At 71.1% G+C, this 43,104-nt stretch carries 43 protein-coding genes and 1 pseudogene; 24 read left to right on the forward strand and 20 right to left on the reverse strand.

What is annotated here, in order from left to right:
* Positions 1-71: 71 nt before the first annotated feature.
* From ACWFR3_RS37615 to ACWFR3_RS37625, 3 genes are all read right to left on the reverse strand, one after another.
* On the reverse strand, positions 72-2,291 hold the full coding sequence (locus ACWFR3_RS37615) for an NADP-dependent isocitrate dehydrogenase (RefSeq protein ID WP_453739197.1): 2,220 nt from the start codon (positions 2,289-2,291) through the stop codon (positions 72-74).
* Positions 2,292-2,432: 141 nt separating this feature from the next.
* Positions 2,433-4,010 carry a phosphodiester glycosidase family protein gene (locus tag ACWFR3_RS37620; RefSeq protein ID WP_453739198.1) on the reverse strand — a complete coding sequence of 526 codons (1,578 nt, stop codon included), beginning with the start codon at positions 4,008-4,010 and terminating at the stop codon, positions 2,433-2,435.
* Between the two features lie 125 nt (positions 4,011-4,135).
* Entirely contained in the window at positions 4,136-4,666 is a 531-nt protein-coding gene (locus ACWFR3_RS37625) for a CGNR zinc finger domain-containing protein (RefSeq protein ID WP_453739199.1), read from the reverse strand.
* A 26-nt stretch (positions 4,667-4,692) separates the two neighbouring features.
* Between ACWFR3_RS37625 and ACWFR3_RS37630 the strand changes: the two genes are divergently transcribed.
* Together ACWFR3_RS37630 and ACWFR3_RS37635 are read left to right on the forward strand one after the other, a co-directional pair.
* Positions 4,693-5,220 (forward strand): GNAT family N-acetyltransferase, encoded by a 528-nt coding sequence (locus ACWFR3_RS37630; RefSeq protein WP_453739200.1) that lies wholly within the window; start codon positions 4,693-4,695, stop codon positions 5,218-5,220.
* Between the two features lie 183 nt (positions 5,221-5,403).
* Complete coding sequence (locus ACWFR3_RS37635) at positions 5,404-5,652, forward strand: hypothetical protein (RefSeq protein ID WP_453739201.1); 249 nt, start codon at positions 5,404-5,406, stop codon at positions 5,650-5,652.
* Between the two features lie 33 nt (positions 5,653-5,685).
* On the opposite strand, the gene ACWFR3_RS37640 is transcribed toward ACWFR3_RS37635, so the two are convergent.
* Positions 5,686-6,069 carry a VOC family protein gene (locus tag ACWFR3_RS37640; protein ID WP_453739202.1) on the reverse strand — a complete coding sequence of 128 codons (384 nt, stop codon included), beginning with the start codon at positions 6,067-6,069 and terminating at the stop codon, positions 5,686-5,688.
* Between the two features lie 448 nt (positions 6,070-6,517).
* Here ACWFR3_RS37640 and ACWFR3_RS37645 point away from each other — a divergent pair, with 448 nt between their 5' ends.
* The 5 genes from ACWFR3_RS37645 (at position 6,518) to ACWFR3_RS37665 (ending at position 11,094) form a co-directional block, all read left to right on the forward strand.
* A complete protein-coding gene (locus tag ACWFR3_RS37645; protein WP_453739203.1) occupies positions 6,518-8,332 on the forward strand; it encodes a sensor histidine kinase in 1,815 nt (604 codons plus the stop codon).
* 114 nt (positions 8,333-8,446) lie between these two features.
* Positions 8,447-8,866 (forward strand): roadblock/LC7 domain-containing protein, encoded by a 420-nt coding sequence (locus tag ACWFR3_RS37650; RefSeq protein WP_453739204.1) that lies wholly within the window; start codon positions 8,447-8,449, stop codon positions 8,864-8,866.
* Positions 8,863-9,225: a DUF742 domain-containing protein gene (locus tag ACWFR3_RS37655; protein ID WP_453739205.1), complete on the forward strand. Its 363-nt coding sequence runs from the start codon at positions 8,863-8,865 to the stop codon at positions 9,223-9,225. The genes ACWFR3_RS37650 and ACWFR3_RS37655 overlap by 4 nt, the downstream gene beginning before the upstream one ends.
* Positions 9,206-9,820, forward strand: coding sequence for a GTP-binding protein (locus ACWFR3_RS37660; RefSeq protein WP_453739206.1), 615 nt, complete (start codon positions 9,206-9,208; stop codon positions 9,818-9,820). Before ACWFR3_RS37655 ends, ACWFR3_RS37660 begins: the two co-directional genes overlap by 20 nt.
* The gene (locus tag ACWFR3_RS37665) at positions 9,817-11,094 is read left to right on the forward strand and encodes a cytochrome P450 (protein ID WP_453739207.1); all 1,278 of its coding nucleotides are present in this window, start codon (positions 9,817-9,819) and stop codon (positions 11,092-11,094) included. Before ACWFR3_RS37660 ends, ACWFR3_RS37665 begins: the two co-directional genes overlap by 4 nt.
* Before the next feature lie 43 nt (positions 11,095-11,137).
* Here the strand turns inward: ACWFR3_RS37665 and ACWFR3_RS37670 are convergent, their stop codons facing one another.
* The 3 genes and pseudogenes from ACWFR3_RS37670 to ACWFR3_RS37680 form a co-directional block, all read right to left on the reverse strand.
* A complete protein-coding gene (locus ACWFR3_RS37670; protein ID WP_453739208.1) occupies positions 11,138-12,364 on the reverse strand; it encodes a cytochrome P450 in 1,227 nt (408 codons plus the stop codon).
* A gap of 181 nt (positions 12,365-12,545) precedes the next feature.
* Positions 12,546-13,295, reverse strand: a complete 750-nt coding sequence (locus ACWFR3_RS37675; protein ID WP_453739209.1) for a chitinase — start codon at positions 13,293-13,295, stop codon at positions 12,546-12,548.
* 154 nt (positions 13,296-13,449) lie between these two features.
* Positions 13,450-13,839: pseudogene (locus tag ACWFR3_RS37680) on the reverse strand (DUF4111 domain-containing protein); the annotation flags it as partial.
* Between the two features lie 411 nt (positions 13,840-14,250).
* Here ACWFR3_RS37680 and ACWFR3_RS37685 point away from each other — a divergent pair.
* The gene (locus tag ACWFR3_RS37685; protein WP_453739210.1) at positions 14,251-15,723 is read left to right on the forward strand and encodes a UDP-N-acetylmuramoyl-L-alanyl-D-glutamate--2,6-diaminopimelate ligase; all 1,473 of its coding nucleotides are present in this window, start codon (positions 14,251-14,253) and stop codon (positions 15,721-15,723) included.
* Positions 15,724-15,882: 159 nt separating this feature from the next.
* The gene (locus tag ACWFR3_RS37690; protein ID WP_453739235.1) at positions 15,883-17,442 is read left to right on the forward strand and encodes a purine-cytosine permease family protein; all 1,560 of its coding nucleotides are present in this window, start codon (positions 15,883-15,885) and stop codon (positions 17,440-17,442) included.
* On the opposite strand, the gene ACWFR3_RS37695 is transcribed toward ACWFR3_RS37690, so the two are convergent.
* The 4 genes from ACWFR3_RS37695 to ACWFR3_RS37710 form a co-directional block, all read right to left on the reverse strand.
* The gene (locus tag ACWFR3_RS37695; RefSeq protein ID WP_453739211.1) at positions 17,414-17,917 is read right to left on the reverse strand and encodes an SRPBCC family protein; all 504 of its coding nucleotides are present in this window, start codon (positions 17,915-17,917) and stop codon (positions 17,414-17,416) included. The genes ACWFR3_RS37690 and ACWFR3_RS37695 overlap by 29 nt on opposite strands.
* Positions 17,918-18,014: 97 nt before the next feature.
* Positions 18,015-18,356 (reverse strand): Asp23/Gls24 family envelope stress response protein, encoded by a 342-nt coding sequence (locus tag ACWFR3_RS37700; RefSeq protein ID WP_453739212.1) that lies wholly within the window; start codon positions 18,354-18,356, stop codon positions 18,015-18,017.
* Positions 18,353-19,054: an Asp23/Gls24 family envelope stress response protein gene (locus tag ACWFR3_RS37705; RefSeq protein ID WP_453739213.1), complete on the reverse strand. Its 702-nt coding sequence runs from the start codon at positions 19,052-19,054 to the stop codon at positions 18,353-18,355. Before ACWFR3_RS37705 ends, ACWFR3_RS37700 begins: the two co-directional genes overlap by 4 nt.
* Positions 19,045-19,632 carry an RNA polymerase sigma factor gene (locus tag ACWFR3_RS37710; protein WP_453739214.1) on the reverse strand — a complete coding sequence of 196 codons (588 nt, stop codon included), beginning with the start codon at positions 19,630-19,632 and terminating at the stop codon, positions 19,045-19,047. Before ACWFR3_RS37710 ends, ACWFR3_RS37705 begins: the two co-directional genes overlap by 10 nt.
* A 228-nt stretch (positions 19,633-19,860) precedes the next feature.
* Between ACWFR3_RS37710 and ACWFR3_RS37715 the strand changes: the two genes are divergently transcribed.
* Genes ACWFR3_RS37715 through ACWFR3_RS37730 form a run of 4 tightly spaced genes read left to right on the forward strand, consistent with a single transcriptional unit; the run spans position 19,861 to position 22,126 of the window.
* The gene (locus tag ACWFR3_RS37715; RefSeq protein ID WP_453739215.1) at positions 19,861-20,382 is read left to right on the forward strand and encodes an Asp23/Gls24 family envelope stress response protein; all 522 of its coding nucleotides are present in this window, start codon (positions 19,861-19,863) and stop codon (positions 20,380-20,382) included.
* Between the two features lie 52 nt (positions 20,383-20,434).
* On the forward strand, positions 20,435-20,620 hold the full coding sequence (locus tag ACWFR3_RS37720; protein ID WP_453523719.1) for a hypothetical protein: 186 nt from the start codon (positions 20,435-20,437) through the stop codon (positions 20,618-20,620).
* Positions 20,617-21,558 (forward strand): DUF6286 domain-containing Asp23/Gls24 family envelope stress response protein, encoded by a 942-nt coding sequence (locus ACWFR3_RS37725; RefSeq protein WP_453739216.1) that lies wholly within the window; start codon positions 20,617-20,619, stop codon positions 21,556-21,558. The genes ACWFR3_RS37720 and ACWFR3_RS37725 overlap by 4 nt, the downstream gene beginning before the upstream one ends.
* Positions 21,542-22,126: an alkaline shock response membrane anchor protein AmaP gene (locus tag ACWFR3_RS37730; RefSeq protein WP_453739217.1), complete on the forward strand. Its 585-nt coding sequence runs from the start codon at positions 21,542-21,544 to the stop codon at positions 22,124-22,126. Before ACWFR3_RS37725 ends, ACWFR3_RS37730 begins: the two co-directional genes overlap by 17 nt.
* A gap of 26 nt (positions 22,127-22,152) precedes the next feature.
* Here ACWFR3_RS37730 and ACWFR3_RS37735 read toward each other — a convergent pair whose 3' ends face one another.
* The 7 genes from ACWFR3_RS37735 to ACWFR3_RS37765 form a co-directional block, all read right to left on the reverse strand.
* Positions 22,153-22,749, reverse strand: a complete 597-nt coding sequence (locus ACWFR3_RS37735) for a rhodanese-like domain-containing protein (protein ID WP_453739218.1) — start codon at positions 22,747-22,749, stop codon at positions 22,153-22,155.
* Positions 22,750-22,937: 188 nt separating this feature from the next.
* Positions 22,938-23,582, reverse strand: a complete 645-nt coding sequence (locus tag ACWFR3_RS37740) for a fasciclin domain-containing protein (RefSeq protein ID WP_453739236.1) — start codon at positions 23,580-23,582, stop codon at positions 22,938-22,940.
* Positions 23,583-23,797: 215 nt separating this feature from the next.
* The gene (locus ACWFR3_RS37745; RefSeq protein WP_453739219.1) at positions 23,798-25,156 is read right to left on the reverse strand and encodes a cryptochrome/photolyase family protein; all 1,359 of its coding nucleotides are present in this window, start codon (positions 25,154-25,156) and stop codon (positions 23,798-23,800) included.
* 64 nt (positions 25,157-25,220) lie between these two features.
* Positions 25,221-25,976 carry an anti-sigma factor gene (locus ACWFR3_RS37750; protein ID WP_453739220.1) on the reverse strand — a complete coding sequence of 252 codons (756 nt, stop codon included), beginning with the start codon at positions 25,974-25,976 and terminating at the stop codon, positions 25,221-25,223.
* Positions 25,973-26,557 (reverse strand): sigma-70 family RNA polymerase sigma factor, encoded by a 585-nt coding sequence (locus ACWFR3_RS37755; RefSeq protein WP_365859691.1) that lies wholly within the window; start codon positions 26,555-26,557, stop codon positions 25,973-25,975. The genes ACWFR3_RS37750 and ACWFR3_RS37755 overlap by 4 nt, the downstream gene beginning before the upstream one ends.
* Before the next feature lie 73 nt (positions 26,558-26,630).
* Entirely contained in the window at positions 26,631-28,148 is a 1,518-nt protein-coding gene (locus ACWFR3_RS37760; protein ID WP_453739221.1) for an SDR family oxidoreductase, read from the reverse strand.
* Positions 28,149-28,249: 101 nt separating this feature from the next.
* Complete coding sequence (locus tag ACWFR3_RS37765) at positions 28,250-29,239, reverse strand: LacI family DNA-binding transcriptional regulator (RefSeq protein ID WP_453739237.1); 990 nt, start codon at positions 29,237-29,239, stop codon at positions 28,250-28,252.
* A gap of 351 nt (positions 29,240-29,590) precedes the next feature.
* Here ACWFR3_RS37765 and ACWFR3_RS37770 point away from each other — a divergent pair, with 351 nt between their 5' ends.
* From ACWFR3_RS37770 to ACWFR3_RS37795, 6 genes are all read left to right on the forward strand, one after another.
* Positions 29,591-30,517, forward strand: a complete 927-nt coding sequence (locus ACWFR3_RS37770) for a carbohydrate ABC transporter permease (RefSeq protein ID WP_453739222.1) — start codon at positions 29,591-29,593, stop codon at positions 30,515-30,517.
* 4 nt (positions 30,518-30,521) lie between these two features.
* Positions 30,522-31,490 carry a carbohydrate ABC transporter permease gene (locus ACWFR3_RS37775; protein ID WP_453739223.1) on the forward strand — a complete coding sequence of 323 codons (969 nt, stop codon included), beginning with the start codon at positions 30,522-30,524 and terminating at the stop codon, positions 31,488-31,490.
* A 71-nt stretch (positions 31,491-31,561) separates the two neighbouring features.
* Positions 31,562-32,902 (forward strand): ABC transporter substrate-binding protein, encoded by a 1,341-nt coding sequence (locus ACWFR3_RS37780; RefSeq protein ID WP_453739224.1) that lies wholly within the window; start codon positions 31,562-31,564, stop codon positions 32,900-32,902.
* A gap of 54 nt (positions 32,903-32,956) precedes the next feature.
* On the forward strand, positions 32,957-35,014 hold the full coding sequence (locus ACWFR3_RS37785; protein ID WP_453739225.1) for a beta-galactosidase: 2,058 nt from the start codon (positions 32,957-32,959) through the stop codon (positions 35,012-35,014).
* 51 nt (positions 35,015-35,065) lie between these two features.
* On the forward strand, positions 35,066-37,132 hold the full coding sequence (locus ACWFR3_RS37790; RefSeq protein ID WP_453739226.1) for an RICIN domain-containing protein: 2,067 nt from the start codon (positions 35,066-35,068) through the stop codon (positions 37,130-37,132).
* Positions 37,133-37,255: 123 nt separating this feature from the next.
* On the forward strand, positions 37,256-37,741 hold the full coding sequence (locus tag ACWFR3_RS37795) for a flavin reductase family protein (protein WP_453739227.1): 486 nt from the start codon (positions 37,256-37,258) through the stop codon (positions 37,739-37,741).
* Between the two features lie 17 nt (positions 37,742-37,758).
* Here the strand turns inward: ACWFR3_RS37795 and ACWFR3_RS37800 are convergent, their stop codons facing one another.
* Positions 37,759-38,133 (reverse strand): VOC family protein, encoded by a 375-nt coding sequence (locus ACWFR3_RS37800; RefSeq protein WP_453739228.1) that lies wholly within the window; start codon positions 38,131-38,133, stop codon positions 37,759-37,761.
* A 197-nt stretch (positions 38,134-38,330) separates the two neighbouring features.
* Between ACWFR3_RS37800 and dhaK the strand changes: the two genes are divergently transcribed.
* The 3 genes from dhaK to ACWFR3_RS37815 all read left to right on the forward strand — a co-directional run bounded on the left by dhaK (position 38,331) and on the right by ACWFR3_RS37815 (position 40,403).
* Positions 38,331-39,323: a dihydroxyacetone kinase subunit DhaK gene (dhaK, locus tag ACWFR3_RS37805; protein WP_453739229.1), complete on the forward strand. Its 993-nt coding sequence runs from the start codon at positions 38,331-38,333 to the stop codon at positions 39,321-39,323.
* 68 nt (positions 39,324-39,391) lie between these two features.
* On the forward strand, positions 39,392-40,000 hold the full coding sequence (dhaL, locus tag ACWFR3_RS37810; RefSeq protein ID WP_453739230.1) for a dihydroxyacetone kinase subunit DhaL: 609 nt from the start codon (positions 39,392-39,394) through the stop codon (positions 39,998-40,000).
* Positions 39,993-40,403, forward strand: a complete 411-nt coding sequence (locus tag ACWFR3_RS37815; RefSeq protein WP_453739231.1) for a PTS-dependent dihydroxyacetone kinase phosphotransferase subunit DhaM — start codon at positions 39,993-39,995, stop codon at positions 40,401-40,403. The genes dhaL and ACWFR3_RS37815 overlap by 8 nt, the downstream gene beginning before the upstream one ends.
* Before the next feature lie 29 nt (positions 40,404-40,432).
* On the opposite strand, the gene ACWFR3_RS37820 is transcribed toward ACWFR3_RS37815, so the two are convergent.
* Positions 40,433-41,167: a glycoside hydrolase family 75 protein gene (locus ACWFR3_RS37820; RefSeq protein WP_453739232.1), complete on the reverse strand. Its 735-nt coding sequence runs from the start codon at positions 41,165-41,167 to the stop codon at positions 40,433-40,435.
* Between the two features lie 196 nt (positions 41,168-41,363).
* Between ACWFR3_RS37820 and ACWFR3_RS37825 the strand changes: the two genes are divergently transcribed.
* Positions 41,364-42,368, forward strand: coding sequence for a fibronectin type III domain-containing protein (locus tag ACWFR3_RS37825; RefSeq protein WP_453739233.1), 1,005 nt, complete (start codon positions 41,364-41,366; stop codon positions 42,366-42,368).
* 187 nt (positions 42,369-42,555) lie between these two features.
* Positions 42,556-43,065 (forward strand): hypothetical protein, encoded by a 510-nt coding sequence (locus ACWFR3_RS37830; protein ID WP_453739234.1) that lies wholly within the window; start codon positions 42,556-42,558, stop codon positions 43,063-43,065.
* Positions 43,066-43,104: the final 39 nt, after the last annotated feature.

Consider the following 43,104-nt stretch of genomic DNA (forward strand, 5'->3'; position numbering starts at 1 on the left):
GGCAGCGGTGTCGCTGCCGGGGCGGACCCGTGCCGGCCGGAACACGCTCGGCCGACGGAGTTCATTCGGCCTCAGCCGAGAAGGTCGAGCGCCTTGTTCAGCGTGGCCGACGGGCGCATCACGGATGCGGCCTTGGCCGGGTCGGGCTGGTAGTAGCCGCCGATGTCGGCGGGCGAGCCCTGGACCGCGTTCAGCTCGTCGACGATGGTCTGCTCCTGCTCGACCAGCGTCTTGGCCAGCGGGGCGAACTCCTTGGCGAGCTCGGCGTCCGCGGTCTGCTTGGCCAGCTCCTGGGCCCAGTACGTGGCCAGGTAGAAGTGGCTGCCGCGGTTGTCGATGCCGCCGACACGGCGGGTCGGCGACTTGTCCTTCTCCAGGAAGGTCGCCGTCGCGCGGTCGAGGGTGTCGGCGAGGACCTGCGCGCTCGCGTTGTTCGTGGTCTGCGCGAGGTGCTCGAAGCTGGAGGCCAGGGCGAGGAACTCGCCCAGGCTGTCCCAGCGCAGGTAGTTCTCGCGGACCAGCTGCTGGACGTGCTTGGGGGCGGAGCCGCCCGCGCCCGTCTCGAAGAGGCCGCCGCCGTTCATCAGCGGAACGATGGAGAGCATCTTGGCGCTGGTGCCGAGCTCGAGGATCGGGAAGAGGTCCGTCAGGTAGTCACGCAGCACGTTGCCGGTGACCGAGATGGTGTCCTCGCCGCGGCGGATGCGCTCCAGGGAGAACGCGGTGGCGTCCACCGGCGACATGATCTCGATCTGGAGACCCTCGGTGTCGTGCTCGGGCAGGTACGCCTTGACCTTCTCGATGAGCTGCGCGTCGTGCGCGCGGGTCTCGTCGAGCCAGAACACGGCCGGCGAGCCGGTCGCGCGGGCGCGGTTGACGGCCAGCTTGACCCAGTCGCGGATCGGGGCGTCCTTGGCCTGGCACATCCGGAAGATGTCGCCGGTGGCGACGGTCTGCTCCAGGACGACGTTGCCGGCCTTGTCGAGCGCGCGCACGGTGCCGGGCGCGGCGATCTCGAAGGTCTTGTCGTGGCTGCCGTACTCCTCGGCCTTCTGCGCCATGAGGCCGACGTTGGGCACCGAGCCCATCGTCGCCGGGTCGAAGGCGCCGTTGGCGCGGCAGTCGTCGATGACGACCTGGTACACGCCGGCGTAGCTGGAGTCGGGAAGCACCGCGAGGGTGTCGTGCTCGCCGTCGTCCGGGCCCCACATGTGGCCGGAGGTGCGGATCATCGCGGGCATCGAGGCGTCGACGATGACGTCGGACGGCACGTGCAGGTTCGTGATGCCCTTGGAGGAGTCGACCATCGCGAGCTCCGGGCCCTCGGCGAGCTCGGCCTCGAAGGACGCCTTGATCTGCTCGCCCTCGGGAAGCGCGGCAAGGCCGTTGAGGATGCCGCCCAGACCGTCGTTCGGGCTCAGTCCCGCGCCGGCCAGCGCCTCGCCGTACGCGGCGAACGTCTTCGGGAAGAAGGCGCGCACGACGTGGCCGAAGATGATCGGGTCGGAGACCTTCATCATCGTGGCCTTGAGGTGCACGGAGAACAGCACGCCGTCGGCCTTGGCCTTGGCGATCTGCGCGGTGAGGAACTCACGCAGCGGACCCACACGCATGACGGAGGTGTCGACGACCTCGCCCGCGAGGACCGGCACGGACTCGCGCAGCACGGTGGTGCTGCCGTCCTCGCCGGTGAACTCGATGCGCAGCGTGTCGGCCTCGGCGACGGTCACGGACTTCTCGGTGGAGCGGAAGTCGTCGACGCCCATGGTGGCGACGTTCGTCTTCGAGTCGGCCGTCCAGGCGCCCATGCGGTGCGGGTGCGCCTTGGCGTAGTTCTTCACCGAGGCGGGGGCGCGGCGGTCGGAGTTGCCCTCGCGCAGGACCGGGTTGACGGCGCTGCCCTTGACCTTGTCGTAACGGGCGCGGATGTCCTTCTCCGCGTCGGTCTTCGGGTCCTCCGGGTAGTTCGGCAGCGCGTAGCCCTGCGACTGGAGCTCGGCGACGGCCGCCTTCAGCTGCGGGGTCGAGGCCGAGATGTTCGGCAGCTTGATGATGTTCGCGCCGGGCGTCTTGGCCAGCTCGCCCAGCTCGGCGAGGGCGTCTTCGATGCGCTGGCTCTCCTCGAGGAACTCGGGGAAGAGAGCGATGATGCGCCCCGCCAGGGAGATGTCACGGCTCTCCACGGCGACCCCGGCCGTCGAGGCGTAGGCCCTGACCACCGGCAAGAACGAATAGGTCGCGAGGGCCGGGGCCTCGTCGGTCTGGGTGTAGATGATGGTCGAGTCAGTCACCGGTGCTCCGCTCCACGTCTGCAACATTGCTCGACATCAAGATATCTCGTGACCGCCCCGACCCACGAAGCGGCCCCGATTCCGTACGTCACAGAACGTAGTGTTCGCTACGTTCCGTAGTGGACCGTGTGAGGAGCGACGTCAGCGCGTCAGCAGCAGCGCGTCGCCCACCGCGCGCTCGGCACCGTCCGACGGCGAGTTGATCACCTTGCCGTTCACCGCCATCGTGACGGAGCCGCCGCCGTCCAGGGCCATGGCGCGCACCGCGCCGAGCGACTTCATCAGCTCCGCTCCTTCATTGAGGCCGAAGCCGTCGCTGTAACCGGGCTGCCGGCCGTCCGCGCCGACCAGGAGCATGCGGCCCTGCCGGTCGACGCCCAGGAGCATGCGCGGGTTGCGCTTGATGCCCCAGGTGTACGCGAAGGAACGGTCACCGGCGCGCTCGATGCCGTCGGCGGCGTAATTCACCGCGACCTCGCCGGCGCGCACCAGCTCGGGGCCGCCGTTGACGATGTCGTCCCGCGGGCCGAGCTTCAGCTCCCTGCCCCGCTCGTCCAGGATCCGCTCCCGCACCTTCACCGCGCCGCCCTGCTTCGCATGCGTACGCAGCCAGGTGGCACCGGAGCCGATGCCCGCCAGGACGCTGCCGCCCCCGGGCACGGCGCCGCCGCGCGGACGCACCTCCTGGACGCGTCCGCGCGCGTCGAGGACCGCCTCCACGCCGTCGCCCGCCGGGGTGTCCGCGCCGAGTTCATCGGTGAACTTCACGATCTCGTCCGGGTCGGTGCAGGTCACGTCGTGCTGCGGGCGCTGGGTCGGTGCGTCGCCGCCGACACCGCCGCAGTTGCGCACCAGGCCCGGCACGCGGTTGATGCCGTCCACGACCGCGGACGCCGCGCCCGCGCCGACCTCGAGCTCCGTGCTGAGCTTCTCGAACTCCGGGCGCAGGCCGTCACCGCGCAGCACGGCCGCGATCCGGCCGTCGGTCGCCGCGCTCTGCAGCTCCCCGTCGTAGGCGGCGATGCCGGCCGCCGCGCCCGGCACACCGTCCTTGCCCTCCATGACGAAGAAGCCCGCGTTGACACCGAGCAGGGCGTCCTCGCCCGCGGCCATGCCGCTCACCGTCTCGCGCCCTGCGACGCCTTTTCCGTACGTCCCCTTCAGCGCGCCGCGGTAGCGCTTCGGGTCGATGACGGCCACCTTGACCCGGGCCGTTCCGGTGCCGGGCGCGCCGTCGGCGCCGGTCCACTCGCTCACCGCGTCGAACCCGGCCGCCGCGAGGGCCTTGCGCGCGGCGTCGGCATCGGTCCGTGCGGCGTACTCCCCCACCCGGACCCGCACGCCGATCACCCCGGACCTGTCCGAACCCCGCGGCCACGAAACCGGCTCGGCACGCGCACTGAACCCGGCGCCCCGCACCCGCCCTGCCAGGGCCTCCGCGTCCCGCACGGCGGAGAGATGAGCACCGTCGGCGCGCACCGTGACCGTCCAGTGATCGGCACCGGGGCGGCCCTGGACGCTCCCCTGGTACAGGTCGACCCCGGCGGCGAGGCGGTCGTGCTGCCAGTCGGCGACGGGCCCGGGAACAGCGGCAGTCGCAGCGGCGGCGGTGTCGCCGTACCGGTCGACGACGACACCGGGGGCGAGCAACCCCGTCGCGGCGGCGGCGACCACCGATACCTTCGCGGCGGCTCTGAACGGACGGCGGGCAAGGGCCACGGGAACTCCTGGGTCGCGTAGGGACACCCGCAGCGAACGCGAGCGTGCGGACGGAGATCGATCCCAGGAGTGAATACCAGAAGTCCGGCCGGAAAACAGGGCCCTGACCCCGCATCGGGCCTGCTTCAGCCCCCGTGGCCGGTGGAGCGCGCGCGGTGGCGGCGTACCGCGTCGCGATTCGCACACCGCCCTGAGCAGTAGCGCTGCCGGCCGGTGCGGGAGGTGTCGGCGAAGATCGCGGCGCATTCGGTCACGGCGCACCGTCGCAGCCGGTGCATGCCGCGCCCCGCCAGATGCAGCGCCGTACCGACGGAGATCAGCTGGCACAGCAGGGCGCCGAGCGGCAGCCGGTCGTCGCGGTAGTGCAGGTGCCAGCCCGAGCCCGCGTGGTCGGTCAGCCGCGGATAGGCGGCCGATGCCGCCAGCATCCGGTTGAGCAGCTCGGCGCGCTCCTCCTCGTCGCCCGCGTCGACGACCTTCTCCCACGCGTCCAGCGCCTCCAGGGTGCGGTCGAGGTCCTCCGGCACGACGGGGTGCTCCAGGACGAGCCCGGCGGCGCGGCAGCGGTCCGCGAGTTCCCCCGCGCTCTTCGGGCGCCGGTTGGCGAGGTCGGCGGCCAGGTTCACGACCTCGTGGCCGTAAGGGTTGAGGTGCATAAGACCATTACATCAGGCTGACCGGCATGACTCAACGCACCGCGGACCACGGAGATCACGGAGATTACGGAGACCATCGGGACCACGCCCGCATACGTCAGGCGACGCAGGACGACATCCCGGAGCTCGTACGCCTGCGGGCGCTGCTGTTCGAGAACCTCGGCGGCGAGTACTTCAACCCGTCATCGGGGGACGACGGCTGGCGGCATGCCCTGGCCGTGGTCCTGAAGGAGCAGTCGGCCACCGGCGGCATGCGCGTCCTCGTCACGGACGGCGACGCGGGCCTTGCCGCGTGCGCCGTCGGCTCGGTCGAGCAGCGCCTTCCCGGCCCGCATCTGCCCAGCGGCCGGGTCGGGCTCGTGATCGGCGTGGTCACCGACCCGGCGCACCGGCGGCGCGGGCACAGCCGCTCGCTCATGCGGGGCCTGCTCGACTGGTTCCGGGAGCGCGAGGTGGCCCGCGTGGATCTGTACGCCTCCCCCGAAGGCGAACCGCTCTATCGGGACCTGGGCTTCGTCGACCACCCGGACCCCGCGCTGTACTGGCGCCCGTAGCGCCCCGTCCCGGCCCGGGTACGGCCGGGCATCCGGCCCCGCTCGTGTGGCCCGCACGGCGTCCGCGGTCCACCGTGAACCAGTACGAGGTGTTGCCGCGACGTCGGCGGGTAGCCGGGGCACCGCACCGGAAGCCGCCGTGGGAGCGCGCGGAACGAAGTGACGAAGTACTGGAGGAACACCGTGAGCGAGGAGCTGCCCGAGACGCGGGGCGAGGACGAGACGCCCGTACCGAGGGATCTGCCCGATCAGCAGGCGTCGGACGAAGAGGACCAGTGGGAGCCGCAGGACGAGTCGGCCACCACCGGCAACGCCCCGGACGCCGACGACGACGTGCCGGACACGGACGAGGCGGGCACAGGCCGGCGCGGCGCACCGCACACCGGCGGCGTGCGCCCGGACCAGCCGGTGCCGGACGAGCCCGCCGACTGAGCGACGAGCCCTCCGGCCCGGCAGCGGTCCCGGTCAGTCGGCGGACACGGCCAGGGTGAACGAGTGGCCTGCCGGATCGCTGTAGGTCCGGGTGTCATGGGGCCCCGAGTTGTCCTTGGTGTCCACGGGCCGGGCGCCGAGGCCGATGGCCTCGCGCTCCGCCTCGTCCATGTCGCCGCGGGCCACCAGGATCCTCAGGTGAGCCTGCTGCGAGTCCTCCGGCCGGGGCCAGCTGGGAGGTGCGTAACCGTAATCCCGGTGGACCGCCAGGCAGATGCCGTCCCCGTCGAAGACCTCGACATAGTCGGGGTCCTTGCTCAGGCGGGCCGTGCCCCCGAGCAGCCCCGCGTAGAACTCCGCGAGATCCTCGGGCTGGGCACAGTCCAGGACAAGAACGGCGGTCTTCTGTATGGCCATGGGATCCTCTTCTGTCCGCTTCCGTCGATAAAGTCGATGAAGTTGAAGTCGTTGAAATAGATGAAATGGGGCGGCGGACATCTCGTCCGGCCGCCTCGCGACAGTCCGAGTGCCCCGCCCGGCCGCAGGCATGCGCCCGGTCGGCCCGCGCGCGTCCCGGTCCCTGAACGGGCGTCTCCGCTTCGGCCGGATCCGCCGTATGATCACCCGCACAGAGTCGAACTCCACTACCACGCAGCCATGTTCGAGGGGACGGGATCGCGACGAAGTCCTCTGCAAGGGGGACTGTTCTGCCTCTCCGTCCGCAGCACCCCGCGGGGTGACTAGCATGGCGCGGTGTGTGGTCCGGAAGATCGCCGTCCTCTTTGGTGTTCTCGCCGGGCCCGCGACCGATGCGTAGTCGGTCGGCTCGTTGCTCACCTGCACTCAAGGACCGAGGGACCGCTGAATGCCCGTGCCTGCTCCCCCCAGCCCGCACCGAATAGCGAAGGCGCGGCAGCGCGCGTCGGCCGTACCCCTGATCGTCCTCGTGGTGGCCGCCGCAGCCGGTGCCGGCGCGTGTTTCGCCGCCCCCGACAACGCCCGCGCCTGGACGGCGGGTTCCGTCGCGGCGGGCTGGCTCTGTCTGGCGATCGCCCTCGTGACCGGTTCACAGGTCACCAAGCGGGTCCGCTCCGCCGCCGCCGCGGACCATGCGGAGGCCGCCTCCCTCAAGGCGCAGCTGGCCCGCCAGGGCGCCGAGTCCGCGCACCTGGTGACCGTCACGCTGCCGACCGTCGTGAAGCGGCTGCGCGACGGGGCGAGCGCGAACGAGACCCTGGCGCAGACGGCTCCGCCGTCGGATCCGCAACTGCGTCAGGTCGTGCAGGAGTTCGCCTCCGTGGTGGAGGAGACCGTGCGGCACGCCGCCGTCGTCGAGTCCCGGCGCGACCAGGCCCAGGGGCAAATCGCGCAGGCCGCCGAGGAGTTGGACCAGCTGACGGCGGTCACACTGCCCACCGCGATCGAACGACTGCGCGATGGCGCGTCCGCCGACACGGTCCTGGCCGGTCTCGACTGGCCGCACAATCCCCTGCTGCGGGTCCCTGCAGAATCGTTCGTACGGGAGCTCGCCTACAGCGAGCGGCGCGCCGCGGCCGCGCAGGCGGCCTCGGCCAAGGCGCTGAGCCGCGTACAGGCCAAGTCCGTGGGCATGCTCGCCGACCTGCGAGACATGCAGGAGCGGCACGGCGTCGAGGTCTTCGGTGACCTCCTTCGCCTGGACCACAGCACCTCCCAGCTCGGCCTGATGACGGACCGTCTCGCCCTCCTGATGGGCGGCCGCTCCAGCCGTGCCTGGAACAAGCCGATCGTCATGGAGAGCATCCTGCGCGGCGCGGTGGGCCGGATCTCCGCGTACCAGCGGGTGCGGCTGCACTGCTCGACGACCGTGGCGATCGCCGGGTTCGCCGCCGAGGGCGTCATGCACGTGCTCGCCGAGCTCATGGACAACGCGGCGAACTTCTCCCCGCCCATCGACGAGGTGCACGTCTATGTGGAGGAGCGCAGCGCAGGGATCGTCGTGACGATCGAGGACAGCGGCCTGAAGATGGCCGACGCGGCGATGCGCCGTGCCGAGGTGTCGGTCTCCGGACATGTGACGGACCTGGCCTCGCTGCAGGGCACCCGCCTCGGCCTCGCCGTGGTCGGGCGGCTCGCCGCCAAGTACGGCATGAGCGTCAACTTCCGCCCCTCGTCGCGCGGCGGCACCGGTGTCGTGGTGCTCCTGCCCCCGCAGCTCCTGGCCCAGCAGCGCGACCCCGCCCCGCAGCAGCTCGCCCCCCGCAGCGCCGAACCGGCGCCCGTAGCGGCTCCCGAACCGGCCCCGGTGGCGCCCGCGCCGCAGGCCCCGGAGATCCCGGCTGCCCGGGAGTACCCCGCCGCCCCGGAGGCACCCACGGCCCCCGTACCGCCCGCGGCTCCCGCCGAGGCCGCGCCCCGGCCGGCACATGCCCGCCCCGCCGCCGCCACGACCAACGGCCTGCCCGTGCGCGCCCCCGGCCGCACCATGGCCGAGGCGGAGCGCGAGCGGCAGCAGCGCAGGGCGGCGTCCGACGCCGCGGCGGGGGCCGGGACGCTCTCCGGTGACGCGGGGCTGCCGCCGCGTGACGCCGGTTCGCGTTTCGGGGCCTTCCACCGCGGGCGGCGGGGCACGGGCGACGTTCCCGGCTCCCCCGCGACACCCGACTTCCCCGACGGGTCCGGGCCGCCGCCCGCCGAGTAGAACGAAGCCTCCCGCACGGCGCCCGGGCTCTGGCGCCCCCTTCCCCGCTCGAGATCGTGAGATTGGAGGGACGGGCAGGTGACCGGAGATCCGGCGCATCTCGCCCCGCCTACCATGCAGACCACTGACAACAGCCTGACCTGGCTCCTGCAGAGCCTCCTCAAGCGCACCCCCGGTACACGGCACGCCCTGGTTCTCTCGCGGGACGGCCTGAAGCTGTGCTGGAGCGAGCATCTGACGCTCGACCAGGCTGACCAGCTGGCCGCGATCTGCTCCGGCATCCAGGCACTGGCCCAGGGTGCTTCCGTGGAGTTCGGCGACGGAACCGGCGGCGTGCGGCACTCCATGACCGAGTTCCACGGCGGGTTGCTCTTCATCGTCGAGGCCGGACAGGGAGCGCACCTGGCGGTCGTGGCGGAGGAGAACGCCGACCCCGGTGTGGTGGGCCATCAGATGACCGAACTGGTCGAGCAGATCGGTGAGCACCTGCGCGCCGAGCCGCGCGCGAACGGCGAAGGAAGCGGCTCCTCGTGACGCCGCGCAGGCCGGTGGACATCGGTGATCCGGACCGCCTCTACACGGTCACCGGTGGCCGAAGCCGAGCCGATGACGATTCGTTCGACCTGGTCACGCTGATCGTGAGCGAGTGCGAGCCCACTGCAGGCATGCAGTCGGAGCACGTACGGATTCTCGAGCTGTGCAAGCATCCGACGGCCGTGGTGGAGATCGCCGCGGAGATGAAGCTGCCGATCACGGTGGTGCGGATCCTCCTGGGTGACCTGCTCGCGATGAGCCGGATCACCGCCCGCCATCCCCGCGCGGCCGGCTCGGCCGCCTCGATCCCCGATTCCGCCCTTCTCAAGGAGGTGCTCCATGGGCTCCGCAACATCTGAGCTGCCCTCCCGTACGCCGCTGTCCGACACCGCCGAGACGGGCCTGAAGATCGTCGTCGTCGGCGGCTTCGGGGTCGGCAAGACCACGCTTGTCCGGTCGGTCAGCGAGATCCGGCCGCTGAACACCGAAGAGGTGATGACGCAGGCCGGCATAGGCGTCGACGAAACGTCCGACGTGGCCGCCAAGACCACCACGACGGTGGCGTTCGACTTCGGCCGGATCAGTCTCAACGAGCGTGTGGTGCTCTATCTGTTCGGCGCGCCCGGCCAGGAGCGCTTCTGGTTCCTGTGGGACCGGCTCTTCTCCGGCACGCTCGGCGCGGTGGTACTGGTCGACACGCGGCGGATGGACGACTCCTGGTACGCCATCGACCGGCTCGAACACCACAGGACGCCGTTCGTGGTGGCCGTCAACCGGTTCGACGACGACGGCTCGGCCCACTCCCTGGAGGAGATCCGCCAGGCCCTGGCGCTGCCCGACCACGTGCCGCTGATCGACTGCGACGCACGGGTGAGGTCGTCGGGCAAGGACGTCCTGATCACCCTCGTGGACCACCTGTACGCACTGGCCATGGCCCAGGAGATGACACCGTGACCGAGCCGACCGGATTCCCTTCCGAGCAGAGCCCCCCGCCGGGATGCCCGGCCCACGCGGGCGGGGTTCCTGGCGCGGTGCGCCTGGGCGGTCTGGAGTACCAGCAGACGCCCTCGCAGCTCTACCGCAGCCTGCGCAGGGAGCACGGCGCGGTCGCGCCGGTCCTCCTGGACGGCGACGTGCCCGCGTGGCTGGTGCTCGGCTACTCCGAGGTCAGCTATGTGACGGGACACGACGAGCTGTTCGCCCGTGACTCGCGCCGCTGGAACCAGTGGGAGAACATTCCGGCCGACTGGCCCCTGATGCCGTTCGTCGGCTACCAGCCCTCGGTCCTGTTCACCGAGGGCGCGGAGCACCAGCGGCGGGCCGGGGTGATCACCGAGGCCCTGGAGGGGGTCGACCAGTTCGAACTCGCGCGGGACAGCGCCCGGATCGCGGACCGGCTGATCGCCTCGTTCGCCGGCAGCGGCCAGGCGGAGCTGATGGACGCGTACGCACACGCGCTGCCCATGATCGCCGCGGTGCAGATGTGCGGCATGCCGGACGCGAGCACGGACACGCAGCAGCTCGTGGAGGACCTGCGGATCTCGCTCGACGCGCACGAGGGCGACGACCCCGTGGCGGCGTACACGCGCGTCGGGGAGCGGATCCAGCTCCTGGTCAAGGAGAAGCGGGAGAAGCCGGGTGCGGACATCACCTCGCGGATGCTGCAGCATGCGGCGGGCCTGACCGACGAGGAGATCGTCCAGGACCTGATCTCGGTCATCGCGGCGGCGCAGCAGCCGACGGCCAACTGGATCTGCAACACGCTGCGGTTGATGCTGACCGACGAGCGGTTCGCCCTGAACGTCTCCGGCGGGCGGCTGAGCGTGGGCGAGGCGCTCAACGAGGTGCTGTGGCTCGACACTCCGACCCAGAACTTCATCGGCCGCTGGGCGGTGCGCGACACGCAGCTCGGCGGGCGGCAGATCCGGGCGGGCGACTGTCTGGTGCTCGGCCTCGCCGCGGCCAACACCGATCCGCAGATCTGGCCGGAGTCGCATGTCGGCCCGGAGAACTCCGCGCATCTCTCCTTCAGCCACGGCGAGCACCGCTGCCCCTACCCGGCTCCGCTGCTCGCCGATGTCATCGCGAGGACCGCGGTCGAGACGCTCCTGGAGCGGCTGCCCGACCTCGTGCTCGCGGTGGAGCCGCAGGAGCTGACCTGGCGCCCGTCCATCTGGATGCGGGGCCTGGCGTCGCTGCCGGTGCAGTTCACGCCCGTGGCGCACTGAGAACCGGGGCGCCGCTTTCGGGCGGCGCCCCGGTCGGGCGGGATCAGGCGGTGACGGGGGTGAACTCCACCGGCAGCGCCTGCGGTCCGCGGGTGAACACGCCCTGCTCGACGGGGTCGAAGCCCTTCGCGAGGCGTACGTCCGGCATGGCGTCCAGGAGCTGGTCGACGCCGATCTCCACCTCGGCCTTGGCAAGCAGCGCGCCCACGCAGAAGTGCCGGCCGAGGGCGAAGGCCAGGTGGTCGGCGGCGGCGGAGAACGCGGTCGTCGTGGTCAGGTCGTCCCGGAAGATGTCGAAGCGGTCCGGGTCGCTGTAGCGCTTCTCGTCACGGTTGGCCGAGCCGATCAGGCAGGTGACGGTGGCGCCCGCGGGGATGGTGCCGCCGGTGACCTCCACGTCGGTCGCCGACTGCCGCATGATCATGTGGACGGGCGGCGTGTGGCGCAGGGTCTCGGCGAAGGCGCGGGCGATCAGGCTGCGGTCCTGCCGGACGGCTTCGAGCTGCTCGGGGTGCATCAGGAGGTTGGCGAAGATGCTGGCGATCGCCTTGTCGGTGGTCTCGCCGCCCGCGGCGAGCAGCAGACTGCAGAAGGCCTTGATGTCCTCGTCGCTCATCCGTACGCCGTCGACCTCGGCGGCGCACAGCGCGGAGAGCAGGTCGTCTCCCGGGTTGTCCCTGCGCTCGCGGATGATCGGGATCATGTACTCGGCGAACTCGACCCGGGTGCGTTCACCGGCCGCCGCGACCTCGGCGTCGCCGGACAGGTTGCCGAGGAAGGCTATGACGGTGGTGTACCAGCCGTGGAAGCGCGCGTGGTCGGATTTGTCCAGGCCGAGCATGTCGGCGATCACGTTGACGGGGAAGCGGGTGGCGTAGTCCGCGACCAGGTCCACGCTGCCGGTGTGCCGGAAGGTGTCGATGAGTTCGCGGGAGTTGCGCTCGATGACGGGCAGGAATTTGTCCTGGAGCTCCCTGCCGCGGAACGCCGGGGCCACGAGCGCCCGGCGTACGGAGTGCTCCCGGCCGCTGAGCTGGAGGATCGTCTTGCCGTGGACGGGCTCGATCTGCCAGTCGTAGTTGTCGGTGGTGAACTGCGAGCTCTTGTCCTTGAAGACGCGCTCGACGTCCTCGTACCGCGAGACGATCCAGCTCTGGGTGGCCTCGTGCCAGAAGAGCGGCGCGTTCTCGCGCATCACCTGGTAGGCCGGGTACGGGTCCTTGGCGAACTCGGGCGAGAGGATGTCGGGGACCTGCTGCGCGGTGGACATGGAGCTCCTAGGTCAGAAAACAGCAATGCTCACCAGGCTATTGATCACCTCGTGACCCAACCAGCCCCTGCCGGTCGATCGTTGAGCGCTACACTAATGTTGGCCGAAAATCACCCCTCGCCCCGCCGGATCGAAGGCGGCGGGGCGAGGGGGAGCAGTGATATACGGTCGCCGGGACGGCTCAGCAGCTGAGCTTGTCGCCCGTTTCGACGCCGAGGATTCCGGTGAACTGGGTGTAGTTGTTGATCCGGCTCTGGACCTGCTCGGGGTTCTTCCCGTCGCACTCCAGGCTGCCGTTGATGCTGCGGATCGTCTCGCCGAATCCCGCGCTGTTGACCATGGCGTTGTGCGGCGTCATCGTGCCGGGACCGTTCTGCGTGTTCCAGTACCAGAGGCCGGTCTTCCACGCCACGGCCGCGTCGTTCTGCACGAGGTCGGGGTTGTTCAGGAGGTCGATGTTCAGGGCGTCGCCCGCGGCCTTGTAGTTGAAGTTCCAGCTGAGCTGGATGGGGCCGCGACCGTAGTACTTGTCGTTGCCCGCCGGGCAGCCGTATGGCTGGGAACTGTCGCAGTAGTGCGGGTAGTTGGCGGTGTTCTGCTCGACGACGTGGACCAGGCCGCCCGTCTCGTGACTGACGTTCGCCAGGAAGGCGGCGGCCTCCTGCTTGCGCACGGTGTCGCTGCCGGTCCCGGTGAAGTCGGGGTAGGCGCTGAGGGCCGCCTTCAGGCCACTGTAGGTGTAGAAGGCGTTCCGGTTCGGGAACATCTGGTTGAACTGGGACTCGCTGACGGGGAATTCGGCCGCGGCGGCGCTCTTCCCCGCCTCCGCCTTGTCCGCCTTCTCGGCGGAGGCGTTGGGCGCGAGGGTCAGGAGGGTGAGGGCGGCGACGGACGCGGTCGCGGTCAGCGCGGCAAGGACACGAGGACGCATGGGGGATCACTCCTTGGACGGCCGGCGCATGCGCGACCGACCGCCGTACGGTGGGGGGATGTGCGGTCAGGAGGCGCGCCGGGCACACCGGGGCTGCGGCTTTCCGGAATGCCTCCCGCCGTTGGACTAGACCATACCGAGTGACGCATTCACGTCAAGAGGTCGACGGATAAGGCCAGTTGAGAGGCCCTGCGGAGCGCATCAGACTGAACTCGCCCCACCCAGAGCCTCGATCTCGCCGACGACAAACGCGGCAAAAAAACGGACCCACCAGAGGCCGCAGCTCCGCCCAGCGCTCCTCCTCCCCCGACACGTACACGGCCCGGGCGTGCGCGGGCACAGGCCGGTGGGCCGCGGGGAGCCGGACAAGGACCCGGTTCGCCGCGGCGCCCTTGGACGTCACGGCCCCGGTCGCCAGGGTCATCCAGATCCGGGCCAGTGTCAGGACGACGTTGCGCGTGTCGGACGCGAGCTCCGCGACGAGCCCGGGCACGCCGGCGACGATCGCACGCGCAAGGTCCCCGGGGGGTACGGGAGCAAGCACCTACGGTGTCCTCGGTCTGCGTCACCCAGGTCCCTTCCCTGGCGGCGCCACAGCGGCGGACGAACCGGACAAGGATCGCAGGGACCGGGGGCCGTCGCGGGGTCGGCGGGTTTCCGACGCGTCTGCCGGGAGCCGGCGCGGACGTACACTGAAGCGGTGTCGGGCAGGTCCCTGCTCCGCCCGGCCATCTGTGCTCGGCCCTCATCGACCCGGATCCGGTTCCCGGCGACCGGTCGTGCGGCGCACAGGTAGCGTTCCCGGGCCGCCTTGGCCCTTCGGCCCGTACGCAGATATCCCCCTGTGGGGCCCCGCTCGCCTTACGCGTATCACCGCGGTTTCCGGCTCGCCGTCGCCCCTGCCCTCCCATCGGGCGTGCGCGGTGCGCCGCGGACCGCCTTCGAGGGGACTGTTGTGAAGCTCAGCGCACTGCTCGACGGACACGACCACCACGTTCTGCACGGTGACCCGGGCGTCCCGGTCACCGCGGGACTGACCTTCGACGCCGGGCAGGTGACGTCCGGATCGCTGTACGTCGCCGTACCCGGCCATGAGGAGGGCGGGCCCGGAGGCATCGGCCTGGCCCTGGAACGGGGGGCCGTGGCGGTCCTCGCCGAGGAGGGCCCGCTGCCGGCCGCGGACATCGCCGACCAGGTGTGCGTGGTGCGGGTGAGCGATGCGCGGGCCTCCGCCTCGCTGCTCGCCTCCCGGTACTACGGACGGCCCGGCCACGCGATGGACGTCGTGGCGATCACCGGCACGAACGGCAAGACGTCCGTCTCGTACATGGTCGAATCGGTGCTCAGGCTGGCCGAGGGTGCGCAGGTGGGGGTGATAGGCACCTCGGGCAGCCGGATCGGCACGGAACGGATACCGATGCCCCGCTCGGTGTTGAGTACTCCCGAGTCGCCGGATCTGCACTACCTGCTCGGCCACATGCGCGACCGCGGCACGAGCAGCGTGGTGCTCGAGGCCACGTCGATGGGTCTGCTGCAGCGGCGTCTCGACCATGTGCCCGTATCCGTCGGTGTCTTCACCAACCTCACCCGGGACCATCTGGACGACCACGGCACCATGGAGCACTACAAGGACGCCAAGCTGCGTCTGTTCACCGGTCTGTGCGACCGCGCGGTGGTCAATGCCGACGATCCGGTCAGCTCCGAGATCATGGCCCTGATGCCGGGTGCGGTCACCACGTACGGCCTGGACGCGCCGGCGGACTACCGGGCGGACGACCTGGTCGTGGACGCGATGGGCACCCGCTTCACGCTCCTGCACGAGGGCCGCAAGTACCCTGCCGCGATCCCGGTACCGGGCCGCTTCTCGGTGTCCAACGCGCTGGCGGCCCTCGCCGCCTGCCATCTGCTGGGGCATGAACTGCCCGCCCTGGTCCGGGCCCTTGACCGGATGCCGCCCACTCCGGGCCGGCTCGAGCGCTTCACCACCGCACAGGGGGTCTGCGTGATCGTCGACTACGCGCACTCGCCGGACTCGCTGGAGAAGGTCCTCGCCACCATCCGCGGCTTCGCGACCGGCTCGGTGATCACCGTCTTCGGCTGCGGCGGCGACCGCGACGTCACCAAGCGCGCGCTGATGGGCGAGATCGCCGGCCGCCACTCCGACCGGTGCGTGCTCACCTCGGACAACCCCCGCAACGAGGACCCCGAGGCCATCCTGGACCAGATCGTTCCCGGTCTGACCGCCACCGGGACGCCCTTCGACCGGGTGGCCGACCGCCGGGCCGCGATCTCGCGCGCGCTGTCGGCCGCGCGGCCGGGCGACACCGTGCTGATCGCGGGCAAGGGCAGCGAGCCGCACCAGATCGTCGGCGAACAGCTCATCCCCTTCGACGACATGACCGTGGTCCGCGAACTCGCCGCACTGTAGGAAATTCACGCAAGCGAATGTGCGATTAGTCCACCGTCCCGCCGCGCGCAGTGCGAATCGGGCACTGGCGCGGCCGGGTACACCGCGTTTACGGTCCCTGCATTTGCCGTACCGCACCGCGAACGCCGGGGTGCCGTCATCAGGGAGCTGCCCGTGCCCATGGAGTCATCGCCGTCCGTCACCGAGATCGAGACGCACGGAGTCGAACGCATCCCGGACGCGGACCGCACGGCCGGGCCGCTCGACCTGTTCCGGCTCTCGTTCGGCGGCGCCAACACGTTCGCCACCTGCGTGCTCGGCGCGTTCCCGATCCTCTTCGGCCTCTCCTTCTGGCAGGGGCTCGCGGCGATGCTGCTCGGACTGCTCGTCGGCTCCCTGCTTCTTGCCCCGATGGCGGTGTTCGGGCCCCGCAACGGCACGAACAACGCCGTCTCGTCCTCGGCGCATCTGGGCGTGCACGGCAGGATCGTCGGCTCCTTCCTCTCGCTGCTCACCGCCGTGGCGTTCTTCTCGCTCTCGGTGTGGAGCTCGGGGGACGCGCTCATCGGCGGGGCGCACCGGCTGCTCGGCGTGCCGGAGAGCGACGTGGCCTACGGCTGCGCGTACGCGGTCTTTGCCGCGCTCGTGCTCGCCGTGTGCGTCTACGGGTTCCGCTTCATGCTGCTGGTGAACAAGATCGCGGTGGTGGCGGCGACGCTGCTCTTCGTCCTCGGCCTCGTCGCCTTCGCGGGGGACTTCGATCCCTCGTACGCGGGGATCTTCACTGCGGGCGCCGATCAGGCCACGCAGGACCTGTTCTGGCCGTCCTTCATCGGCGCCGCGCTGATCGTGCTGTCCAACCCGGTCTCCTTCGGCGCCTTCCTGGGCGACTGGGCGCGCTACATCCCCGCCGAGACCCCTCGCCGCAAGGTGATGGGCGCGGCGTTCCTCTCGCAGGTCGCCACGGTCCTTCCGTTCGGCTTCGGCCTGGCGACCGCGGCGATCATCGCCGAGCAGGCACCGAAGTACATGGACCCGGCCGCGCCCAACTTCGTCGGCGGCCTGCTCGCGATCGCGCCCGGCTGGTACTTCCTGCCGGTCTGCCTGATCGCGCTGATCGGCGGCATGTCGACCGGCACGACCGCGCTCTACGGCACCGGCCTGGACTTCTCCTCGGTCTTCCCGCGGCTCGGCCGGGTCCAGGCCACCGTCCTGATCGGCGTCCTGTCCATCACGTTCATCTTCGTGGGCCGCTTCGGCTTCAACCTGGTCCAGGCGATCTCCACCTTCGCCACGATGATCATCACCTGCACCGTTCCGTGGATGATCGTCATGATGCTCGGCTATGTCACCCGGCGCGGCTGGTACGACCCCGAGGCACTGCAGGTCTTCACCCGCCGGCAGCACGGCGGCCGCTACTGGTTCGCGCGCGGCTGGAACTGGCGCGGCATGGCGGCCTGGTGGACCGGAGCGGTGACCGGCGTGCTTTTCACCAACATCCCCGGCCAGTTCGTCGGGCCCCTTGGCGACCTCGCCAACGGCGCCGACATCAGCCTCCCGCTGGGCGCGGCCGTCGCCGCGGTCGTCTACCTCGCCCTGCTCGCGGCCTTCCCCGAGCCGCGCGCGGTGTACGGGCCCGCCGGGCCGCGCTGGGTGCGGGCGGCCGAAACCCCGATCGCCCCGATCACCGGGCCGCCCGGCGGGGACGGGGTCAGCGCGCCGTCTCGAACTCGCGCTTGAGGTTCTTCAGCGTCCGGTCGATGTTGCCGACCTGAAAGACCGCGAAGGTCTTGCCGCCCGTGGCGACGCGGTCGAAGGCGTTGGCCACGAAGGTGGGCCAGGAGCGCCTGTCGTCCGTCCAGGTCTCGGTCACCTTGGTGCCGCCGCCGCTGTCCTCGAACCGGTACTCCCAGGTGGCGATCGGGGCCCGCAGGCGGGGGCGCTTGAGGCCGATGGCGTGCACGCGGAAGGCGAAGCGCTTGCCCGGATCGGCCTCGGTCACCGTGCAGCGCGTGGTCCAGCGGAACGGGCCGCGCTTGTTGTGCCCCTCGAAGACCAGGCCGACGGCGGCGGGCTCTTCGCTTCCGGGCACGGTGGCACCGAGGTTCTCCGGGCTCCACCGCCCCATCAGGGCGGGCTGGCTGACCTGCTCGTACACCGACTGCGGTGACGCATCGACCAGGATGCTGCGGGACACTGTGAACGTGCGGGTCATGACAACTCCGATCCTTGTCCCGCGACCTTACTCATCAGTAGCTTGAATGTCAGCCCCCTCCCCCGCCACGCGGGCGGTCCGTGGCCACAGGGGTGTCTCAGACAAGGCCGGTCACGGTGACCGTCACCTCGGCCGGATCCCCGGCCGCCCGCTCGACGGCCCTCGCCGCGGCCGACCGCACCTCTCGCGTCACGTCCAGGGCCCGCCGCCCCCGGCGCAGGACCACGTGCACCTCCACGCCCCAGCCCCCGGCCTCCTTCCGCCTGCGCACCTGCACCCCGGCGGAGCCCGCCGGAGTACCGGGCAGTCCGCGCCTCAGCAGAGCCGAGGACCGCAGGAGGTCCGCGAGGCCGGGTCGCAGGAAGGCCACTCCGGGGACGTCGAGGACCGCCTCCATGACGGCATCCGCCAGCACCCGGGACACGTCTCGGTCACTCACAGCTGCCGCCCTTCCGTGATCTCGTCGTCGATGACATCGGTGATCGTCACGTCGACGCCCGCGATCCGCATGCCCAGTTCGCCGTCCACCGCCTCGATCACCCGGCCGCGCACCAGGTCAGCGGCCTCCGGCAGATTCCACGTAAGGGGGACCTGCACCCCGATGCGCACGTTGACCGGGCCCCGCGCCAGGCGTCCCGCGGGCGCCGCGGCGCTCCCCGGGGCCAGCGGATCGATACGGCAACTGCCCGCGCGCACGCCCGGCAGCGACTCGGCCGCCGCCCGGATGGTCCTGGCCGCGGCGGCCTCCACGATCCACGCGTCCTCGTCCTCGTCGCCCAGCGGCAGCGTGCGGCCCGGCCGCAGTTCCAGGCGCACCACGTCCATGACACGGCCGGTGAGCGCGGAGGTGTCAGGCTCCTCCCGCGGCGTCACCTCGCGCGCCTGCGTGACGATCCCCTCAAGGTGCCGCAGGGCGTTCACGGCCTGCGTGCAGTGCGGGCAGCTCTCGATGTGGGGGTCGGCCGTGCCCGCCTCCACCTGTTCCCACACGTACGACAACTCGCGGCCGCAGGGCAGCAGTTCGTCATCCGGCAGCACTCCGAAGCCCGCCTCCCGCTCATTGTCCGGTGTCTCGTTGCCCGGTGTCTCATTGCCGCGTGTCTCGCCGTCCGGCGCGGATTCCCCGTTCACCGCCATGCCGCCATCGCCTCCGTCAGATAGCGCCGCGCTCTGAAGACCCGGCCGCGGACCGCCTCCGGGCTGATGCCGACCGACTCGGCGATGGACTCGTACGACGCGCCGTCCAGTTCGCGCAGCACCCAGCACACCCGCTGTTCCGGCGAGAGGCCCTCCATCACCCGCGCCAGATCCCGCACGGCGGCATGCGCCTCGGCCGCTCGCGCGGGCGAGACCTCGTGCTCCGGCGCGGGCGGCTCGGGCATCGAGTCCAGGGCCACGACCGGGCGCCGCGAACGCAGCACGTTCAGGCAGCGGTTGGTGACGATGCGATAGATCCACGTACCGAACTGGGCGTCACCGCGGAACTCCGGCAGCTTGCGCCAGGCGCTGACGAAGGAGTCCTGGACGGCGTCCTCCGCCTCCGGACGGCTGCCCAGCAGGCGCGTGGCCAGGCGCAGGGCCATGGGCGCGTGGCGGTGCACGAGCGCTTCGAAGGCCTCCTCGTCACCCTCCGCCGCCCGCACCGCGAGCAGCCCGTCCTCACGTCTCGCCGACGCATCCGCTTCCTCGGTCGTACCGCCCCGGTCGCCCGGCACACGCGGCTCCTCTCACTTCGATCGTGCTCGTACGACACACGAAGGGCCCTCCGCGTTACGCGGCCCCGGCACGCTACATGCCCGGCAAAGAAATTCCCGCGAGGCGCGTAACAGGCGTACTGCACCCGGGTCAGAGCAGGAGAAGAGCCGGAGACGGCCCCCTCGCGGGGGCCGGGACCGACGGCGCAGTCACCGGGAAATCCCTGACGACGACTAGGAGATGCCACCATGGCGACGCAGGACCTCACTTCGAACGCGGCCGTGTCCGTCAGCAGCGAGAAGGACCTCACCGGCGGGGCGCGCAAGAGCCCTCTGGGAGCCACCACCGTCACGGGCGGTACGGGCGCGGCCGAACCGGCGGCGACCCGCGGCAAGACGTCCATCGCCGATGTCGTGGTCGTGAAGATCGCCGGCATGGCGGCCCGCGAGATCCCCGGCGTGTTCGACATGGGCGGCGGCCTCTCCCGCACCATCGGCGCCGTGCGCGACCGTGTTCCCGGCGGGCGCCCCAACGTCGGCCGGGGCGTGAAGGTCGAGGTCGGCGAGCGGCAGACGGCGATCGACCTGGACATCGTCGTCGAGTACGGCGTGCCCATCACGGACGTCGCGCACGACGTGCGCGAGAACGTCATCTCCGCGGTGGAGCGCATCACCGGCCTCGAGGTGGTCGAGGTCAACGTCGCCGTCAACGACGTCCGCCTGCCCGGCGACGACACCGCGGACGCCGGCGGCGAGACGCGCGTCGAGTAACGCACCGGAGCAGGTCGTCCCCCTTTTTTCGGTCTCTGGTGTGAGGTGAGTGGTGAGCACAGCCCTGGTCGGTCTGATGGCCGGCATGGCCCTGGGATTTGCCGGGTGGTTCGGCGGTTTCGGCGCGTTCCTGCTGGTCGCCGCGCTCGGCGCGGTCGGCTTCGTCCTGGGTCGCCTCGTCGACGAGGGCACGGACATCCGTGCCTTCCTCGGCGGGCGCGACCGGGAGCGTCGATGACCACGCCCCCGGCGGAGCGCGGCACGACGACCATCGCGGACCGCGCGGTGCGCCGCATCGCTGAACGCGCCGCGACGGAGGCGCTCGCCCCCGGCGCGGTCGAGGCCGGTCGGGGTTCGGCGACCGTGCGCGGGCGCCGCGCCAAGGTCGGGGTCACCGTGACGCTGCCCTATCCCGCGGTGCTCGACGAGGCGGGCGAGAGCGTGCGGTCGCACGTCGCCGAGCGCACCGCCCGGCTCACCGGTCTCACCGTGCCCTCGGCGCGCATCCGCGTCCGGGGTCTGTCCCGCCGGGAGCGGCCCGCCGGACGGCTCGCCCCACCGGCGACGGAGACCGGAGCCACGGAAAAGGCCGCGGGCCGCGCACGCCGCCCGTGGTCCCAACGCCGCCTCCCCGTGGCGGTGTTGGCTCTTGCCGCCGCCGCGGTCTGCGGGGTGCTGCTGTACGACGTGGTGTCGGTGCACGCGGCCGGGAACGCTCCCGCGCGGTGGCGGGTCCAGACGATGGAGTGGCTCGCCACGCACGGCCCGGACGGCGGCGCGACCCCGGACGTTCTTGCCGCGGTCACCGTGTTCGCGCTCGGTGTGTGGCTGCTGGTCATCGCCGTCACGCCGGGCCGTCGCGGCCGGCTCCCGATGAAGCCGCCGCTGCCGGGCGTGCACGCGGTCCTGGAGCGGCGGGCGGTGGCCATCCTGCTGCGCGATGCCGTGACCGACGTGCCCGGCGTCGGCAAGGTCCTGGTCAAGGTCGGCCGCCGTACGGCGCGGGTGCGCGCCGGTCTCGCGTTCGGCGATCCGGACGGCGCGCGGCGGGCGGTGACCGAGGCTGCCGGGGAGGCGGCCGCCGGGCTCGGCCTCGCGAGACCGCTGCGGCTGCGCGTACGGCTGAGAACGGAACCCACGTGGAGAGGAACGCCCCCTGATGAGTCGACTCCGTAGCAGCGCGAACCGCTCAACTCTGCTCTGCACGGCGGTAGTTCTCCTGGGCGCCGGGGCCGTGCTCGCCTCCACGGCCGCTCCGGTCCGCGACCGGCTGCCGGCGTCCTGGCCCCGGGTCGGGGCCGACCGGGTGTGGCTGGACCAGGAGGCGCTGGGCCGCTGGCGCGATCACGGGTGGTGGACTCCGGTCGCCATCGCCGCGCTGGCCGTCGCTGCCGTCCTGTTCCTGTACTGGGCCCTCGCCCAGATCCGCAGCGGCCGGCTGCGCGAACTCCCGCTCGGGCAGCCGGGTGTCACCCTCTCCGCCCCGGCGCTGGCCTCCGTGATGGCCGAGCGCGCCCGGGCCGTCGACGGCGTGGCCCGCGCCGACGTACGCCTGCTGGGGCGCCCGCGACGGATGCGGGCCCGCATCACGCTGGTCCTGGATCCCGACGCGTCCCCGGAAGCGGTCCTCGGCGAACTCGCCCGGGGCACGATCGCCGAGGCACGGACGGCGGCGGCGCCCCGCGCCCTGGAGGCCGACGTGCGCCTGACGACCCGGCCGCACCGCGCGCCCCGCATCCACTGAGCGCGCCGGGGCGCGGCGGCAGGGCTCTACTGCTGCAGGGCTTCCAGCGTGGTGCTCAGGTCGGCGGCGCGGGGGCGGTTGTGGGGAAGCCGGGTGAGGGCGGCCGCCATGCCGCAGGTGTTGGTGACGGCGGAGTAGACCAGGCCCGCGCCGATACCGGCGGCCAGCCAGCGTGCGGCCTTGAAGCGGGTTCCGGCGGCCAGGCCGATGACGACCAGGGACCCGGCGGCCAGACGCACCTGGCGTTCCATCGCCCAGGCCGTCGGCGCGCCCTCGGAGGGCTGCAGGGGGTGGCCCTGCGCGGCCCAGGCGGTGGTGCCGCCGACGAGGGTGGCGGCCGGGATGTCGGCGGCGGCCAGCTCGGTGCCCGCGGTCGCGGAGCGGTTCCCGGAGGCGCAGACCATCAGGAGCTCGCCGCGGGCGGCGGCGGCCTTCAGCTCGGGCAGCGCCTGGTGCAGGTCGCCGAGGGGGATGTTGTGGGCTCCGGGGAGGTGGCCGGAGGCGTACTCGCCGGGGCTGCGGACGTCGATGACGGTGTAGCGGTCCAGACGGGCGGCCGCCTGGGCGGGCGCCAGATCCGTGGGGGCCAGATCGGTGGGGACCGGATCGGTGGGGGGAGTCATGTGGAGCTGTCCTTTCGTTGAGCCAAGGCTCTCACTCCGGCGCAGAGCATGATCGCCGGGATCATCATGGTGATCGGCCACTGGATGGGGCAGGGCCCGCGATCACCACGACAGATCTCCACCATCGCATGAATGCCGAAAACCCCCGCCGCACCCGGTCGGGGCGGCGGAGGCAGCGGCGGTGTCCGTCAGCTCTTGGGCATCAGGACGGTGTCGACGATGTGCACCGTGGCGTTGGCCGTCGGGACGTTGCCGCAGACGACCTTCGACGAGTCGTTGACCTTGTACTCCTTGCCGGAGCCCGCGGTGGTGAGCTTGCTCTTCTCCAGCGTTTCGTAGGAGCCGTTCTCCAGGTCCTTGGGCGCCAGCTTCTGGCCCACCACGTGGTAGGTGAGGACCTTGGTGAGCATCGCCTTGTCGTTCAGGACCTTGTCCAGATCGGCCTTGGGGATCTTGGCGAACGCGTCGTTGGTCGGCGCGAACACCGTGATGTTCTTGGCGTTGTTCAGGGTGTCGACGAGACCGGCCTTCTTGACCGCGGTGACCAGGGTGGAGAGCTCCGGGTTGTTCGACGCGGCGGTGGCGACCGGGTCCTTCGCCATGCCGTCGAAGCTGCCCTTGCCGTCCTTGGGCACGGAGGCACAGGCCGGCCCGAACGGCTCGTCCATGGTCATGGCGTCGTCCGACTTGCTCGCCTTCGCGCTGGGCGAGGAGTCGCCGGCCTTGGTGTCCTTGTCACCGCTGTCCGAGCACGCCGTCAGGGCGATCGGCAGCACCGCCGCGGCGGCGACGGCGACCGCGGTGCGGCGGAGGCGGCTGGGGTACGTAGACATGGCGGACATGGTCTGCTCCTTGCGTCGTTGCATGTGCGTGGGGGTGACCGCGAGCCGGCGGCATCAGGTGGGGGACGCGGACCGCCGCTGTTCTTCGCTCACATGGGGAATTCGGAACGGAGCGGGCCGGGGTTTGGTCAGCGATCCGCATTCACCCGATCAGGCACACTCCGCACACCTGTCCCCCGCCGGCGTCAGTCACCCCGGTGCACCGCTCAGGCGCCGCGGGCCTGCTCGAAGCGGGCCCGGCCCTCGGTCAGTTCGACGATGGGGTCGGGATAGTCGAGCGCCGCCCGGTCCTTGTCCGCCAGCTTCCACGGCTCGTGGACGAACCGTTTCGGTACGTCGGCGAGTTCGGGCAACCAGCGCCGTACGTAGCTGCCGTCCGGGTCGAAGCGCTTGCCCTGGATCACGGGGTTGAGGACCCGGTTGGGCCGGGTGTCGGTGCCGGTGCCCGCCGCCCACTGCCAGTTCAGCTGGTTGTTGGCGACGTCACCGTCCACCAGGAGGCTCAGGAAGTGCCGGGCGCCCACCCGCCAGTCCACGTAGAGGGTCTTGGTGAGGAAGCTCGCCACCACGAGGCGTGCCCGGTTGTGCATCCAGCCCTCGTGGCGCAGCTGTCGCATCGCCGCGTCCACGAAGGGGTAGCCGGTGCATCCGCTCAGCCAGGCGGCGGTCTCCTTCTTGTTCGTGCGCCACCGGTCGCCGTGCGAGCGGTAGTCGCGGGCCGCCGCGTCCGGGCGGGCCGCGAGCACCTGGTGGTGGAAGTCGCGCCAGGCCAGCTGCCGGATGAACGCCTGCGCCCCCGGCGAGCCCTCACGCGTCGCCCGGTGGATGACTTCGGCCGCCGACAGGGTGCCGAAGTGGAGGTGGGGCGAGAGGCGTGACGTGGCGTCGCCCGCGACATCGTCCTGGCCGTCCTCGTACCCCGCGATGCCACCGGACAGCCAGTCCTTCAGCCGCTGCCGCCCCGTGCTCTCGCCGCCCCTGTCGAGGCCCGGCGAGACGCCGGTGATCTCCGCCCGCGGGCGCACCGGGTCCGACGTCACGTCGGCGACCCGCACCTTGCGCGGGGCGGCCACGACATCCCGTACGCCCGCTGCCGTCCAGCGGCGGAAGTACGGGGTGAACACGGCGTAGTGGTCCTTGCCCGCCGGGAGCAGCTCTCCCGGCGTGACGGCCGTGATGACCGCGTCGTGCACGACAAGACGGCAGCCGGTGTCGTCCAGCGCGTCCCGCAGCCGTTCCTCGCGCCGCGTCGCGTACCGGCTGACCCCGCCCGCGACGTGCACCCCCACCGCCTCGGTCTCCTCCACCAGCTTGCGGACCTGGTCGACGACGTCGCCGCCGCGCACCACGAGGCGCCCGCCGCGCTTGCGCAACTCCGAGTCCAGGTCCTCCAGGCAGTCGGCGAGGAAGGCGCGCCGGTTCGGGACGGCGAAGCCCGTGTCCCGCAGCCCGTCGTCGTACACGAACAGCGGGACGATCCGGTCCGCGTCACGCAGCGCGGCACGCAGCACCGGGTTGTCGTGCAGACGCAGGTCGGACGTGAAAAGGACGATCGATACGGTCACTTTCTGCGGCTCCTCATGTTCTGCGGAACGTCATGCGCCGGGGAACGTCATGCGCTGGGGAACGTCATGCGCTGGGGAAGTTCATCAGGGCCACCGGGTCGGACGTCGGCTCGTCCGAGCCGCCCGCCGGTTCCACGGTGATACCGATGCCGGATGCCTGGTCCACCGGGCCGTCCAGGAGTACGGCCTCGGTGCTGCGGGCCGGGTCCATCAGACCGGCCGAACGCATCGTTCCGTCGTCGTTGAACCACAGCTGGTAGACCTTGCCGGACGGCGGGCCCGGCATCTCGGCCGCCACGAAGGCCGCTTGGTTGAGGCTCTTGGCCACCACGACCGTGCCGGTCGCACCGTCGGTGAGCCGCCCGGTGGAGGCCTTGGCGTCCGGTGCCGCGAGCACCCGGGCCAGCTTTTCGGACTGCGCCTGTGCCTGCTCTGCCCGCTGGCCCGCCTCGTCGGCGCGCTGGTGCTGCCAGACGGCGACCCCGCCGAAGGCCGCGGCGGCCGCCAGGCATGCGGCGAGGGCGAAGCGGGACAGCTGCCGTCCGCGGCCCGTGCCGCCGGCGGTCTTGCCCGCGGGGGGCGTGTGCGGCGGCTGCTGGCGGACCGTGGCGATGCGCCGCAGCACGTCGGACTTCATGTCCGCGGGAGGGGCGACGGACACGGCTCGGGCGAGCCGCCCGGCCGTCGCGGCCAGTTCACGCACCTCCTGGCCGCAGGCCTCGCACACCTCCAGGTGCCGCTCGAACTCCGAGCGCTCCTCGTCCGAGAGGGCATGCAGGACGTACGCACCCGTCATCGTGTGCAGATCGGCGGCGCTCATGCGCTCACCCCCAGGCAGTCGCGCAGCCGGATCAGGCCGTCGCGCAGCCGGGTCTTGACCGTCCCCAGGGGCACGGAGAGCAGCTCCCCGACCTCCCGGTAGGTCAGTCCCCGGTAGTAGGCGAGAGTCACCGACTGGCGCTGCAGTTCGGTCAGATTGCGCAGACAGCGCCGTACCTGCTCGCGCTCCAGACGGTTCTCCACCTGCTCGCTCACCTCGTCGAAGGCCGGGGTGCGTTCGAGCAGGGCCGCCTTGTGGTCCCGTTCGGCCGACGCCTGTACGGATCGCACGCGGTCCACCGCTCTGCGGTGCGCCATCGTCAGGACCCAGTTCATGACGCTCCCCCGCTCCGGCCGGTAGCGCGCGGCACTGCGCCACACCTCCACGAGCACCTCCTGGGCGACCTCCTCGGACTGGGCGGGATCGCGCAGCACCGTCCGCACCACACCCAGGACCGGAGAGCACACCCCGTCGTACAGCGAGGCGAATGCCTGCTGATCGCCGCGGGCCACCCGGCCGAGCAGCTCGGCCAGGTCGGGGCCCGCGGAGGGGGCTCCGCTGATGTGCACTACTTCGTTCACCCGGTGATCCTCCTGGACGCTGGTCGCCTTCAGAGGTGATTCGGAGCCGGTGCGTCGTCGGATTGCCGGTGGGTCACGTTTTCTGTGCGGTTTTGGCGGTGCGTTGTTCGGCCGTACGTGTGATGTTGCGTGCCATGCCGCCGAAGATGAGCGCGTGGAACGGCGAGATGCTCCACCAGTACGCGTGGCCGAGCAGGCCGTGCGGGTGGAAGAGCGCCCGCTGCCGGAAGCGGGTGCGGCCCTTGTCGTCCTGCTCCGCGTACATCTCCAGCCAGGCAAGGCCCGGCAGTCTCATCTCGGCCCGCAGCCGGAGCAGCCGTCCCGGTTCGATCTCCTCGACCCGCCAGAAGTCCAGCGAGTCCCCCACCCGCAGATGCTGGGCGTCACGGCGGCCCCTTCTGAGGCCGACCCCGCCGACGAGCCGGTCGAGCCAGCCGCGCACGGCCCACGCGAGCGGGAAGCTGTACCAGCCGTTGTCGCCTCCCACGCCTTCCACGACGTCCCACAGGGCCTGCGGCGAGGCGTCCACGCTCTGTTCCCTGCGGTCGGTGTAAAGGCTGCCGCCGGCCCAGTCGGGGTCGGTGGGCAGCGGATCGCTGGGGGCGCCGGGCAGCGAAGCGGACGACCACCGGGTGCTGACCTTGGCCTCTTTCACGCGTTCCAGGGCCAGGGCGAGCGCCTTGTCGAAGGTGATCGGGACGCCGGGTGCGTCGGGGATGTACCGCTCGATGTCGTGCTCGTGGCAGATGACCTCGTACCGCAGCGATTCGGCGAGCGGCCGGGCGATCGACGCGGGTACGGGGGTGATCAGGCCGACCCAGTGGCTGGAGAGGCCGGGGCTCAGCATGGGGACCGGAAGGATGAGGCGGTGGGGCAGCTTCGCCACGACCGCGTACCGGCGCATCATCTCGCGGTAGGTGACGACGTCCGGGCCGCCGATGTCGAACCCGCGGTTGACCTCGTCGGGCATGGTGGCGCTGCCCACGAGGTAGCGCAGGACGTCGCGCACGGCGACCGGCTGGATGCGGGTGCTCACCCAGCTCGGCGTGACCATGACCGGCAGCCGTTCGGTGAGGTAGCGCAGCATCTCGAAGGACGCGGAGCCGGAGCCGATGATCACGGCGGCGCGGAGCATGGTGGTCGGTACGCCGGACTCCAGGAAGATCCGGCCCACTTCGGCGCGTGAGCGCAAGTGCGGCGAAAGCTCCTCCTCCGGGATGCCCTCGGGGGTGAGTCCGCCCAGGTAGACGATGCGCCGCACGCCCGCGGCACGGGCCTGCTCGGCGAAGATCCTTGCCGAATCGCGGTCCGTCTTCTCGAAGCCGGATCCGCTGCCGAGGGCGTGGATGAGGTAGTACGCGACGTCGATGTCCCGCATGGCCGAGCCCACCGACTCGGCGTCCGAGGCATCGCCCTTGACCACTTCGGCCTGCCCGGCCCAGGGATAGTCGCGCAGCTTGCCGGGCGTGCGGGCGAGGCACCGCACCTGGTGCCCGGCGTCGAGCAGCTCGGGAACGAGCCGCCCCCCGATGTATCCGGTCGCCCCGGTCACCAGGCAGCGCAGCCCCTGCGCACCTTCGCCGCTGTCCATCGGTACCTCCGGCCTCGAACGATGTTCTGGCCTCCCCACCTTCCCCCGGTTGTGGTGTGTAGCGCACGATCAGCGAGGTGAGTCGGGGACAGCGGCCGGCGTCAGCGAGCAGGCGGCCGTGCGGTGCTCCGGCGCACGACGAGCCGGGTGGGCACCAGCGTGGTGCCGCGTTCCGGGGTGCTCTGCCGCATCTGGCGCAGCACACCCTCGACGCAGCGGCGCCCGACTTCGGCGAAGTCCTGGTGGACGGTCGTCAGGGGCGGCAGGAAGGAGCCGGACTCGGGGATGTCGTCGAAGCCGATGACGCTGACGTCGTCCGGCACCTTGCGGCCGCGCTCGTCGAGGGCGCGCAGCAGGCCGAGGGCCATCTGGTCGTTGGCGGCGAACACCGCCGTGCAGTCCGCCTGCTCGGCGATGCCGAGGCCGGCCCGGTAGCCGGACTCCGCCGACCAGTCGCCGCGCACGAGCGGCGGCGGGACGCGTCCGGCCTCCACGAGCGTCGCCCGCCAGGCGTCGGCGCGGCGCTGGGCCGCGAAGGAGTCCTCGGGCCCGGCGAGGTGCCACACGGTCCGGTGGCCGAGGTCGAGCAGGTGCCGCACGGCGTCGCGGGTGCCGCCCGCCTGGTCGGTGTCGACCACGGTGTAGCGGTCCCCCGCGTCCGAGTCGGCCACGACGACCTGGACGTGGGGCGGCAGCGAGAGGGCCGCCGCGTCGAGCAGGTGCACCTCCATGATCACGATGACGGCGTCGACGGCGAGCTCCCCGAGGCGGGAGAACGCGCCCCGCACCTCGTCCTGGGTGGGGACGGCGACGGGGAGCAGGGTGACGGCGTACCCCTCCTGTGCCGCGGAGGTGGCGATCGCGTCGACGGTGCGTACGTTGCCCGTGCTGGAGAGGGAGAAGGTGATCAGGCCGATGGTGCGGAACTCGCCGCGCTTGAGGGCGCGGGCCGCGCTGTTGGGCCGGTAGCCCAGTTCCTTCATGGCGGCGAGCACCTGCTGCCTGGTCTCCTCGGTGACGCCCGAGTACCCGTTGGAGACACGGGAGACGGTCTGCGAGGAGACACCGGCGACGCGTGCCACGTCGGCCATGGATGCGCTCTGCCCGCGGCGCGCGGCCCGTTCCCCCGGGGTGCCGTTCGCCGGAGTGCCGTTCGCCGGGGTTCCGTTCGCCGGGGTGCTCTCCGTTGCTTCCACTGTCTCCCTCGCCGCGTGAATCAGCCGTCCCGGACGGCCGTTTGTCCGTGATCCCGAACGGTTTTGACCGTCTTCCGGGCGACCCTTGACCGTCGCCATCGAGGCAGTGTAGACATTCCGCCACTGAATGTTTACGTAAACATAACACCCCGAGTTGCTCTGCTCAGGGTCATGTCGCAGCGCGATGTTTACGCAAACATCGGCGCCACTTGACGCCGGCTCCGAGATGGACGAGCGAGGAACGACATGACGACGCTTCACCTGCAGGGAGCCGCGGAGCGGCGTCCTTCCCGACCACCGTCGCCGCGCAGGCGCCGTTCCTGGACGGGCTGGGGATTCATCGGCCCCTTCGTGGCGGTCTTCGCCCTGGTCTTCCTGGCTCCCCTCGCCTACTCCGTCTACCTCAGCCTCTTCCGCGACCAGCTCATCGGCGGCACCACGTTCGTGGGCCTGGACAACTACCAACAGGCCCTGCAGGACGCCCAGTTCTGGGCATCCCTGGGCCGGGTCTCGCTGTTCCTCGCCGTCCAGGTCCCGATCATGCTGGGCATCGCCCTGCTCGTGGCCCTCGCCCTGGACAGCGGCCGTCTGTACGGCAGGGACTTCTTCCGGATCTCGGTCTTCCTGCCCTATGCCGTGCCCGCCGTGGTGGCCTCGCTGATGTGGGGCTTCATGTACGGCACCCGCTTCGGGCTCGTGGGCGACATCAACGACGCCCTGGGCGTCTCGCTGCCCGACCCGCTCTCGCCCGACCTGGTCCTCGCCTCCATCGGCAACATCGTCACCTGGGAGTTCACGGGCTACAACATGCTGATCTTCTACTCGGCGCTGCGCGTCATCCCGCACTCCCTGTACGAGGCGGCACAGATCGACGGCGCCGGTCAGCTCCGCGTCATCACGGCCATCAAACTCCCCGCGATCCGCGGCGCCCTGGTCATCGCGACGATCTTCTCGATCATCGGCAGCTTCCAGCTGTTCAACGAGCCGAGCATTCTGCAGAACCTGGCGCGCAACTCCATCACCACCGACTACACCCCGAACCTCTACACGTACTCGCTGTCCTTCTCGGGCCAGCAGCAGAACTACTCCGCGACGGTCGCCATCATCATGGGCCTGATCACGATGGTCATCGCCTATGTCGTCCAGCTGCGCGGCATGCGCAAGGGAGCGTGACCCGATGACCGGACCGAGCAGCCCCGTCACCACCGCTTCCCCCGCCGTTCCCGCACCCGCCCGCGCCCCTGGCACCGCACCCCGCCTGCGCACACCGCGCGTGCGCACATCGCGCCGGCACACCGCGGACCGTCCCCGGCGCAGTGTCCTGCTCACCGTGCTCACCGGCCTCGTCCTGCTCTACAGCCTGGTACCGCTGCTGTGGCTGGTCATCAGCGCGACCAAGTCCCAGGAGGGGCTCGCCGGTTCGTTCGGCCTGTGGTTCGGCGGGGACTTCGCCCTGTGGGACAACATCAGCACGACTTTCACGTACAACGACGGCGTCTTCACCCGCTGGCTCCTGAACACCGTTCTGTACGTGGTGGTCGGGGCCGGGGGCGCCACCTTCCTCGCGGTCCTCGGCGGCTACGCCCTCGCGAAGTTCGACTTCCCCGGCAAGCGCGCCGTCTTCGCCGTCGTCATCGGCGCCGTCGCCGTGCCCGGTACGGCTCTGGCGGTGCCCACCTTCCTGATGTTCAGCAAGATGGGCCTGACGGACACCCCCTGGGCGGTCATCATCCCTTCGCTGATCTCGCCCTTCGGCCTCTACCTGATGTGGGTCTTCGCCACCGAGGCCATCCCCGCCGAGCTGATGGAAGCCGCCCGCATCGACGGGGCGAGCGAGCTGCGCACTTTCTTCCAGGTCGCTCTGCCTTTGCTCGCGCCCGGCACCGTGACGGTCCTGCTGTTCACGATGGTCGCGACCTGGAACAACTACTTCCTGCCGCTGATCATGCTCAAGGATCCCGACTGGTATCCGCTGACCCTGGGTCTGAACAGCTGGAACGCCCAGGCCGCGACAGCGGGCGGCGATCCCGTCTTCCATCTGGTGATCACCGGCTCGCTGATCACCGTCCTGCCGCTGATCGCCGCGTTCCTGCTGCTCCAGAAGTACTGGCAGTCCGGACTCGCCGCCGGAAGCGTCAAGGAGTAGCCCCCGCCCGCCCGTTGACCCGTAACGCCGTGCAGATCCCTTGTCGACCACGAAGAAGTGGAAGCATCGCCATGCCCCAGAACACCCGCCGCCTGCTGCGCGGCATAGGACTCGTCTGCGCCCTCACCCTGGGGGCGACCGCCTGCGGCGGCTCCGACGACGGCGGATCCGACCAGAAGCAGGTCTCGTCCGCGGACATCGAGGCGGCCCTGAAGAAGGGCGGCAAGATCAAGGTGTGGGCGTGGGAGCCCACCCTCAAGAAGGTCGTCACCGACTTCGAGAAGGAACACCCCGCCGTCGACGTCGACTTGGTCAACGCCGGAACCAACAAAGACCAGTACACGGCCCTGCAGAACGCCATCTCGGCGAAGAAGGGCGTCCCCGACGTCGCGCAGGTCGAGTACTACGCCCTGAGCCAGTACGCCCTGACCAAGTCCGTCACCGACCTGTCCCCCTTCGGCGCGGACAAGCTCGCCAAGTCCTACTCGCCCGGCCCGTGGAACGCGGTGAAGTCCGGTGACGGCGTCTACGGCCTGCCGATGGACTCCGGCCCGATGGCCCTCTTCTACAACAAGAAGGTCTTCGACAAGCACAAGATCAAGGTGCCGACGACCTGGGACGAGTACCTCCAGGCCGCCCGCAAGCTGCACACGGCCGACCCGAAGGCGTACATCACCAGCGACACCGGCGAGGCGGGCCTCACCACCAGTCTGTTGTGGCAGGCCGGTTCGCGCCCCTACAAGGTCGACGGCACCAAGGTGGGCATCGACTTCACCGACAAGGGCGCCCGCGCCTACACCGAGACCTGGCAGAAGCTCATCGACGAGAAGCTGGTCGCCCAGATCAACCCCTGGACCGACGAGTGGTACAAGGCGTTCGGCGACGGCACCATCGCGACCCTGCCCTCCGGGGCATGGATGCCCGCCAACTTCGCCTCCGGCGTGAAGGAAGCCGCCGGTGACTGGCGCGCGGCGCCGCTGCCGCAGTGGACCGCGGGCGCCAAGGCCAGCGCCGAGAACGGCGGCAGCTCGCTCGCCCTGCCCGAGCTCGGCAAGAACAAGGAACTGGCCTACGCGTTCGTCGAGTACGCCAACTCCGGCAAGGGCGTGCAGACCCGCATCTCGGAGGGCGCCTTCCCCGCGACCACCAAGGATCTGCGCTCCAAGGCGTTCCAGGAGACCGAGTTCGCCTACTTCGGCGGCCAGAAGGCCAACAAGGTCTTCGCACAGTCCGCGGCGAACGTCGCCGACGACTGGACGTACCTGCCCTACCAGGTGTACGCCAACTCGATCTTCAACGACACCGCGGGCAAGGCCTACGTCTCCGGCACTCCCCTGTCCAAGGGCCTGAAGTCCTGGCAGGACGCCTCCGTCAAGTACGGCTCCGAGCAGGGCTTCAGCGTCCAGAAGTAACCCGGCGCGCCCGCGTCTCCCCTTCACCCCGAGCACCACTCCGGAAGGACCACCATGCCCCCCACCCTCCCGTCCCGGCTGCTGCGCGGACCGGACGGTGACGTCACCCCCGCTCTCGCGTACGGCGCCGACTACAACCCCGAGCAGTGGCCTCGCGCCGTATGGGAGGAGGACGTCCGGCTGATGCGCGAGGCCGGCGTCAACATCGTCTCCGTGGGGATCTTCTCCTGGGCCCGCATCCAACCGGACGCCGACACCTGGGACTTCGCCTGGCTGGACGAGGTCATGGACCTTCTGCACGCGGGCGGCATCGGGGTCGACCTGGCCACCGCCACCGCGTCCCCGCCGCCCTGGCTCACCGCCGCGCACCCGGAGATCCTCCCGGTGACCGCGTCCGGCGAGACGGTGTGGCCGGGGGCGCGGCAGCACTGGCGGCCCACCTCGCCCGTCTTCCGGGAGCACGCGCTGCGCCTGGTGCACGAGATGGCCCGGCGCTACGCCGACCACCCGGCGCTCGTGGCCTGGCACGTCTCGAACGAGCTGGGCTGCCACAACATCTACGACTACTCCGACGACGCGGCCCGCGCCTTCCGCACCTGGCTGCGCGCCCGCTACAGCACCCTCGACGGCCTCAACCACGCCTGGGGAACGGCATTCTGGGCCCAGCGCTACAGCGACTGGGAGCAGATCCTGCCGCCGCGGCTCGCGGCCTCGCACCCCAACCCCACCCAGCAGCTGGACTTCAAGCGGTTCTCCTCGGACGCGTTGAAGGATTATCTGCGGGCGGAGCGGGACGTCCTGCGCGAGGTCACCCCGCAGGTGCCCGTCACCACGAACTTCATGGTCATGGGCGGCACGAAGGGCATGGACTACGCCGACTGGGCGGGCGAGATCGACTTCGTCTCGAACGACCACTACGTCGTGCCGGGGCCGCAGGCCCGTGACGAGCTGTCCTTCTCCGCCAACCTCACCAGCTCCCTGGCGGGCCACCGCCCGTGGTTCCTCATGGAGCACTCCACCAGCGCCGTCAACTGGCAGCCCGTGAACCTGGCCAAGCGCGAGGGCGAACTCGCCCGCGACTCGCTGCTGCACGTCGCGCACGGCGCCGACGCCGTGTGCTTCTTCCAGTGGCGCCAGTCGGCGGCAGGCGCCGAGAAGTACCACTCGGCGATGGTGCCGCACGCCGGAGCCGACAGCGATCTGTTCCGTGCGGTGACCGGCCTGGGGCAGACCCTCAAGGCGCTCACGCCCGTCGCCGGGGCCGCGCGCGAACCGGCGCGGGTGGCCGTCCTCTTCGACTGGGACTCGTGGTGGGCCAGCGAGCAGGACTCCCACCCCACCTCCCGGCTCGACTACCACCGGGAGGCCCTGGACTGGTACTCCGCGCTCCTGGCCCTCGGCATCCGCGCCGACGTCGTGACCACGCGGAACGATCTCACCCCGTACGACGTCCTGATCGCGCCCGTCCTGCACGTCGTCCCGGAGGCGCTGGCCAAGGACCTCACGCGATACGTCGAGGGCGGCGGCCATCTGGTCACCACCTACTTCTCCGGCATCGTCGACGAGAACGACCACATCTGGCTCGGCGGCTATCCGGGAGCGCTGCGTGATCTGCTCGGCATCCGCGTCGAGGAGTTCGGGCCGCTGCTCGACGGCGACACGGTCGCTCTGGACGACGCCACCACGGGCACGGTGTGGACCGACCGGATCAGCGTCACGGGGCCCGAGGTGGAGGTGCTCGCCCGGTACAGCACCGGCGCCTACGCCGAACGTCCCGCCGTCACCCGCCGTACGGCGGGACGGGGCTCGGCCGCGTACGTCTCCACGCGGCTCGGCGCGGACGGCCTCACCTCGCTGCTGCCCCGGCTGCTGGCACCGGCAGGGGTCGAGAGCGAACTGCCCGCCCCCGCGCGGGGCCGCGTCGAGCTGGCCGTTCGCCGCGATGCCGACAGCCGCTACCTGTTCCTGGTCAACCGGACGGACGACACCGTGCCGCTGCCGGGACTGACGGGAGACGTCCTCATCGGCGGGACCGGTGAGGCCGCCGGGGGCGGTCTCGCCCTGCCGCCGCGGGAAGTCGCCGTCCTGCGACAGACCACCACCAACCCCTGACACCTCCCCTCCCGTACAGCGCCACACCGCCACCTACGTTGGGAGCACACGTTGGCATCTCGTACCCGCACGAGTCGCACTCGCACGAGTCGCACCCTCACGAGACGACTCGCCGGCATCGTCGGCATCACCGCTCTGGCCACCGGGGCGGCCCTGCTGACCACCCCGCCGCAGCAGGCCGCCGCGGCCGACGCGGCCGTCACCGTCCGGCCCGATCCCTCCTATCGGCACGAGAAGTTCGAGGGCTGGGGCACGAGCCTGGTCTGGTTCGCCAATGCCACCGGCGATTACCCCAAGGAGATACGGGAGAAGCTGGCCCGGCTCCTCTTCGGCGACGACGGCCTGGCCCTGAACATCGCCCGCTACAACATCGGCGGCGGCAACGCCCCTGACGTCAAGGACTATCTGCGCCCCGGCGGCGCGGTCGAGGGCTGGTGGAAGGCCCCGGCGGGCACCACCCGCGAGGACACCGACTGGTGGAGCGCCGCGGACAAGGCCGACTGGAACCCGAAGGCCGACGCCACGCAGCGCTGGTGGGTCGACCGGATCAAGAAGGACATCGACCACTGGGAGACGTTCAGCAACTCTCCGCCCTGGTTCATGACCGAGAGCGGTTACGTGTCGGGCAACTTCGACGCGGGCACCGACCAGCTCAAGCCCGGATCCGTCGACGATTTCGCCTCCTACCTGGCGGGCGCGACCGAGCGGCTCGAAAAGGCCCACGGCATCAAGGTCGACACCCTCGACCCGTTCAACGAACCCAACACCGACTACTGGGGCACCCGTCTGGGAGCCGACGGCGAGCCCGTCGGCGGCCGCCAGGAGGGCGCGCACATCGGGCCCGAGCTCCAGCAGAAGGTGATCAAGGCGCTCGACCCGGCGCTTGCGAAGTCCGGGACGGGCGCGGCGATCTCGGCCATGGACGAGACCAACCCCACCACCTTCACGCGGAACTGGAACACCTACCCGCAGGAGGTCAGGGACGCCGTCGGCCAGATGAACGTCCACACCTACGGCACGGACGGCCGCACCAGTGTGCGCGACCTGGCCAAGGCGGCCGGCAAGCCGCTGTGGATGAGCGAGGTCGAGGGCGACTGGGGCGACGGGCAGGACTTCGACGACATGCGCCCTGGCCTGGGCCTGGCCCAGCGGATGGTCGACGACCTGCGTGAACTGGAGCCGAAGGCCTGGGTGTTCTGGCAGCCGGTGGAGGACTACGACAACATGAAGCCCGGCGGCGAGTCCGCCAAGGGCGGCAACTGGGGCAGCATCCAACTGCCGTTCAGCTGCACCTCCAAGGACACCCTGGAGACCTGCCCCGTCCGCACGAACACCAAGTTCGACACGGCCCGCAATTTCACCCACTTCATCAAGCCGGGCGACCGGCTCGTGAAGGTCGACGACACCTCAAGCGCCGCCGCCGTGACCCGAAAGGGCAACGGGGCGACGGTCGTCCACGTCAACAGCACGACCGCCGCGCGTACGGTCACGGTCGACCTGTCCAAGTTCGGCGGGGTGAGCGCCGGAGCCACCGTCACGCCCGTGGTGACCAGTGCCGGCGGCAAGCTCGAACGGCACGGCGCCCTCAAGGTCAGCGGCAAGAAGGCCACCTTCGAGGTGCCCGCACAGTCGGTGACCTCGTTCCTCGTCAAGGGGGTATCCGGTGTCGCGGAGGACGCCGCCGAGCTGCGCAAGAACCACACGTACGCGCTGACCGGCGCCCAGAGCGGCAAGGACCTCACCGTCGCCGACAACGGCACCGGCCTCGTCATCAGGGCCGCCGCGGACACGGCGGGCCAGCGCTGGCGGCTGCGGCAGATCAGCGGGGACACCGGCAACCAGCGGCGGTACGTCTTCACCGACCCGGCGGGAGCGGGGCGCCTTGCCGTCCGTGACGGCGCCCCGGTGGTCGAGCCCGACACCGGTCCCCGCACCGAGGCCGCCCAGTGGATCATGTCCACGACCGGCGACGGGACATGGACCCTCGTCAACGCGGCCACGGGACGCCTCCTCGAGGTCGGCGGCCAGGCCACGCACGACGGAGCCGCCGTCACGACGTGGACACCGAACTCCGGCGCCAACCAGCGCTGGAAACTGTCCGACGCCGACATGCACTGAGAGATCACGCATGCCACGATGAGATGTCGCGAGGGGCGCACCCAAGTGCTTGGGTGCGCCCCTCGCAGTATGTGACGGTGGAGAAGCGGACAGGTCACAGACACAGGAGAGGTGGTCGCCTTGGTGACAGTGGACGGGTTCACCGACCGTCTTGACTACCCGATGCTCGTGGTCACGGTGGCCACCGAAGAAGGCACGCCCAAGGGCTGCCTGGTCGGCTTCGCCTCGCAGTGTTCGCTGAACCCCGCGCGCTTCGCGGTATGGCTCTCCCGGGCGAACCACACGTACGAAGTGGCACGACGTGCCGAGTTCCTCGGGGTGCATCTGCTCAGGCGGGAGGAGCACCACCTGGCGCGGAGGTTCGGCGGGGAATGCGGCGCACGGGTCGACAAGTTCGCCGGCGTCCGGTGGGAGCCGGGCACGGGAGGGGCTCCCGTGCTCGCGGACTCCTGCTCCTGGTGGGTCGGCAGGGTGGAGCGCTACGCCGACTGGGGAGACCATGTGGGCTTCCATCTCATGCCGGTCCAGACGGGCGGGGACTTGTCACCGCACGAGAAGTTGCTCCGCCTGAGCGACGTCACCGACCTCGACGCCGGCCATCCGGGATGAGGCCGGCCGTGCGCCGCTCACTCCTCCACGCAGAGGCAGAACGGGTGCCCCACCGGGTCGGCGAAGACACGCCAGCCGCGCTCTCCGCCCTGGTCGTCGAGGTCCAGGGGGGTCGCGCCGAGGGCGAGCACCTCCTCCTGCGCCCGGTCCATGTCGGTGACGTTGAAGTCGAGATGCAGCTGCTGCGAGTCCGCGGCGCCCTGCGGCCACTTGGGCGGCCGGTGGTCCGGTGCGCGCTGGAAGGAGATCCGGTGGCCGCCGGGGGCGTGCAGGTCGTACCAGATGTCGTTGTACCGCCGGACCTCGCCGCCGAGCACGGCCTGGTAGAAGCGGGCCAGCGGCTCGGGCTCGGGACAGTCCAGCGCAACCAGGCTGTAGGTAGCGATCGGCATGTGCGGCTCTCCTCGCGCGTCCGGGCACCGTGCGGAGCGGGTCGGGTTCCCCGCCGCTTCACCGTAAACCCGCTGCTTCTCGGGTGCCTCTTGCCGCACCGCACCCTCGATACCCGTCCCCGGATCCGCAAACGCGCTGCTTGACCCGGAAATACCCGGACCTGAGACTTAACTGCCCACCCCACCAGGAGGTACCCATGAAGATGCTGATCAACGTCGCGGAGTCGGTCGTGGCGGACGCGCTGCGGGGCATGGCCGCCGCGCATCCCGATCTGACGATCGACGTGGACAACCGCGTGATCGTACGCAGGGACGCTCCCGTCGACGGGAAGGTCGCCCTCGTCTCCGGAGGGGGCTCCGGACATGAGCCGCTGCACGGCGGTTTCGTGGGGCCGGGGATGCTGTCGGCCGCCTGTCCCGGTGAGGTGTTCACCTCGCCCGTGCCGGATCAGATGGTGCGGGCCGCCGCCGCCGTGGACAGCGGGGCCGGGGTCCTTTTCATCGTGAAGAACTACACCGGCGACGTCCTCAACTTCGACATGGCCGCCGAGCTCGCCGAGGACGAGGGCATCCAGGTCGCCAAGGTGCTCGTCAATGACGACGTGGCGGTCACCGACAGTCTGTACACGGCCGGGCGGCGCGGCACCGGCGCGACGCTCTACGTGGAGAAGATCGCGGGCGCGGCGGCCGACGAGGGCATGCCCCTGGAGCGGGTCGAGGCGATCGCGCGGCAGGTGAACGAGAACGCGCGGAGCTTCGGGGTCGCCCTGAGCCCCTGCTCCACGCCCGCCAAGGGCAGCCCGACCTTCGATCTGCCCACCGGCGAGCTGGAGTTGGGCGTCGGCATCCACGGCGAGCCCGGCCGTGAGCGGCGCCCGATGATGACGTCCAGCGAGATCGCGGACTTCGCCGTGGACGCCGTACTGGAGGATCTGAATCCGCGGAATCCGGTGCTCGTGCTCGTGAACGGCATGGGGGCCACTCCCCTCCTGGAGCTGTACGGCTTCAACGCCGAGGTCCAGCGTGTCCTCGCCGAGCGCGGTGTCGTCGTGGCGCACACACTGGTCGGCAACTACGTGACGTCGCTGGACATGGCAGGGGCATCCGTCACCCTGTGCCAGGTCGACGAGGAGCTGCTGCGGCTCTGGAACGCTCCGGTGCGCACCGCCGGGCTTCGCTGGGGCGTCTGATCCGTCCGCCGCCTCCGCGTACGACGGGGGCATCCGTACCCAACTGTTCTACCGCGCAAGGAGTTTCCGTGCTCGATGCCGCATTCTTCCGTCACTGGCTGACCTCGGCCGCCGCACTCGTCGACCGGGAGGCGCAGCGGCTCACCGAGCTCGACTCGCCGATCGGCGACGCCGACCACGGCAGCAATCTGCAGCGCGGGTTCGCCGCCGTGGCGACCACCCTGGAGAAGGACGCGCCCGCCACGCCCGGCGCCGTGCTCACCCTGGCGGGGCGGCAGCTGATCTCGACCGTGGGGGGTGCGTCGGGGCCGCTCTACGGCACGCTGCTGCGGCGTACCGGCAAGGCGCTCGGTGATGCCGCCGAGGTCAGCGAGCAGCAGTTCGCCGACGCGCTGCGCACCGGCGTCGACGCGGTCAGCGCCCTCGGTGGCGCCGCTCCCGGCGACAAGACGATGCTGGACGCCCTCGTGCCCGCGGTCGACGCGCTCGGGGAGTCGTTCGGCGCGGCGCGTGACGCCGCCAACGAAGGCGCGCTCGCCACGACGCCGCTGCAGGCACGCAAGGGGCGGGCCAGCTACCTGGGCGAGCGGAGCATCGGGCACCAGGACCCCGGGGCGACATCGTCCGCGCTGCTCTTCGACGCGCTCGTGCAGACCGCGGAGGCCGGCCGTGAGTGACGACAAGCTGGTCGGCATCGTGCTCGTCTCGCACAGCGGCGCCGTCGCCGAATCCGTCACGGCGCTTGCCACGGCGCTCGCGGGCGGCGGGGCGACCGCGCCCGTGGCCCCGGCGGGCGGCACCGAGGACGGCGGCTTCGGCACGAGCTCGGAGCTCATCGCCCAGGCCGCCGCGAAGGTGGACCGCGGTGCGGGCATCGCGATCCTCACCGATCTGGGCAGCGCGGTCCTGACCGTGAAGGCGCTGATCGCCGAGGGCGACGAGCTCCCGGAGGGCTCCCGCCTGGTGGACGCCCCGTTCGTGGAGGGCGCGGTCGCCGCGGTGGTGGCCGCGTCGGCGGGCGCCGACGTCGACGCGGTGGAGGCCGCGGCGGCGGACGCGTACTCCTACCGGAAGGTGTGAGCCGCGGGTGTGAGCCGTGAGCCGGGCGGTCAGTTCTGGCTCAGGAACTGCCGGGCCAGCGCGTCACCCCGGGTGACCGCGGCCCGGTGGTCCTCGATCGGGGACGCCTTGGGCCCGTCGAAGACGACGTAGGTGACGCCCGAATCGGTGCCGCCCGTCCGGGGATCGGGGCGGATGCCGAGCGCCTTGGCCGCGGCGTACGACGCCTCGCCGATGATGTCGGTGGGACCGGTGTCGCCGACGACGGCGTACAGGACCTTGCCCCCGTGGATCACGGCGGCCACCGAGCCGCCCGTGATGCCGTGCTTCTTGTGGTCCCAGCGGCTGCTCGCGCCCGGCACGACGATATAGGGGAGATACTCCGAGCTCAGGTGGCGACCGCTCGATTCCTGGAACGCGGTGGTGTTCTGGAAGAGGGGGTCCGTGCGCCGGTTGCAGGCCGCGCTCGGCCGTCCGTCGCAGTCGATGTCCATGTCGGCCGTCCAGGACACCGCGCCCCGCTTGCCGCAGACGGGGATGTTCTCGGCTGCTCCGTCGTCCGTACGGTACTTGCCGCGCGAGACCTGTTTACAAGGACCGCCGGCCTTGGCGAGAAGCGCGGATGCGGACACGGATCCTTCCCGGACAACCGCTGAACTGCCCTGGTTCGGGGCGGACTTGGGGTTCGGTTCACTCCGCTGCGGGAGCGCCGCCGCGGACAGGGGTGCGGGGACGAGCAGGGCGGCTGCGGCGGCGAGGGCGAGGGCCGCGTTTCTGGTGCGCACGGGGAGGGGCCTTTCTCTGGGGCAGAAGTACCTGACCAGACATCCCAAGCTGTCCCGGGTCGTACACCTCGGCCGCTGCCGGGGCCGGGCGGCGCTCGCGCGCACCGCGACACGCACACCCCTTGAGACGCATGCGCACACCCCTTGATGTGCACCCGACACCTGTGTCAAATAGGTCCGGACCAATGCCGCCCGAATGGAAGGCACGACCGTGCGACGGACCCCCCACCTGTCTGCCCTTCTGGCCGTCACCGCCTGCACCCTTACCGCCTGCGCCCTCACCGCCTGCTCCTGGGGCGGCGACCAGGACGCGAAGGACGTGCAGCCCCCGACCGCTCCCCGGGGCATCACCGTCCAGGCCGGCAGCGCCACCACCGCCCACGTCATGTGGAACCAGGCCACGGACGACACCGGGGTCACCGGCTACGACGTGTACCGGGGCGCCACCAGGGTCAAGCGCGTGCCGGGCGGCAAGCACATGGTGGACGTCGTCGGCCTGAAGCCGTCCACGGCCTACACCTTCACCGTCCGGGCCCGCGACGCCGAGGGGAACGTCGGTCCGGCCGGGAAGAAGCTGACGGTGACCACGCCCGCAGCGGCCGCAGCGGACCGCGAGCCGCCCTCCCGGCCGGGCTCGCCGCGGGGAGCGGCCGAGGGGAGCAGGGCGGTGACGCTGTCCTGGGGCGCCTCGAAGGACGACAAGGGCGTCGCCTCGTACGAGATCTACCAGGGCACATCGAAGATCCACAGCGTGGACGGCAGCGAGCACGAAACGCTCGTCACGGGGCTGCGGCCGGACACCGCCTACCGCTTCACCGTCAAGGCGCTCGACGCGGCCGACAACGCATCGCCCGCGAGCCGCCCCGTCCGCCTCACCACCGCCGCGGGCCGCGACGACGGCCGCGCCACGGCGCCGGCCGACTTCCGCGCGAAGACCCGGCACGCCGACGGGTCGTACTACATCGACCTGGCGTGGACGCCGCCGCACACGGGCGGCGCGGTGGCGGAGTATCAGATCCACCTCGACGGCAAGACCGCGACCTCGCTGGTTTTCGGCGGTACGGCGCCCCGGGACAAGGCCACGAACAGCTTCTACGTGGGCAAGAAGCCGGGTGACACCCACCGCGTGAAGCTCCGGGCCAAGCTCCCCGACGGGACGTGGGGCGGCTGGTCGGCCGAGCGGACGGTCACCACCGGCTGACGCCCGTGCCGACGGGTCGGCCGTCGGGCCTGTCGGCCGTACGAAGGATTCCGTCACCTGCCCGGTCGCCGTCCGCATGCGGCCCCGGCGGTTGGCACGTTGGCTCGTCGGCAGGTAGCACGGGCGCTCCCCGACCCCCGGCGGCGCATGGGATGTACCGCCTCCCGTGCCGCCGGAGGGCAGACTCATGCGCACCAACCAGATATTCGTCCGCTCCGGCCTGACCGTCGCCGCCGCAGCCGCGCTCCCGCTGGCACTGACCGCTCCGTCGGCGTCCGCCGCCGAGGGGATCTCGGTGACCACCAGGGGCACGACGGTCACGGTCACCACGTCCGCGTGCCCCGACGGAGGCAACGCCGCGCTGATGAGCAACGGCCAGGCCAGCTTCGCCCAAGGCAGGCAAGTGGCGCTGTCGGGCGGCAGCGCCTCCTGGCAGAACGTCACCACCGGCAGGCACACGGTGGCCGTGGTCTGCGAGGACGGCACGGCGGCCGGCTCCCAGACGGTCACCGTCGGGGCCACGGCGACCACCTCGTCCACGACCGCGCCCGCGCGCGGCGTCCGGGGCGGTCTCGGTGGTGGCAGCGAGGACCGGGGCATGCTCACCCTCGCCGGGGGCGGTGCCCTCCTGGCGCTTGCCGCCGCCGGTGGTGGCGCCTGGTACCTCCGCCGGCGCGGGGCGCAGCACCGGCTCTGATCGAGGGCCACGAAAAGCGGCTGCCGCCGGTCCCGGCTC

This window comes from Streptomyces sp. NPDC055189 (assembly GCF_053606765.1).

Bases quoted from the DNA above. Each gene is read 5' to 3' on its own strand.
- dhaK (WP_453739229.1), top strand. From the start codon at position 38,331: ATGAAGATGCTGATCAACGTCGCGGAGTCGGTCGTGGCGGACGCGCTG.
- ACWFR3_RS37730 (WP_453739217.1), top strand. From the start codon at position 21,542: ATGAGTCGACTCCGTAGCAGCGCGAACCGCTCAACTCTGCTCTGCACG.
- ACWFR3_RS37735 (WP_453739218.1), bottom strand. From the start codon at position 22,749: ATGACTCCCCCCACCGATCCGGTCCCCACCGATCTGGCCCCCACGGAT.
- ACWFR3_RS37765 (WP_453739237.1), bottom strand. From the start codon at position 29,239: ATGGCCGACGTGGCACGCGTCGCCGGTGTCTCCTCGCAGACCGTCTCC.
- ACWFR3_RS37645 (WP_453739203.1), top strand. From the start codon at position 6,518: ATGCCCGTGCCTGCTCCCCCCAGCCCGCACCGAATAGCGAAGGCGCGG.
- ACWFR3_RS37825 (WP_453739233.1), top strand. From the start codon at position 41,364: ATGGAAGGCACGACCGTGCGACGGACCCCCCACCTGTCTGCCCTTCTG.
- ACWFR3_RS37695 (WP_453739211.1), bottom strand. From the start codon at position 17,917: ATGACCCGCACGTTCACAGTGTCCCGCAGCATCCTGGTCGATGCGTCA.
- ACWFR3_RS37780 (WP_453739224.1), top strand. From the start codon at position 31,562: ATGCCCCAGAACACCCGCCGCCTGCTGCGCGGCATAGGACTCGTCTGC.
- ACWFR3_RS37690 (WP_453739235.1), top strand. From the start codon at position 15,883: ATGGAGTCATCGCCGTCCGTCACCGAGATCGAGACGCACGGAGTCGAA.
- ACWFR3_RS37800 (WP_453739228.1), bottom strand. From the start codon at position 38,133: ATGCCGATCGCTACCTACAGCCTGGTTGCGCTGGACTGTCCCGAGCCC.
- ACWFR3_RS37760 (WP_453739221.1), bottom strand. From the start codon at position 28,148: ATGGACAGCGGCGAAGGTGCGCAGGGGCTGCGCTGCCTGGTGACCGGG.
- ACWFR3_RS37705 (WP_453739213.1), bottom strand. From the start codon at position 19,054: ATGGCGGTGAACGGGGAATCCGCGCCGGACGGCGAGACACGCGGCAAT.
- ACWFR3_RS37630 (WP_453739200.1), top strand. From the start codon at position 4,693: ATGACTCAACGCACCGCGGACCACGGAGATCACGGAGATTACGGAGAC.
- ACWFR3_RS37830 (WP_453739234.1), top strand. From the start codon at position 42,556: ATGCGCACCAACCAGATATTCGTCCGCTCCGGCCTGACCGTCGCCGCC.
- ACWFR3_RS37785 (WP_453739225.1), top strand. From the start codon at position 32,957: ATGCCCCCCACCCTCCCGTCCCGGCTGCTGCGCGGACCGGACGGTGAC.
- ACWFR3_RS37660 (WP_453739206.1), top strand. From the start codon at position 9,206: ATGGGCTCCGCAACATCTGAGCTGCCCTCCCGTACGCCGCTGTCCGAC.
- ACWFR3_RS37715 (WP_453739215.1), top strand. From the start codon at position 19,861: ATGGCGACGCAGGACCTCACTTCGAACGCGGCCGTGTCCGTCAGCAGC.
- ACWFR3_RS37670 (WP_453739208.1), bottom strand. From the start codon at position 12,364: ATGTCCACCGCGCAGCAGGTCCCCGACATCCTCTCGCCCGAGTTCGCC.
- ACWFR3_RS37640 (WP_453739202.1), bottom strand. From the start codon at position 6,069: ATGGCCATACAGAAGACCGCCGTTCTTGTCCTGGACTGTGCCCAGCCC.
- ACWFR3_RS37750 (WP_453739220.1), bottom strand. From the start codon at position 25,976: ATGAGCGCCGCCGATCTGCACACGATGACGGGTGCGTACGTCCTGCAT.
- ACWFR3_RS37740 (WP_453739236.1), bottom strand. From the start codon at position 23,582: ATGTCTACGTACCCCAGCCGCCTCCGCCGCACCGCGGTCGCCGTCGCC.
- ACWFR3_RS37725 (WP_453739216.1), top strand. From the start codon at position 20,617: ATGACCACGCCCCCGGCGGAGCGCGGCACGACGACCATCGCGGACCGC.
- ACWFR3_RS37675 (WP_453739209.1), bottom strand. From the start codon at position 13,295: ATGCGTCCTCGTGTCCTTGCCGCGCTGACCGCGACCGCGTCCGTCGCC.
- ACWFR3_RS37775 (WP_453739223.1), top strand. From the start codon at position 30,522: ATGACCGGACCGAGCAGCCCCGTCACCACCGCTTCCCCCGCCGTTCCC.
- ACWFR3_RS37770 (WP_453739222.1), top strand. From the start codon at position 29,591: ATGACGACGCTTCACCTGCAGGGAGCCGCGGAGCGGCGTCCTTCCCGA.
- ACWFR3_RS37625 (WP_453739199.1), bottom strand. From the start codon at position 4,666: ATGCACCTCAACCCTTACGGCCACGAGGTCGTGAACCTGGCCGCCGAC.
- ACWFR3_RS37650 (WP_453739204.1), top strand. From the start codon at position 8,447: ATGCAGACCACTGACAACAGCCTGACCTGGCTCCTGCAGAGCCTCCTC.